This window comes from Mesorhizobium sp. NFR06, assembly GCF_900115245.1.
Taxonomy (GTDB): domain Bacteria; phylum Pseudomonadota; class Alphaproteobacteria; order Rhizobiales; family Rhizobiaceae; genus Mesorhizobium.
This window is the reverse complement of the sequence record NZ_FOVT01000005.1, coordinates 167,093-222,621: the sequence shown is the minus strand read 5'-3', so window position 1 is coordinate 222,621 and position 55,529 is coordinate 167,093. Positions and strand designations below refer to the sequence as shown.

Annotated in this window: 56 protein-coding genes and 1 tRNA gene (1 of these 57 cut by a window edge); 18 read left to right on the top strand and 39 right to left on the bottom strand. The window is 61.6% G+C overall.

From position 1 onward, the window contains the following. The 6 genes from F3H96_RS11910 to F3H96_RS11885 form a co-directional block, all read right to left on the bottom strand. On the bottom strand, positions 1–1,425 hold the beginning of the coding sequence (locus F3H96_RS11910; protein ID WP_149801933.1) for a hypothetical protein. Its footprint begins 1,875 nt before the window's first position; 1,425 of the gene's 3,300 nt are visible here — the first part of the coding sequence; its start codon is at positions 1,423–1,425; the stop codon falls past the left edge of the window. Then, positions 1,422–2,345: a DUF4007 family protein gene (locus tag F3H96_RS11905; protein WP_149801932.1), complete on the bottom strand. Its 924-nt coding sequence runs from the start codon at positions 2,343–2,345 to the stop codon at positions 1,422–1,424. Before F3H96_RS11905 ends, F3H96_RS11910 begins: the two co-directional genes overlap by 4 nt. After that, the gene (locus F3H96_RS11900; protein ID WP_149801931.1) at positions 2,317–3,525 is read right to left on the bottom strand and encodes a cysteine desulfurase family protein; all 1,209 of its coding nucleotides are present in this window, start codon (positions 3,523–3,525) and stop codon (positions 2,317–2,319) included. Before F3H96_RS11900 ends, F3H96_RS11905 begins: the two co-directional genes overlap by 29 nt. Positions 3,526–3,799: 274 nt before the next feature. Continuing rightward, positions 3,800–4,579, bottom strand: coding sequence for a hypothetical protein (locus tag F3H96_RS11895; protein WP_149801930.1), 780 nt, complete (start codon positions 4,577–4,579; stop codon positions 3,800–3,802). Positions 4,580–4,952: 373 nt separating this feature from the next. Continuing rightward, positions 4,953–5,513 carry a hypothetical protein gene (locus tag F3H96_RS11890; RefSeq protein WP_149801929.1) on the bottom strand — a complete coding sequence of 187 codons (561 nt, stop codon included), beginning with the start codon at positions 5,511–5,513 and terminating at the stop codon, positions 4,953–4,955. Between the two features lie 365 nt (positions 5,514–5,878). Beyond that, the gene (locus tag F3H96_RS11885; RefSeq protein ID WP_149801928.1) at positions 5,879–6,832 is read right to left on the bottom strand and encodes a DUF3102 domain-containing protein; all 954 of its coding nucleotides are present in this window, start codon (positions 6,830–6,832) and stop codon (positions 5,879–5,881) included. Positions 6,833–8,080: 1,248 nt separating this feature from the next. Here F3H96_RS11885 and F3H96_RS11880 point away from each other — a divergent pair. After that, the gene (locus F3H96_RS11880) at positions 8,081–9,502 is read left to right on the top strand and encodes an exonuclease domain-containing protein (RefSeq protein WP_188131359.1); all 1,422 of its coding nucleotides are present in this window, start codon (positions 8,081–8,083) and stop codon (positions 9,500–9,502) included. Between the two features lie 12 nt (positions 9,503–9,514). Here the strand turns inward: F3H96_RS11880 and F3H96_RS11875 are convergent, their stop codons facing one another. Further along, entirely contained in the window at positions 9,515–9,841 is a 327-nt protein-coding gene (locus F3H96_RS11875; protein ID WP_149801926.1) for a hypothetical protein, read from the bottom strand. Positions 9,842–10,083: 242 nt separating this feature from the next. Continuing rightward, the gene (locus F3H96_RS11865) at positions 10,084–10,494 is read right to left on the bottom strand and encodes a helix-turn-helix transcriptional regulator (RefSeq protein ID WP_149801924.1); all 411 of its coding nucleotides are present in this window, start codon (positions 10,492–10,494) and stop codon (positions 10,084–10,086) included. Positions 10,495–10,732: 238 nt separating this feature from the next. Between F3H96_RS11865 and F3H96_RS11860 the strand changes: the two genes are divergently transcribed. Beyond that, a complete protein-coding gene (locus tag F3H96_RS11860) occupies positions 10,733–11,161 on the top strand; it encodes a MucR family transcriptional regulator (protein WP_149802046.1) in 429 nt (142 codons plus the stop codon). 114 nt (positions 11,162–11,275) lie between these two features. Here F3H96_RS11860 and F3H96_RS11855 read toward each other — a convergent pair whose 3' ends face one another. The 12 genes from F3H96_RS11855 to F3H96_RS11800 form a co-directional block, all read right to left on the bottom strand. After that, positions 11,276–11,629, bottom strand: coding sequence for a nuclear transport factor 2 family protein (locus F3H96_RS11855; protein WP_149801923.1), 354 nt, complete (start codon positions 11,627–11,629; stop codon positions 11,276–11,278). A gap of 298 nt (positions 11,630–11,927) precedes the next feature. Then, positions 11,928–12,422 (bottom strand): helix-turn-helix transcriptional regulator, encoded by a 495-nt coding sequence (locus F3H96_RS11850; RefSeq protein WP_149801922.1) that lies wholly within the window; start codon positions 12,420–12,422, stop codon positions 11,928–11,930. 174 nt (positions 12,423–12,596) lie between these two features. Continuing rightward, the gene (locus F3H96_RS11845; RefSeq protein WP_149801921.1) at positions 12,597–13,418 is read right to left on the bottom strand and encodes a serine protease; all 822 of its coding nucleotides are present in this window, start codon (positions 13,416–13,418) and stop codon (positions 12,597–12,599) included. Beyond that, positions 13,415–13,771: a hypothetical protein gene (locus F3H96_RS11840; RefSeq protein WP_149801920.1), complete on the bottom strand. Its 357-nt coding sequence runs from the start codon at positions 13,769–13,771 to the stop codon at positions 13,415–13,417. The genes F3H96_RS11845 and F3H96_RS11840 overlap by 4 nt, the downstream gene beginning before the upstream one ends. Before the next feature lie 11 nt (positions 13,772–13,782). Beyond that, entirely contained in the window at positions 13,783–14,472 is a 690-nt protein-coding gene (locus F3H96_RS11835) for a hypothetical protein (RefSeq protein ID WP_149801919.1), read from the bottom strand. A gap of 38 nt (positions 14,473–14,510) precedes the next feature. Then, positions 14,511–15,545 carry a DUF4438 domain-containing protein gene (locus F3H96_RS11830; protein WP_149801918.1) on the bottom strand — a complete coding sequence of 345 codons (1,035 nt, stop codon included), beginning with the start codon at positions 15,543–15,545 and terminating at the stop codon, positions 14,511–14,513. After that, the gene (locus F3H96_RS11825) at positions 15,542–16,378 is read right to left on the bottom strand and encodes a hypothetical protein (protein ID WP_149802045.1); all 837 of its coding nucleotides are present in this window, start codon (positions 16,376–16,378) and stop codon (positions 15,542–15,544) included. Before F3H96_RS11825 ends, F3H96_RS11830 begins: the two co-directional genes overlap by 4 nt. 30 nt (positions 16,379–16,408) lie before the next feature. Then, positions 16,409–17,512, bottom strand: coding sequence for a hypothetical protein (locus tag F3H96_RS11820; protein ID WP_149801917.1), 1,104 nt, complete (start codon positions 17,510–17,512; stop codon positions 16,409–16,411). A gap of 39 nt (positions 17,513–17,551) precedes the next feature. Further along, the gene (locus F3H96_RS11815; protein WP_149801916.1) at positions 17,552–18,256 is read right to left on the bottom strand and encodes a hypothetical protein; all 705 of its coding nucleotides are present in this window, start codon (positions 18,254–18,256) and stop codon (positions 17,552–17,554) included. Positions 18,257–18,281: 25 nt separating this feature from the next. Continuing rightward, positions 18,282–20,048, bottom strand: a complete 1,767-nt coding sequence (locus F3H96_RS11810; protein ID WP_244619970.1) for a hypothetical protein — start codon at positions 20,046–20,048, stop codon at positions 18,282–18,284. Between the two features lie 11 nt (positions 20,049–20,059). Further along, the gene (locus F3H96_RS11805) at positions 20,060–21,352 is read right to left on the bottom strand and encodes a hypothetical protein (protein ID WP_149801915.1); all 1,293 of its coding nucleotides are present in this window, start codon (positions 21,350–21,352) and stop codon (positions 20,060–20,062) included. Between the two features lie 46 nt (positions 21,353–21,398). Beyond that, positions 21,399–22,445 (bottom strand): hypothetical protein, encoded by a 1,047-nt coding sequence (locus F3H96_RS11800; protein ID WP_149801914.1) that lies wholly within the window; start codon positions 22,443–22,445, stop codon positions 21,399–21,401. Positions 22,446–23,203: 758 nt separating this feature from the next. Here F3H96_RS11800 and F3H96_RS11795 point away from each other — a divergent pair. From F3H96_RS11795 to F3H96_RS11755, 9 genes are all read left to right on the top strand, one after another. Next, entirely contained in the window at positions 23,204–23,815 is a 612-nt protein-coding gene (locus F3H96_RS11795; protein ID WP_149801913.1) for a cupin domain-containing protein, read from the top strand. Positions 23,816–23,936: 121 nt separating this feature from the next. Continuing rightward, entirely contained in the window at positions 23,937–24,875 is a 939-nt protein-coding gene (locus F3H96_RS11790; RefSeq protein ID WP_149801912.1) for a substrate-binding domain-containing protein, read from the top strand. 73 nt (positions 24,876–24,948) lie between these two features. Beyond that, positions 24,949–25,746 carry an ATP-binding cassette domain-containing protein gene (locus tag F3H96_RS11785; RefSeq protein WP_149801911.1) on the top strand — a complete coding sequence of 266 codons (798 nt, stop codon included), beginning with the start codon at positions 24,949–24,951 and terminating at the stop codon, positions 25,744–25,746. Further along, entirely contained in the window at positions 25,743–26,747 is a 1,005-nt protein-coding gene (locus F3H96_RS11780) for an ABC transporter permease (RefSeq protein WP_149801910.1), read from the top strand. The genes F3H96_RS11785 and F3H96_RS11780 overlap by 4 nt, the downstream gene beginning before the upstream one ends. Positions 26,748–26,751: 4 nt before the next feature. Continuing rightward, on the top strand, positions 26,752–27,843 hold the full coding sequence (locus F3H96_RS11775; RefSeq protein ID WP_149801909.1) for a phosphotriesterase: 1,092 nt from the start codon (positions 26,752–26,754) through the stop codon (positions 27,841–27,843). A gap of 60 nt (positions 27,844–27,903) precedes the next feature. Beyond that, positions 27,904–28,674, top strand: a complete 771-nt coding sequence (locus F3H96_RS11770; RefSeq protein ID WP_149801908.1) for a glutamine amidotransferase — start codon at positions 27,904–27,906, stop codon at positions 28,672–28,674. Between the two features lie 4 nt (positions 28,675–28,678). After that, the gene (locus F3H96_RS11765; RefSeq protein WP_149801907.1) at positions 28,679–29,587 is read left to right on the top strand and encodes a ribokinase; all 909 of its coding nucleotides are present in this window, start codon (positions 28,679–28,681) and stop codon (positions 29,585–29,587) included. Next, positions 29,584–30,426, top strand: coding sequence for a BtpA/SgcQ family protein (locus F3H96_RS11760; protein ID WP_149801906.1), 843 nt, complete (start codon positions 29,584–29,586; stop codon positions 30,424–30,426). The genes F3H96_RS11765 and F3H96_RS11760 overlap by 4 nt, the downstream gene beginning before the upstream one ends. Before the next feature lie 751 nt (positions 30,427–31,177). Continuing rightward, entirely contained in the window at positions 31,178–31,441 is a 264-nt protein-coding gene (locus tag F3H96_RS11755) for a hypothetical protein (protein WP_149801905.1), read from the top strand. Positions 31,442–31,676: 235 nt separating this feature from the next. Here F3H96_RS11755 and F3H96_RS30460 read toward each other — a convergent pair whose 3' ends face one another. From F3H96_RS30460 to F3H96_RS11735, 5 genes are all read right to left on the bottom strand, one after another. Next, entirely contained in the window at positions 31,677–31,826 is a 150-nt protein-coding gene (locus tag F3H96_RS30460) for a hypothetical protein (protein WP_188131358.1), read from the bottom strand. A gap of 591 nt (positions 31,827–32,417) precedes the next feature. After that, positions 32,418–33,308, bottom strand: a complete 891-nt coding sequence (locus F3H96_RS11750; RefSeq protein WP_149801904.1) for an FHA domain-containing protein — start codon at positions 33,306–33,308, stop codon at positions 32,418–32,420. Between the two features lie 122 nt (positions 33,309–33,430). Continuing rightward, on the bottom strand, positions 33,431–33,700 hold the full coding sequence (locus F3H96_RS11745) for a hypothetical protein (protein ID WP_149801903.1): 270 nt from the start codon (positions 33,698–33,700) through the stop codon (positions 33,431–33,433). A gap of 396 nt (positions 33,701–34,096) precedes the next feature. Further along, positions 34,097–34,924: a class I SAM-dependent methyltransferase gene (locus F3H96_RS11740; RefSeq protein ID WP_188131357.1), complete on the bottom strand. Its 828-nt coding sequence runs from the start codon at positions 34,922–34,924 to the stop codon at positions 34,097–34,099. Between the two features lie 142 nt (positions 34,925–35,066). Beyond that, complete coding sequence (locus F3H96_RS11735; RefSeq protein WP_244619969.1) at positions 35,067–35,885, bottom strand: ATP-dependent DNA ligase; 819 nt, start codon at positions 35,883–35,885, stop codon at positions 35,067–35,069. Positions 35,886–36,077: 192 nt separating this feature from the next. On the opposite strand from F3H96_RS11735, the gene F3H96_RS11730 reads away from it, so the two are divergent. Then, positions 36,078–36,263, top strand: a complete 186-nt coding sequence (locus F3H96_RS11730) for a DUF3606 domain-containing protein (protein ID WP_149801901.1) — start codon at positions 36,078–36,080, stop codon at positions 36,261–36,263. A gap of 517 nt (positions 36,264–36,780) precedes the next feature. Beyond that, positions 36,781–36,857, top strand: a tRNA-Pro gene (locus tag F3H96_RS11715). Positions 36,858–37,160: 303 nt separating this feature from the next. On the opposite strand, the gene F3H96_RS11710 is transcribed toward F3H96_RS11715, so the two are convergent. Both F3H96_RS11710 and F3H96_RS11705 read right to left on the bottom strand, forming a co-directional pair. Next, positions 37,161–38,012, bottom strand: a complete 852-nt coding sequence (locus F3H96_RS11710) for a PDZ domain-containing protein (protein WP_149801899.1) — start codon at positions 38,010–38,012, stop codon at positions 37,161–37,163. 632 nt (positions 38,013–38,644) lie between these two features. Then, entirely contained in the window at positions 38,645–39,658 is a 1,014-nt protein-coding gene (locus tag F3H96_RS11705) for a sugar-binding transcriptional regulator (protein WP_149801898.1), read from the bottom strand. 154 nt (positions 39,659–39,812) lie between these two features. On the opposite strand from F3H96_RS11705, the gene F3H96_RS11700 reads away from it, so the two are divergent. Then, on the top strand, positions 39,813–40,586 hold the full coding sequence (locus F3H96_RS11700; RefSeq protein ID WP_149801897.1) for a hypothetical protein: 774 nt from the start codon (positions 39,813–39,815) through the stop codon (positions 40,584–40,586). A 20-nt stretch (positions 40,587–40,606) separates the two neighbouring features. Here the strand turns inward: F3H96_RS11700 and ptsP are convergent, their stop codons facing one another. The 5 genes from ptsP to F3H96_RS11675 are packed head-to-tail and all read right to left on the bottom strand — an operon-like array spanning position 40,607 to position 45,316. After that, positions 40,607–42,586, bottom strand: coding sequence for a phosphoenolpyruvate--protein phosphotransferase (gene ptsP, locus F3H96_RS11695; protein ID WP_149801896.1), 1,980 nt, complete (start codon positions 42,584–42,586; stop codon positions 40,607–40,609). A gap of 45 nt (positions 42,587–42,631) precedes the next feature. Beyond that, positions 42,632–43,012, bottom strand: a complete 381-nt coding sequence (locus F3H96_RS11690; RefSeq protein WP_149801895.1) for a PTS glucitol/sorbitol transporter subunit IIA — start codon at positions 43,010–43,012, stop codon at positions 42,632–42,634. A 27-nt stretch (positions 43,013–43,039) separates the two neighbouring features. After that, complete coding sequence (locus F3H96_RS11685) at positions 43,040–44,044, bottom strand: PTS glucitol/sorbitol transporter subunit IIB (protein WP_149801894.1); 1,005 nt, start codon at positions 44,042–44,044, stop codon at positions 43,040–43,042. Positions 44,045–44,059: 15 nt separating this feature from the next. Beyond that, the gene (locus tag F3H96_RS11680; protein ID WP_149801893.1) at positions 44,060–44,827 is read right to left on the bottom strand and encodes a PTS glucitol/sorbitol transporter subunit IIC; all 768 of its coding nucleotides are present in this window, start codon (positions 44,825–44,827) and stop codon (positions 44,060–44,062) included. A gap of 51 nt (positions 44,828–44,878) precedes the next feature. After that, entirely contained in the window at positions 44,879–45,316 is a 438-nt protein-coding gene (locus F3H96_RS11675; protein ID WP_149801892.1) for a transcriptional regulator GutM, read from the bottom strand. 188 nt (positions 45,317–45,504) lie between these two features. On the opposite strand from F3H96_RS11675, the gene F3H96_RS11670 reads away from it, so the two are divergent. Beyond that, positions 45,505–46,146 (top strand): hypothetical protein, encoded by a 642-nt coding sequence (locus F3H96_RS11670; protein WP_149801891.1) that lies wholly within the window; start codon positions 45,505–45,507, stop codon positions 46,144–46,146. Positions 46,147–46,232: 86 nt separating this feature from the next. After that, positions 46,233–46,907 carry an HAD family phosphatase gene (locus F3H96_RS11665; RefSeq protein ID WP_149801890.1) on the top strand — a complete coding sequence of 225 codons (675 nt, stop codon included), beginning with the start codon at positions 46,233–46,235 and terminating at the stop codon, positions 46,905–46,907. A 1-nt stretch (position 46,908) separates the two neighbouring features. Here the strand turns inward: F3H96_RS11665 and F3H96_RS11660 are convergent, their stop codons facing one another. The 7 genes from F3H96_RS11660 to F3H96_RS11630 all read right to left on the bottom strand — a co-directional run bounded on the left by F3H96_RS11660 (position 46,909) and on the right by F3H96_RS11630 (position 54,124). Further along, on the bottom strand, positions 46,909–48,078 hold the full coding sequence (locus F3H96_RS11660) for a DUF930 domain-containing protein (protein WP_149801889.1): 1,170 nt from the start codon (positions 48,076–48,078) through the stop codon (positions 46,909–46,911). Positions 48,079–48,191: 113 nt separating this feature from the next. Continuing rightward, a complete protein-coding gene (locus tag F3H96_RS11655) occupies positions 48,192–49,607 on the bottom strand; it encodes a pyruvate dehydrogenase complex dihydrolipoamide acetyltransferase (protein ID WP_149801888.1) in 1,416 nt (471 codons plus the stop codon). Between the two features lie 3 nt (positions 49,608–49,610). Continuing rightward, on the bottom strand, positions 49,611–50,609 hold the full coding sequence (locus tag F3H96_RS11650; RefSeq protein WP_149801887.1) for an alpha-ketoacid dehydrogenase subunit beta: 999 nt from the start codon (positions 50,607–50,609) through the stop codon (positions 49,611–49,613). After that, positions 50,609–51,637: a thiamine pyrophosphate-dependent dehydrogenase E1 component subunit alpha gene (locus F3H96_RS11645; protein ID WP_149801886.1), complete on the bottom strand. Its 1,029-nt coding sequence runs from the start codon at positions 51,635–51,637 to the stop codon at positions 50,609–50,611. Before F3H96_RS11645 ends, F3H96_RS11650 begins: the two co-directional genes overlap by 1 nt. Before the next feature lie 2 nt (positions 51,638–51,639). Further along, a complete protein-coding gene (locus F3H96_RS11640) occupies positions 51,640–52,968 on the bottom strand; it encodes an NAD(P)H-dependent oxidoreductase (RefSeq protein WP_149801885.1) in 1,329 nt (442 codons plus the stop codon). 258 nt (positions 52,969–53,226) lie between these two features. Further along, complete coding sequence (locus F3H96_RS11635; protein ID WP_149801884.1) at positions 53,227–53,685, bottom strand: YbaK/EbsC family protein; 459 nt, start codon at positions 53,683–53,685, stop codon at positions 53,227–53,229. A 172-nt stretch (positions 53,686–53,857) separates the two neighbouring features. Continuing rightward, complete coding sequence (locus tag F3H96_RS11630) at positions 53,858–54,124, bottom strand: helix-turn-helix transcriptional regulator (protein ID WP_149801883.1); 267 nt, start codon at positions 54,122–54,124, stop codon at positions 53,858–53,860. A 300-nt stretch (positions 54,125–54,424) separates the two neighbouring features. Between F3H96_RS11630 and F3H96_RS11625 the strand changes: the two genes are divergently transcribed. Then, complete coding sequence (locus F3H96_RS11625) at positions 54,425–55,033, top strand: hypothetical protein (protein ID WP_149801882.1); 609 nt, start codon at positions 54,425–54,427, stop codon at positions 55,031–55,033. A 185-nt stretch (positions 55,034–55,218) separates the two neighbouring features. Next, positions 55,219–55,407, top strand: a complete 189-nt coding sequence (locus tag F3H96_RS11620) for a hypothetical protein (protein ID WP_149801881.1) — start codon at positions 55,219–55,221, stop codon at positions 55,405–55,407. Positions 55,408–55,529: the final 122 nt, after the last annotated feature.

The window sequence follows — 55,529 nt, the reverse complement described above, 5'->3', positions numbered from 1 at the left end:
CCGCTTAGCGACGACGGGCGGCAACGCGAGGCGGTCAGTCAGGTCGACATTCTCGCCGCTAGTCGCTGCGGCAACGGCGGCATCGAGGTCGAAATCTGAGCCGGCGAAAACCGCATAGCCCCCTAAGTGTTTGCGATGAACCAGCACCGACCATTCGACAAGTTCGTTCAACGCCTCGCCAATCGCGCGTTCGCTTGCCTCTTCTACGGCAGCGGCGAGTATGGCTAACGTCGCGATAAGTCCCGTCCCCGCTCCGAACAGCTCGATTAGGGTGACCGTCTTAGCAAGCGCGATATGGAGCGGCCCGCCGCGTGCTGCGGCCCGATCAACTGCGTCTAGGCTGGTAGAGAACTTGTGTCCTTCACTTGAGGCCAGGATTGATGGACTGAGATTGGCGACGAGATAATCGAAGAGACGCGCCGGCGTGTAGGGCCCGGGCACCCCTGCGGCCAAAAACTCCTGGAAGCCGGCGGGTTCGGTCGAACCGAGAAAGCTGAAAACGCTTCGTTCATTCTGGCCGAAGCGATGCCGGGCCATTGGCCCGAGAAGAAGGGCAACAACGGGATGAAGAGGCCAGCATCCCGCCAGCATCTGTTCGAGCGCAACGGGAGCACTCCCCCGCCGCCGGCGAACTTCCGAAGATACCCGGGCAGCGAGCGCATTGGCAACTGCGGGCCGCGATACTGCTGTGATCGCGCGCGAGATCAGCTCAAGCGTCTCATCACCGGCCGTAGCCAGGGGAATATCCTGAAAGCGACCCTGTATCTTCGCCCATTCATCACGCGTGGCGCGCGGAAGCTTGCTCGCATAACGCTCGAAGGATTGATGCAAGATACCAAGCAGGACGAGGCGGCCGTCTGACCGCGCTGAAAGCTCCGCGAGATCCTGCAAGATATGGAGATCGCCACCATCCTGCGCTGCATGCTCGAGATATTTGCCGAGCTCGTCGACGACAATCAGAACACCATCGCAGACAGGGTCGTTAGCCAGTGACCTGATCGACCAGACGAGATCGGCCTCCTTTTCGATCGACAAGTGACGGCGCAAATCATCGCCGATATCGGCGCGCCGGCCCGAAAGGGCGACCACTCTCCAGCCCGCACGGCTTCGATGAAAACCGGTCTCGAGCAATTTGCGTGTTTGTGCACCGAGCAGCGCATCAGCGGCCTTTCGAGCCGAGCCCACGGGGCCTAGCGCGGCTCCGAGCACTAGCGCGGCAGACGACTTGCCTCCGCCGTAGGGGCCGGTCCAGCTGAACGCGCCCTGCCGGCGTTGTGCAACCGCATCCGCCATCGTCGAATAAGCCTGACTGACGCTGGGTTGCAGGACGTAGCCCTTGATCGCATCAGGCTTCCCCATATCGGCGTCGACCCGCGCAGAACGGGCGAAGCGGCGGTCGACCTGCACGGCAGCGTCGCGCGTCATGCCGCCGCACTCCGGACAGTGCGATAACCTCGCTCTAAGACAGCAGCTTCGTCGAAGCTTCCGGTCCGAACTACCTGCTTCAAACCGGCGGTCTCGGACCAGGACAAGGCCCCAAGGGTGATATCAGCAATCCGTATCAGCCGATCGACCACGCTCTCTTCGTCAAGCTTGAATACGCGCCCGGGTGATCCGTGGCCGTAGCATGCGGCTTCGATGGACAGCGTCGATGCTTCAGAATGCTTTGCGCGCCAAAAGCGATCGAGCGCGATCGCAAAAACCACGTCAGGCAAGGACGCCTTGGGCCCACGTACAAACTCGAAGGCGTCGCCTATCGCAGATGAGCGGATCAGGCCGAGTTCGACCAGGACGGGCTCTATCGCATCCTCGACGATCGTGCCCCGAGTGCGCGAGACATAGGAACGGATGAAGCAATCGACATCGCGCTTGACCGTCACCGGCGCAACGCGCTTCCAGCCGCGTTGCTCGGCAAGTTGCAGTAGACCGCGGGTCATCGCATCCCTGTCGAATGTCAGGCTGCCGTAGATGTTAAACGCCCAATACCATGTCGTCGTCATGTCCGGCGAGCCAGCGAGCGCTAAATGCAGCATCCACAGCGATGCTGCTTCTTCGAGATAAGGATCGAGTCCGTCATCACTGAGGAGAGCTGTTCCGAGAGGGGTCGGATACAAAAGCCCCCCCTCCTCTCGCGCGAAACCTGAAGCGAGCAGCCAATGCCGCATAGCTTGCGCCATATTCTTGCCAACACCGAAACGAACAATTGCGTCGGGAGCAGTGAATATACTTTTGTCGGCGCCTTGAGCGACTGCATCAAAGGCCTTTTTTAGCCATAACGCCCTGATCGGAAAGGTCTCATGGCCCGCAAATTGGGGCCTAAACTCTCCCGATAAGAACGCCTCCATCTATAATCTCCTGCCACTGGACGTTTCGTCCAGCGGCACTCTCGCACGTATGAACCGAGTCGGCAAGGCAGTGAGCGGCTTTGACGGCGTCGCCTACATCATGTTCTATACCGAAACATAACCGGAACGAAGCAGAAACCAATTTTGGCGGTAGACCGATCGCGCGCAATACATGGGATCCCTGCAGCTCGCCGGATTGGCAAGCGGACCCGGTCGACAGATGCAGGCTGTCGCCGAGACGTTGGATGAGCTCTTCGGCATCCACGCCAGGAATGTGAATATTCAGGCTGCCTGGCAGCCGGTCAGCTAAGCTGCCATTTACATGGGCATCGATGCCAAGCCGATCAAGCTCCAATAGGAACCGAACGGCAAGCTCGCGCAGGCGCGGTCCATCAGCATGAGCTTGCGCTGCCAATTCCGCGGCTCTGCCAAATCCGACAATGAGCGGGACCGGCAGAGTGCCTGGACGCAAGCCACTTTCCTGACCGCCGCCAAAAAGGATCGGCTTCGGACGCAGTTTCGCAGCGGCACTCACATAAAGCGCACCCACACCTTTCGGGCCATACATTTTGTGCGCCGAGAAGCTAGCCGTATCGCAGCCGATCTCGAAGACATCGAACGGCATGCGACCGACCACTTGTGCCGCATCAACATGGAGCATCGCGCCTGCCGCCTCGCATAGACGTGCGATCGCCGGCAGAGGCTGGATCGTGCCGATTTCGTTGTTGGCGGCCATCACGGCCACCAACAGTACGCGATCATCGAGCATCGCTTCCAATTGTTCGACATCAACGTGACCACTCGTGAGCACGGGAATCATCTCATGCTCAAACCCCTGGGTTGCGAGATGACGCGCGGCTTCAAGAACGCACTTGTGCTCAATGGCGCTGGTGAGGATGCGGGTCCGTTCAGGACGCGCATTCTGCGCGGCACGCGCCAAGCCTAAGATCGCTAGATTGTTGGCCTCTGTTGCACCCGACGTGAAGGTGATCTCTTGGGCTGAGGCGCCCACAAGGTCCGCGATCGTCGCGCGCGCAGTTTCGACAGCGCTTTCCGAAAGCGCCCCTCCGGCGTGGGCCGAGTGGGCGTTGAACGGAACATCGCGCCAATATGGGGCCATAGCATCGACAACCTGCTGAGCAGCGGGAGTTGTCGCGTGATGGTCGAGTGAAATGGTCATGTTTCACTAAATACACTTCGCAAACTGACTCGTCACCCATCTCGGACGCACGATCGCCTATGGCACGTCCCTCCCGCCCCTTCTTCCAAAGTTTGTTAAAACAAACTGGACACGCCGACGCATGGCGTGAGGCGCTGGGAGATCGATCAAAGGGAGCGAAATTCGCAATGCTGGATTTCTGTTAATGGATAGGATCAACAGGGCCTCCGAAGCGTTGGCCGACTCTACGAGTGCGTAGGGTCGGCCGTTCGGAAGTTAGTCAAGCGGTTGCACCCTAGGAGCTCGCACTCGACGCGAATTTGGCCTCCGCCTCACCGCGCCTCGTGATCTTCTCCATCAAAGCGAATTCAAGATCGGACAGCTTTCCATACCTGGACTGAAGTTGCTCATCCAAAGCGGCGAGCCTGGCTCGCTCGGCCCGCTCCATTTCGCTCCTGCGCTCGGGGGGCCAACTGTCCCTCTCAACGATGAATCGTTCCCACTCCCGGTCGATCATTTCGTCCTCGGCCCAACAGTCCCTTTTACCTTTTCGGATCTCCTCGTCTTCTTTGCGAAACGAATGTCTCGCTGCTTCGCGAGCTCCCCGGTCCTCTTCACATTGGTGCTCGCCAAGCTCATCCTCTCGCTGGAACCCCAAACGACGCATCTCACGGGCACCTCGATCCTTTTCAAGCGCCAGGCGTCGGATGGCCAACTCTTCACGGGAAAGGAGATGAACCGGCCCGGAATCAACGAGGTAGTCATAATCGTCCGGATGATCACCGAAATAGAACTCTTCTCTGATGTTCATCAGCAGCTCGCGGCTGTCCTTATATTCCTCGGCTGCCCAGGTCAGAATTTTTCTAATTGGCAGTTCGATGTAGCTGACACCGAAGATCGAGGGACATTCCATCGGGAATGGCACGCAGACTCTCCTCTCGTATGCAACATCCTCCTGATCGCAGACATCGGTGTCGCCTTCATCGTCAATCTCCTTAAGGAAAGCCATCAAATCTGCCTCGTCTTGGTCGTTATTTCGTTCTTCTCGTCCGATATGTTTATGCTCGTGGCTCACGCTATTCTCCTTCTGGTTTGGTGAAACGGGTTTGCGAACTATTGCTGTTATAGCGGCCGGCAGCGAGCGAGTGCGTCAAAAACGAGAAAAACGTAGAACGCAGTAATGCGTCACCTGGGATACGAACTCGCCGGTCGAGCCGAGATGCCGGCCGGCCCCGGGGCAAAGACTGCAGCTACCTGGGCGCGCAAAGAGGCTAAAGCGTTGACGTCGCCATTTGTGGTGGCAATGCGAACCTCAATGGTCGGCCGTGTCAGCCTAGGCTGTGTCTGGTCGCCAGGACAAGATCGCATTTATCTCGCGACATGCCCGCGGCGGGTCATGCGGCAGGAGCGCTGAACCGAGAAGGCGCTGTTCCAGCGCGGTTAGAGGGCTAACTGTCGGGAGCCCTTGGCCAGGTGTCTGACAATCCGCTGTCCCCGGCGCCGGCCGCCGCGCCAGCTTTGCCTGGCACCGGTCCGCTTGCCGACCCACGCCTGCGTTGTCGGCGCTTCTCTTGGCGGAGTCGTGCCAGCTCGCGTTCATGGTCGGCCTTCTCTTCCGCACTCATAGCCCCTAGATGCCTGTATGGGCGTACAGCTCGGTCCTGCTCCGCTCGGATTTTGGTCGCATATTGGAGTCGCTTCTCCCCACGATCCTTCTGTCGTTGTCCTGAATAACGAGCCTTATTCAGTGTCGTCAGTTCCTTGGCCCTCACGATGCCCTTATTGAGCAGAGCAAGCCTGGCGGGATCGATCTTCTTTTTTGCCGGCGCGGAACTCTCGATAGTTGCCGGAACGTCAAGGACGCTCCAGTCGACATCTGGACCATCGCCTCCCAGGTCGAGTTCAATGGAACGTGGGACCTCGTTGAGCTCGATATTGTGTTCTGCACGCAGCTCCATCTCATCGTCGCTCAATGGCCGTGGTCGTTCATACGGGCGCGACACCTTCATCTGCCTCCTTATTCGGGTTGAGTGTCACGCTTTTCTCCTGTGTAATATACAACTCTTTAATTATAAAAGATTCTACAAGAGTCCAAAAAGCGTGACACGCTTATCAAACACGTCGCGCCTTCGGCGCGACGGGCTGCGCTCGGTTCCGGCGCTCGCTTCGCTCGCTTGTCACCTCCCTCGCCCGGCGGATCTTTTTTTCTTCGCCGGAAAAGGGGAGGTGGAAGAAGAAGGAGCCGGCTCAGGAAACTGGTCCGGCTCGGGAAGCACCCGCATCTTACAGAAACAGGCAAAGCACGCTACCGGCCGCCGGCGGCTCCGTGGTAGCCCCGCCGTGTCCGGCGGGGGCCACCTTTCCAGCCTGCGGTCTAGGCTGCCTTGTGCAGCACCTGCGACCGCTCCGCTTCTTTCGACGCTGCGGACAGTGCCTCGCCGAACGCCTGATGGCCTGCGATCCCGTAAAGCCTAGCGAACTCCACCACTGAGCTCGACAGCATTTTGACCAGGCTGGCAGCCGCCGCCTTTGCTTCTGAGCTCCAGGTCGGCACCGCTCTGACCTCTGGCGTCCCCGCTGGAAGCGCAGCACGAGTTGGTGAGACCGCCGATGAACTGGCACTCGGTGAGGGTGCCGGCGACGAGATGGATGCACCTTTAACAGATGCCGCTTTCGGCGGCGTGCCATTGATCGGCGTGGCAGGCGTTGGCGACTGAGCTGGTGGAGGTGTCGATGACTTTGTGGTAGTCGGTGCTGCCTTCACAGGTGCGTTCGCGACAGCGGCCTTGCTCTTGTTCAAGGCAGCGTGGATCTTCTGCTTCACTGCTCTCGCTGAAGGCGCTCTCGCGAAAGCTTTGGCCATGTCCGCCCTAATTTCGGCGAGGACCTTACTTCTCACATGGTCGACGCTCGGCGCTGCGAGCAACGATAGAGTCGCGTCAGCCAGGTCGACCTCAAGGTCGATTTCACCGAAGACACGCGCGACATTCATGTAGTTGCATGCGGTCTGGTGCGACATCTCGAACTCAGCCACAAGCCACTTGCTAAAATGACCATGTCCGAGCTTGTCCTTGATGGCCGCCAGCTCCTTACCGATTTTAACCATGCTCCCACGCATCGTCTTTCTGTGGTCGCGGATGCGACCAGCAGTTTCCTCGGCCTGCTTAGCGAGAGCGAGCGTCATCTCTTTATAGACGGGCGCTCGGAACGACGTCATTTCCTGGCTTGCGTAGGCCTCCTGCTTGCTTTCCTCCACCTCAATTTTATCGACTTCGGCAAGGTCATTGCTGTCGAGGTCGAGATCCTGGACGTCGTCTTCGTGAGCCATAGTATTCTCCTTTGTGATTGGCTCGCGGCGTTATAGCGGCGACGCGGCGGCGCGTTCGTCGGTTTTGCAAAAAAGATTGGCGACCTCGGGGTGGCCCCAAAATTCAAGTCGTTTGGATATTTGAGCAGTCCTACCTCACGGTCAGCGCCCTCAACCCGCCGACGAGCTCGCCCGCGAACGCGGTAGATCAGCTGAGGCTGGGTGGCCCCCGCGGGAAATCTGCGATTGCAAAATCCAAAGGCGATGTCCCGACTACCAACCCAGGGCAAGTGCAGGAGCGCATTTCATCCAGGGCCCATGACGCGGGTTGTGCTTCTTCATTCGCCTGCGTGGCCTCCAGATGTCTCACGCAGCGAGGGTGACCAGTCCGTGCTTGACCCGAGAAGCACCCCAACACATGCAAAGCCTAAACGAAGAATAGCTATTCAGCCTTGAGTAGCTTGATGTGGCCAGTGCCGATCGGGCTACGCTCTGTATCGGTCAGGGAAAGCGACCAGAGCGTATCCGACACCTTTGGAGCCCTTATCCAAGTCCTCGACGCTAAGCGATCTGGCGGCCTTATATGCCGAGTTTGCGATTCGCCAGAGTTGGTTGACACCTTGGCAATTTTTTATTGGCCAGGGGTGCCGCGTCAACTTACGTCAACTTCTGTCAACCTAATAGGAGTCAGTCATCTTTCGTCGAGAGATGATTTGACAGAATGCGTAAACTGGAACACGCGCGTGGTTGCCGGCGGCAACGCCAGAGATCGGATCTGCCGACGGGAGCCTTTGCGACCCCACCGGGAGAGGTGGTTCCGGATTTCCAAATTTCTGGGCACCAGAAGGCATCCGGATGGACGAACCATGGCAACCCTAGGACTTCGATCCTTTGGAACACTTGCAGGTAAAATGTCGATTGGTTCCTAAGGGGGTGGACCTTCCGGCGAACAAAACCGCCAACCTTTTAGGGTTCATGGGCTTTTGGACGCTGGCTCGTTGGGGACATGCGGTCGGTGACAGGCACATTCCCCTCTGTCCACGACCACACTTAGGCAGCAGCAACATATAGTCATGAGAGCTGGGGTCCTGAATACGTATCCGCCCAATGCCGGACAGTTTACCCTTTCAAGTTGCCGCCCGTTGTCTGCCGGGCGATGATTGTCCAGACTCCCTGCTTATATTTCGGGTGCTCGCGCTTTTCCGAACAGGATGCGCTCTTGTCACCCAAATAGGTATTCGTGCATTAAGCCTGCAGGGGCAGGCGCGGATGGCTTTCGTTTTCTACGACATTGAGTCGACCGGGGCTGATCGATCCTTCGATCAGATTCTCCAATTTGCGGCTGTTCTGACTGATGACGATCTCAACGTGGTCGACACGTTCGAGATCCGCTCGCGGCTCCTCCCACACATCGTGCCCTCGCCCGTTGCAATGCTGGTGACAGGTGTTCGCGTCGAGCAGCTGTTCGATCCTGCCCTGCCCTCTCACTTCGAGATGTGCCGGCGTATCCATGAGGTGATGAACTCCTGGTCACCGGCGACGGTGGTTGGATATAACTCGATCAGCTTCGACGAGGAGATGCTCCGGCGAGCTTTCTATGGCTCGCTCCTGCCGATCTATCTTACCAATACCGGCGGCAATTCGCGGCTCGACATCCTACCCCTGATGATTGCCACCCACGCGTTCGCGCCTGATGGCCTGCACTGGCCTGTGAACGAGAAGGCACGTGTGAGTTTTAAACTCGATCGGCTTGCACCAGTGAACGGCTTTAATCACAGCGACGCCCATGACGCTTTGGCCGACGTTCATGCCACTATTCACTTGGCGAGGCTCGTTCGTGCGCATGCGCCCGTGATCTGGCAATCTGCGATGGCTTATCGGACGAAGGCGCTCGCAACCGAATATGTGGAAGACCAGTCGGCATTCGTTGCCACGCTTCTGCGATTTGGACGATGTGTGCCGAGCCTGGTTACGGCCCTCGGGATCAATCCCGGGAACTCCGGCGAACTCTTCACGCTCGACCTTAGGCAAGATCCAGCGCTGCTTGCTGCAATGACGGCCGAAGAGCTCTCCGCCCATATCAAGACCAAGCCCAGGCCCGTATCGTCCCTGAAGCTGAACGCCTGTCCCCTCTTCCTGCCAATCGAAGTCGCCGGTCCGAAAGCAGCAGGGTATGAAATTGGCCTCGACGAGATCGCTCGACGCGCTGAACAAGTGCGTGCGGATGAAGGCCTGAGAAAGCGCCTGATTGAAACCGTTGTATCCAGTCGAGCTCCGTTCCCGGAGAGCCCACATCTCGAGGAGCAGATCTACGGGGGGTTCTATTCACCGGGAGACCAGTATCTGATCGACGAGTTCCACAGGGCGGAATGGCCTCAAAGGTTGTCTATATCAGGCCAGTTCGATGACCCGCGATTGAGAGGTCTGTCGCGGCGCCTGATCTACTTCGACGCGCCCTACATCATGCCGGACACAATGCGAAATCAATATACTCGCGCCGTTGCCGAGCGCATCCATGCCCGCCGCGAAGCAACAAGATGGGTGACGCTCGAGCAGGCGATCGAGGACGGTGAGGCGCTTCTGGCGAATCTAGAGCCAGCCCATCGACCGAGGCTTGGTGAGCACCTGACGAGGCTGAAGGCCTGGCGAGAGGAAGCTCGCCAGCTTCTGGGGGTTCCTGGCGTCGGCTGACCGAAGCGACGATCAATCGTCGGCGTCCAAGCGCAAGGCTCGGCGCTTCTCGTTGAGTCTCTTGCTGGGCGGCCAGGCGGTGAAGACATCCCTACCGTCGGACAGGACGTAAATCCGCTCGTCGAACCGATAAATTCTGACCGAGTAGATGGCCATCTTTTTTGTGCGCATTTCAATTAGCTTGGCGTAACCGTGCCTGATGTCATGGAGCATTTCCGAGAAGTCACCGGGTCCAAGGACGATCCTGTAGCGAATGAGGAGTTGGCGATGGAAGTGCCAGTGCCTCTTGGGGATCGACGCTCCGTCCCAGCGAGGGTTGAAGTAGGTTTTTTTGGTCATGGCGATGGATCAGCGCGCCAGGTGCGACCTGGGCGAATGAAAAAGGCTAGCGGGAAAGCGATTGAGCTAGCGTCCGCGAGATTGCTGGAAGACCTTGCGGAGCTTTTGCACACGCTCAAACGTCGGCGGAGGGTCACTATCCGCAGTGATCAATCGGATAAACTCAATCCACGAGCACTCGTTCGGGGTGGGCCTAATGCCGTGAGTGAGCCAAGGGGAGGTCGTTTTGTTCTCGACTCTGTTCACTTGCCAAAGATCCCGCGAATGGCTGCGCGAGCCTTGGAGGTGATGCTTGGGTCGGTATGACCTGATGCGTCCCTAATTTCCTCAAGCCAATCGGCCTCGTTGGCCGTGACCAAGGTGCCGAAGATGCGCTTGATGGCGACACCTGTGGCGTCATTACCAAGTTGTTCAATGGCAAGCATGAAGAGCATCGCTGCATCGCAGTCCAAAGCTTTTGCGAGCGCAGGGACGCGGTCGAGCGGCAGTTTGCTTGTGCCCGTCTTAATGTTCACCAGCATCGTGTGTTGAGAAAATCCGGCTTCGCTAGCAATAGCCGATTGCGTCTTCTTTGGCCTCAGTTCAAGAATTCGCCGCTCGACGAATTTCGCAAGCCGCGTGTTCGCATATGGCCTTGTTTCGGAGTGTGTCATGTCGATCGTCCTTGTGAGCTTCAGATCGTTGATGATCTGTCTTGCATTGTTATAGCGATCAGCAGACGGTGTTTTTGGTGGGAGCTAGGCGAAACACGCTAGACCGCAATTTCGCCGATTGGCGATTTTTGAAAGCTGAGCTTCCATTGCCACCTTGGCGTTTCTTTCTAAAGCCGATAAGGGTCGCCTTTGGTTCTAGACGCAGGAGATTTGAGTGCCGGACGAGACGCAGCAGCCGATGCCACTTTTGATTGAGCTTACCGCCGACATCGTGTCGGCATATGTCAGCAACAACCCGGTGCCGGTTGCATCTCTTTCGGATCTGATCGCAAGCGTGAATTCGTCGCTTGCTAAGGTCGGCCAGCCGACCGAGCCTGCGACGCCGCCCCGGGTGCCCGCGGTCAATCCTAAGCGATCGGTGTTCCCCGATTACATCGTCTGTCTCGAAGACGGAAAGAAGTTCAAATCGCTGAAGCGACATCTCGGCGTGCACTACGGACTTACGCCGGAAGCGTATCGTGAGAAATGGGGCTTGGCGCGAGATTATCCGATGGTGGCACCGAGCTACGCCGCGCAGCGGTCAGAGTTGGCAAAGGCTTCAGGCCTAGGGCGGAAGGTCGCGGCAAAACCAGCGAAGAGCACTGGCAAGAAGCGTTTGGGCAGGTGATAGCGGATCCTGCCAGATTTGCACGAGCTCCGACGTCGGCTCAATTTTGACCGATACGGAAGCGACGCGTTCAGTGCGAGGACTGTAGCGGTGCCGTTCCCGCGGGGGGCTGCCTTAATCGGTGCTGTTGAGGCTGCACATCCGTATCAGCCATGACCCGTCCGCCTGGCGTTCAAAGACGCTGACGGATGTGCCGTTGCCTACTTCAAGCCCTTCCGTGTAGGCGGCTAGGCTCCAACAGAGATCGCCCGATCTGCCGGCGTGAATCACCGTCATTTTCTTTTCCTTTGCCCCGGCATGCCCTTGCGTCCAGGTTGAGTGGAGAGCTTCAATAGCATCGCGGCCGACAGCCGGTGGAGCATAGGGCGAATGCACTTCCGCGTCGGCCGTGAACATCGCCCCGCAAGCTGTGGCGTCGCCGGCGGAATAGGCATTCCAAAAGCTCTGCAATTCATCTCGGATCGACATCGATCAGCCTTCCGTTCCCTGCGAGTAAATTACCAGTATCGTATATACCGGCCAGCCCGTTTAGGCCGGCTGCTCCAGCCGGATCACCGCCCATCCGCCTCATCGTCGCCAAGGTCACAAAACATTCGTCTGCCCGGGCGCGTTAGGAGTGTTTTATGATGGTCCTAGTTCTTGTCGCGGCCAGTGCGCTTTCGATCGCTGGCGGCAAACGCGCAAGAGCTCCAACACCTCCTGCTCTTGCCCGGGGGGTCGTCCCTATGAAGTCGTTTGATGCCGGTTGGACAGCCAAACCAGCGCCCTATGAGCCAAAGTCCTGGCGAAAATCCGAGCGGCCGGCCAGGACGCAAGAGGCTATTGCCGACCTCCGTCCGATATTCAGCTTCGCGAAGATACGCCTGATGTGCTCGCGCACGGTGTAACCGCTGATGCCAAGTTGCCTTGCTATCTCCTTGTCCAGCTTACCGTCCGAAATTAACAGCGCAATCTGGAGTTCGCGTCGCGTCAAAATCTCAGCCGGGGAGCTCGGAAGGCCGGCGGAAGCCCCATGCGCCTCGTCGGCGTTGTAGATCAGATAATGTGTGCCGGCGCATATCATATGGCCCACCGGAACACGCAGATGAGCTTTGGCATCTGAGCCTCCATGCCCCTCGCTGTCCAGATCTCGGATTGCAACTAGCGAATGGCCATTCACGATGAAGCTGGAAGTATCTCTGTCCGCACCACCACATTGAGACGAAGCATTCTCGTGTGCGACGTCGGGAAGTGTCCGCAAGTTCTCGGCAGGCATAGTCATAGCCGAACGCCTTGGTTACCAAGAATTAACTACGATGCACCCTTAGGCGACTTAACAAAACAACCGCGCCGCCGCCCTCCCGGTGCGTCCACTATTTGATGCTGCACTGATGCCAATCGTTGAACTATATCACTTCTCCGAATATTAGCATTCCAAAAAATCAAATCGAGCGCGTCACGTTCCGGCAAGGAATTCAGCACGGATGGAGCGCAGAAGGTCCGGCGTGAACCTGACGCCCCGGTTGAACAATCCTGCGGGAGCAAGGGGGACACCCGGCCGGCACCCCCAAGCGCCTCCCGAATGGGGCCGCGGGCCGGCCGTATGAATTGCGATGACGACCGGCGCGCCGCCCTGCTGGCGCTGAATCCAAACGGGCGCTCCACTATGGCCGGGGCACGTGTCGACGCTATAGAAGAGCTGCCGTTCAGTGATCCGGTCGAGGCGCTCGGAGTGTTCCCACTGAGTGCCCAGCGGCTTGTCGGCCGGGTAGCCTGAAATGTGTAGCAAGCGTGACGCCCGAATCCTTTCGAGATCTTGACGGGATGGCGACCACAGCCGGAAGAACCCGGGCGAAGGCGAAAACGGCCGCTCCAATTCGATCAGTCCGACATCGTGCTGCGCCCAGGGGCGGCGGCGGTAAGGTGGGTTGACGCGCCATTGCTTAGCCCACTGCGACCCAAAGGGCTGGGCGTCACGGGACGCTCGGCCAGGCGTGACACGGATGCGCGCTGCAAGATTCGGAAGACCGAGTCGTTGCCGGAGGGGACTGGTAATGCAATGCGCTGCGGTGAGTAGACGCGTTGGCGAAATCAGGAATGCAGTGCAGCCTGTCAGCCGGCCGTCGCCGAAATCGCGTTCGATATGGCAGACCGCGCTGTGTGGAAACCGGTTTGTGTGCGCAACCCTGGCGCGGCCGTCTGTCGGCCCGACCACCGCATAGTCCGCTTCGTCGGCCAGCCGGTCAAGCGCGAAAGGCAGTTCGTCGAACAGCGTCATTTTTCCTGTCCTGACTCGATCTCCGGAGGCTCGGCCGCGGAGAGACCGGCCTCGCCGCCCGGGCCGTCTTCGGCGCTCTCCTGAGGGCCAACAGCTGCGTCCCCTGCCCGGTCGAGGCCAAGCACGTCGCGCAGGTGCTCTATCAGGCGATAGGCCTCGCCGCCCCGACCGCCGAGGTAGGCCGTCGCCCGACGCATGAACTCGTCATCGGAGCGAAACGGCACCTCCTCCTCTGGCGTCGGAGCCTCAGCGCCGCGCGGTGTAGCTCGGTGCAGCGCCTCGACCTCCTCGATAACGATGGCGTCGAGATTGGCCCATACAGACCGCGAATGGGATGCGATTTGCCCCTGCATAGGGACCTCCTCTAGTTGCGTATCAAGCCGGCTTCATCGAATGTGGTGCTGTTGGGATCGTAGAGCAGCGGCCGCTCCCGGTCCTGCAGCCAACCTTCGTAGTTTCTCGCCCGCCGCGGATGCATGCCCTGCCGCGTTAGGCGGGCGGCCTGGACCAAGACTTGACCGGGCTGGAGGTTGCGGATCGCGGCATTGACCCTGGGATCGGCTCGACTCGGCTGTCGGTAATGCTCGATGATCCGCTGGGCGATCGAACTATTAGCTTTGGTCATGCCAATGCTCAGCGGCCGGTTGCGATCGATGCCAGCGCGGGTGATTCGGTAGACCTGCGGTCCCGTCGCCAGGAAAGGCCGCAGCAGCGAGTCGACGGGTTCACCCCGGCTGGCGGCGGCGCGTGCTGCATCGATGGCAGCGAGCGAAACCGGCGCCGTCCAGCCGCGCCAGCCCGGCAGCTGCAATCCCGCAGCGCGCGTCGATGTCTGGCGGCGTGCCGGCCGTGCGCGTCGCACGGCCGTCTCGTCGAAGGATGCCTCGCCACAGCCGCAGCCACAGCCGCAGCCTGGGAAATGACGGCGCCTGATCTCGACCGCGCGGAAGGATTGCTGCTGCCGGCAGCGCGCGCAGCCGCAGGCCGCGCCGTGACCGGCAATCTGTGCGGCCTCTTCGACCAGCGCGTCGAGTCGCTCGCTGAGATATGACATGCCGGCTCCTTTCCGTTTTCGTTTCCTCTTGGTCCGGATCAGCCAAGCCCGGTTCTCGCAGTGGCGGCCGATGCCGTCGCCCGTTGGCGTAGCCGTGCGACCGTTCGTTCCCGCTGCTCAACCGTCGGCAGCGGGAACGACGGCCGCGCCGGCCTTGGCGGGCGAATATCCAGGTAGCGCGCGATGTTTGCGTCCGGCGACAGTTCGAGCCGCAAGCGGGAGGCCGGCGCCGAAAGCAACGAGACGACGCCCGGGCCGTGACCAGCGACGGTGCTGTCGCTGTGGACGATGACGCCCACCGACACATGCCCCTCGAGCCGCGACCGGCCATAGCGGTTGTCTGCGTCCATGATCCCGACAATGTCGCCGAAGCGCAACGAGCCAAGCCTGTAGCGCCGCACCATGGCCGGATCAGACATCTGGATATCGTAGTCGCCGCGTAGGACGTTGTTGCGGCCGAGACCGGAGCCCATGACACGGGCCGGAATGCGGTGCGTCACCTCGACATGGATGCGGCCCTCGCGCTCGACTGGCCGCCAGCGCGCCAGCAGCCGCGGCGAGCAGTTCCAAATCGCCACGTCGGGATAGTCGGTTAGGCGCAGCCCAAGTCCATAAGCCCACACCTGGATGCGATCGCCGATCGCCATTTGCCGCATCGCCGGCAGCGGAAAGTCGATCAGCACCGTATCGACACCGCCATGCTTGCCGGTAACCACCCCTCGCGCGCCGGCGGCGCGGCCGGTGGTGACGACCGCGTGATTGCCGACGCAGGAATAGCTCTGCAGCGCCTGATTGGCGGCATCGGGGCTGCCGCCGGCGGAGCGGGATTCGTTGCGGACCGATACCGCCGGCTCCACATGATCGCCTGCCAGCCCCACGCAAGGGTCGCCGACGCGGTGATTGAGCACGATGCCACCTGTGCCCGGCAGCGAGCGTGGCCTGCCGTCATAACCGATGCGCCAAGGCGTTCCCCTCTCTGTGGGCGAGGCGACTTGCCCGGCGACGCTGATCATCACCAGGTCACGCGCATTCGTGCGCAGCCCGTGCACCGGGTGGAGGCGGGACGAACTCATGCCGCAGCCTCCGCAGGCGCCAGTTCGTGCCACAGGGCACAAGCGTTCCGCCAGGGATCGTCGGGTGTTTCCTCGTCATGGCTGGTCGGGTCTTCCAGCGCCCAGTCTGTTTCGGTCCAGCCGTCGGGCAACGCCAGAATGACCGGAGCCACGATCTGGACTATGGCCGCACTGCGGCCACTCGCAGCAAGCGGGGCGAGTGCCGGCCAGAATGCGGGGTTGGCCCAGCCGGGCAAAGCGCCGGCATGGCGACTAGCCGGAAACTCCAATAGATCGAGATAATCGCAGAGTGGCGGCTTGCCGGGCCCCGTGCCGGCTGCGGTGAGGATGTAGGCACTGTCCGGTTGCAGGGCGGCCGTCAACGCTATCGCGTCGCGGGCGCATTCATCAAGGGGCGCGGCGGTGCCGAGCTGGTCGCTAATCCTGGATTCGAGTGCCGCGCAGCAACCTTCGAAGCGCGGTAGCAGCGCCGTTTGCTCCCGTTCGGGCAGCGCACTTTCATATTGCGCGTCGCCGATCCAGTGCACCCGGGACGACAGCCTGCCGTTCTGCCAGGCGCGGCGCCAAGGCTCGAGCTCCAGCGTCAACTCCTTGAGGTGCGCCTCCCTCGTTTCTGGGTGGAACCAGGAGCCGGCCATCTGGTCTGGTCGGCGGCGATAGTATTCGTCATTGTCGAGCAAGGTGTAGAAGCCGCGCGGTAGCCACACCCGCGCGGACTGGGAAAGCACCACCGTCACCAGCAGCCCCATCGGCGACAGCGCCAGCGGCGCGTCTATGACGATGTTCGGCGGTTTCGGCGCAAAGCGCCCGGGAAGAGAAAGAGGGTTGTCCATCGCTGACACTCTTCATACCCGGCGAACTGTTCAGGCGGCGATGCGTGAAGCGGTGTTTCGGTTGAGCCCAAGTGACCAGTGCACACGATCGCCATCGAGACCGGGGAAACGCTGCCCCTCGCGCGTCAGCCGGTAGGCAGCCAGCCACGCATCGGCTTGGGAACCCATCTTCTTGGCATCGGCATCGAACTCGGCCGGTGTGATTGTGGTGCGGAACTCGTTCTCGGCGATGTATTGGAGGATCCGGCGCCCTGCATCCGCCATTTTGGCACGCTGCGACATTTCGGCGGCTCCGCCGAGATGGCGGTTCGCGACTGCCTCGATGACGTCCCATTTGGTGTTGGCGTCGAAGGACTTCTTGATGTCTGGCGCGTCGAACAGCTCGAAGATCTGCTGCACATACTGTCCGGTCTCTCGGGTAAGCGCCAGGATGTTGCCGTAGCTCGAGCGGTCGAGATGATAACGTAGGTCAGTGCCCACGCGCTGCACCGTGGCAAGCGCCGCGAACGGCCGGTCGTTGATCGAAGCACTGCCGCGAATGACCTGGCCGATCGTCAGATCCTGGAAATACTGCGACATCGCATTCATGAAGGCGACCAGCATGAAGTGGAAGCTTCGGTTAACGATGGCGCCGGCCGGCACCGGCGCGCGGCCATAGTTGAAGACACGGCGATAGGCAATCAGCCGGTCGCGGCGCTTGTAGCGGATCGGCCGCCACTTTTCGAGAATGTATAGCCCGCGTGCACCGGGGCCGCGCTGGATGCGGATCTGGCCGTTCTGGAACAACCGTCGCAATACGTCGACTACCTGGAATAGCTTCATGCGGTCCATCTGGTAGATGTAATAGAGTTCGGCCGACGCCTGTAGCTGCGGCGGTATGATCGATTCGTCGAAGTCGTTTCGCAGCAACGGCATCTGCAGCGAGTCGAACGGCTTGATCGGCCCGTCGCCGAACCCGACCAAGTCCGCGAAGCTGGTCGTCGTGGCGCTCGACGAACGCGCGAGCAGTTCCCCGTAGCGATCCTCAAATTCACTTTCGAAAGCGGCGCGGTCCGCCGGCGACAATCCAGACAGCTCGTCCCTGAAGAAGCGCTGGAACAGCCGCTGAATGACCTGGTTGGATTCACTAGCCATAATCAGACCTCATCTTGCTCGAATTGGCGGCTCACTCGCTCAGGTGTTTGAAGGCGGTTCCGCGCCTGACGGTTGTTGGCTCTGCGGGGACGAGGCGACCTGGCTGTCGTTGATCGCTTTCAGGACGGCTGGCGCCAGCTCGTAGAAGCGTGCCAAGTCGCCGTCGGTGACAACCGCCGGAAGCCCGGGCGGCACTGGATCGACGGCACGAAGTTGGTCTACGAAATCCTGGCGGCGGACTTCCAGCTGCTTACGACTATTGAACTTCACTATGTCCTGCAGTGTTTTGAAATTAGCCTGGTTGAGCCATTGCCCCGCATAAGTGCGACCAACGATGTCACCGCTGGTGTCGATCGCAGCTGCATAGAGCGCGGTGACATTGTCCTTGTTGCGCAAGCCGAGCGACTGAACGGTCGCATGCAGCTCCTTGAGGACGTCGCCGATGGCAGTGAGCTTCTTGTCGAGCATGTCGGCACTCGGCTGACTGGCCAGTCCGAAGGCCACGGCTTCTACCGCCGTGGCAAGCCGATCGAAGCCCGGCTTCCCAGGCCCGTCGTCGCGAAGACGATCGATCGCGTGGGCGACCTTGCCGACAGCCACCTGGTTCCCCGCGCTGCCCGTGTCAACGACGTCTGTTAGCCGGTCGATGGCCTGCGGCGTCTCGGCCGCGGCCTCGAAACGGGCCTTGATCCCTGCGTGGAATTTGTTGGCGGGGTAATATGGGAAATCAATTTTCGCAGCCATTGTTCTGCTCCTCTTACGCCCAGGCTCAGGCCGACCAATAATCGGGACGGTTCTGTCCCATGCTCGCCATCGAGCTTGCGACCGGCGATGGCATCTGGACTGGATTCGGCATGGTGGCGCGAACATTAAACGTGTTGTGCAGGACCTCACGGATCATCCAGCGGATGAGCGATCGATTCTTTTTGAAATTGAAGACGTCGAAGTCGCATTGCTGCGTGAGCGAACGCACGAGGCGCTCGGTCTGGTCTTCGGCCTGGTAGGCGATGCGCAGCTCGCGAACCATTAAAGACTTGAGACCGACGCTCCAAGCCGCAGGCTTCCGGCCGCCGAACGGTTCGAGCAATCCCTCAGCGATACCATCGAGCATGTCTCTCAGCTTTTTGCTGAATTCGCACAGGAGCTCCGGAGGAGCCTTACCCGGGTCGGTCAAAACCAGAACTTCATTGATGGCCAGGCCTACGGCTGTAGCCCGCCTCTCCTGTTCACCGCGACCGTCCGGGTCGGTTCCAACCGAATAGAGATCGATCGCCCTATCAACCAGGAACAGAATATAATCGAGAAGTATCTGACACTTGACGTTGTCGTCCTCGCAACCGCAACCGGCGAAGCAGTCGACCTGTTCGAGCAGAAAGCTACGTGCCATGGTGAGGCCTATCAGTCGCTGAGCGCCGAGGTCGGGGCCGCCAGCGCCATAGAGGCCGTAGACAATGATCGGCGGGCGCGCGACATAAAGGAGCCGTGAGCTGCCTTGCGATACGAAGGCATCGACGAAAAGCTGCAGACTGGACACAAATGCCACCAGCGGAGGCGATTCGGGGGAGCCCAACGTGATTGGCTCGTCGATCGGAACCTGAATACTTTGGCCGAACTGGATGAGGCGCTGGAAGCGGTGAACGAGGAGCGAGGATGCGGTGGACAATTCGCGCAAACCCTCGACGCTTGCACCGGTCGAGAGGTCGACCAGATCATCCATCGCCTTTGAGAGTGCGCTTTCTTCCAAGAGGGCGCGCAGGTCCGCTTGCCCACCGGCCTCCAGTTGCCGCACCAGACTGCGGTAGGCCTCGATACCACGAGGCCAATCCTCCTGGCCGAGGGAGCTCTCGACGGAACCGGTCAGGCTGCGGAGTGCCATAATGACGGCGTTCCGCCGCGCCTGCAGCTCACCGGCTGCCGACCGCACGATTGCAGTGCTCCGGGTTATGCCGCTCGACGCTAGTCCTTCCCCGATAGCGACGAGAATAAGAGCGGCCAGCACGTCGCAGCTCTGCGCGAAACGTCTGAACAGGATAGCGCTCCCGTCGGTGAGGGTGCCGACATAGCGTGCGAGACGCGAATATTCACCGAGTTGACGGCGCGCCGACATGGCACGGTCGTGGTTGACCGAATCGAGTGCCAGTCGGGCGGCGGCCAGCCCGTCATTGGCAATCTGCCTGATGGAGCGTCCCCAGCCGATCATCTCGATACGAATGTCCTTTAGCGGCGATGAAGTCGAAAGTGTCTGCAGATCGCGTTCGAGATCGTCCTGCGCTTGGGCCAACTCGACCGAGGAGGGACCGTTGTTCTTCGCCACCGGCACATAGTCGGGCACGCTCGAATAAGGCAGGCCGGCTTGTTCGCGGCGATCCCTGTCCGCCTCCTCGGGATAGAAGTTCAAAAGAGCGTTGGCGATCTGGTCGGGATCGCGCGGATCGCTGACGCGCAGCGTCTTTCGGAGCAGATTGTCTACGGCGACTGTTGCCGGTGAGCGGAATTTTGAGACCGGGCTGGCGGCGGTTGGGATTGCGTCGACCATGATTCAGTTCCTCATGCAACGAGTGCGGCTGGGGACGGTTGCGCAGTGGGCCGTCGATTTGCCTGACGCTGGGCCAGGTTTCTAAAGACAAGCGCGGCAATGGCGTCCGGCTCCGCGCCGGCCTCCAGTGCAAAACGGCTGGCCGACACGAAAAAGCGCGGCGGCAGGTCCGGAATTCGCCCTGCCGCGATCAGCATGCCGCCCTGGCGGATGCGCGCCTCGTCGGCGCGAGTAAACGGGATCGCGTCGGCCAGCGCGTGCTGGCCCAAGCCGCGCCGCGGCTGGTAAGCGATCTCGTCGACCACAGCCGGGACGACGCGCGGCACCGATGCCAACAGCACCGGCGGCAGCCGGTGGCCGCGAGCCGGGTTGTAGAGGCTGCGCCACACGCGTTCGGCGCGCCTCGCCTCGTCGGCAAACCCCATGCGGCGCAACATCTCAGTCAGGATCAGGACCCGGATCCAACCGGTCGGATGCGCCCCGCCCGGGCGGTATGTCAGTGCGCGGGCGCCGGGATGGGCTAGAAACTCCATCATTCCCCAGACCGACGCCGTTCCGCCGAGCAGCAATGCGGCGAGGTCGGCGAATATCTCCTTATGCCAGCGTCGCAGGACGGTCACCACGAGCGGATCGAAGCGCATGCTGACCAACCGGTTGCTGACTGCTTGCGCGTTCTCCTGCCAAAGGCCCATATCCGCCTGCAGATTGTGGGCGACTTCGTGCAGGAAGACCGACTGCCATGGATTGTCGCGGTCCCATGGCACTCGGATCACCGGGAACGGATTGCTGTCGCCGAGCAGCCGCGCAAGGGCAACGCCGCGCCTCTGGGTGGCCGGCGAATAGCCGTGTTCCAGATAGGTCAACGGTTTCAGAAGTGGGCCTGCGAACACGCCTGGCAGGGCCGTGCGGACGATCGAATAGCAATCGAGCGCGATCTCATCATGAGCAGCAAGTGCGGGCGCGAATGCCGAGCCGCGCTGCGACATGACTTCAAAGAACATGCCGAAGGTCCTGCGCAATCGGTCGACGCTCCGATCAAGCAGCGCCATCTGAGTCAGCGCCGCCTCAGCAGTGGCTGGTGGCCAGCCTCGCTCGATCTCGACGATCCGCCGGTTGATGGCGTTGCTGATAGAGGCCAGACGTTTGTTGGCTGCATGGAAATGGGCCCTCGACGGCGCATAGGGCAGGTCTTCGGGACGAAGTCCGATGCGTCGCGGCGTCAGACGGTTGAGGCGCCGTGCGCGGGCCTTCAGAGCCCGCAACTTGGTGTCCAGGAACCGCCTGGTCGAAGAACCCGTGCGCATCGCAGCGATCCTTCTTCTTGCGCCAGCTAGGGAGATCCGCTTGCAGTCAGTTCGGCCGGATGCTGATGCTGACCGGACCACGGATAACGATCCGGCGTCCCCGCCGCTGGCCATATCCACCCGGTCCACCCAGCCAACCGCCGAGGGTCCGACCGACGCCAGGAGCACGCCCTGCGATACGGGTCAGATTGCGCGCTGGGGCCACGCCGGCGCGAACCGCTGCGGCCGTCCGGCGCACGATCCGGCGCCCAGTCTGCAAGGGACGCGTCAACTGGCGACGCAAACCTTGGCCACGCGCCGCAACACGCCGTGCGGTGCGCACCAGCACCAGCGGTCTGACAGAGGCTGGAGTGCGGCGGGTGATCGCCGTTCGGCGAACGCTGCTTGCAATACGCGGCAAGGCGCGGATCGCGGTAGGACCGCCACGATTGACGAGCTGGTTCGCGGCACGTCGCACTGTGCGAACGGCCTGAATGCGCTGAGCCGCCGGCATGCGCGCGGCCGCTGGGCCGAGAACGCGTCTCACGGCCAGTCCGGCCACCAAGGGAATGGCGGCACGATTGCGGACCGCCAGCTCGGCGAACGCGTCGAGCGCCTCATCTTCGGAAGCCTCATCCGCCATCAGCTGACCAATAACATTAGCGACACCGCCGATGGCAGTGCCGTAGCCGGGGATCAGGCTGGCAACAGGTGCGACAGCGCGCGCAATGCGGCCTATGGTTGGAGCGGCACGCCGGACTGTGCGAACTACGCCGCGAACTCCACGGGCAATACGGCGGAAGAACTCATCGCTGTCCTCTGCTGCAAGCGCATAGCTCATGGCCTCGTCCCAGGCGTCGTCATCAGACTCATCGCCTTCGTCAAAGTCGTCGCCTTCGTCGAACTCGTCGCCGGCGTCGAACTCATCGCCGGCGTCCATCTCGTCGAAGCCTGAAGCCTCAAATTCATCGCCTTCGTCGAACTCATCGACCTCGTTGGCGGCTTCGAAGCCATCGCCTTCGTCCATTTCGTCGAATTCGTCGTAGCTGTCGGCGGGGCCTTCCGCTTCATCAAAAGCGAGGTCGTCGAACATCGATTCGTCATACCCTTCCATCTCGGGATCTCCTCTTGAACGATCGGCCCCTCAGCGAAAGGACCAAAGCGATAAACGCCCTTGGGATAGTCCTCTCAGCGATGGTTGTTCACAAGTCAGCAGGAGCGGGTAGTTCAAACTTGGTCGTCGATATTAACGACTGTTCAACGGCAAAAATCTGTGAGCCGATTTAGTGTCATCAATTTTAGCTAAATCTTTGAATACGGTCATATCCGTTAGACTGGCGATTTTGCTTCTGTCGATCCGCTGGCTGCCTCGACGACAATTCGCTCGTTGTCGGCAGAAGCTCCATCACCGCCTCACCAGCTCGGATGACACTACCTTCTGAATTGTAGAGCGACCGAACAATGATCCGTTCGGCCGGCGCCCGAATGATGGTGCGATCAAGCACCGAACGAGAAGACGACCGTCATGGGTGTGAGCCGACGGACCGGTGATGCTAAATTTCGGTGACACCGCCAGGCGCGGTTATCGGCAATGCAACTTACCGATGACGCCGGGAGGGTCGTGTTTCGACCCTCTCTGCCCTTCCTTCCATCGAGGCCAATGGCGAGCCACGGCCCAGAGCGGTCCTTTGACGCTGTGCTAGTATTTAGGTATCTAGCGAGTGGTGACGCTGAGGTTGTGTTATCCGCGTTGTCAAACTGTCGGGCCATGGCTGTAGCGTCGAAATTATAGATCATCGCTTGCAAATTGGCCGTCTCTGTCTTTTGCTCGCGCGACAGTCGTCCCTTGACTGTTGAACGGTTGGCGAACGGATGAACAAAATCGATCGGCGGCGACCGGAGTCGGTTACGGGTGGAACCGCAAATGCCGTGCGGCTTGGAACCCGGTTGCGCCTCGCCCGGCAGACGCGTGGCATGACGCTAAAGTCGCTGGCCACTGCTGCGAACTGCTCTGAAAGCCTACTGTCCAAGATCGAGAACGGAAAGGCTTCACCATCGCTGCCTATGCTTCACCGTCTGGTCGAGGTTCTGGACACCAACATCGGCTGGATGTTCGAGGAGGTCGACGACGACGAGGCGATCGTGTTCCGGGCAGGCGCACGACCATTGATTACGCTCGACGCGTTGAGGCGTGGTGATGGCATCTCGCTTGAGCGAGTTATTCCATATTCGGCCGGTCACCTACTGCAGTGCAACATCCATCACATCGAGCCAGACGGCGAGAGTGAAGGTCCCATCCAGCATGTCGGCGAGGAAGTCGGGTATGTGCTGGCTGGCCGCATCGAGTTGATCGTCGATGGGAAGAGCTATGATCTCGCCACCGGCGATGCGTTCGTGTTCAGGTCGGAGCTGCCGCATCATTACCGCAACATGGGCAAGGAGCGCGCGAGCATTTTCTGGGTCAACACGCCGGCGACGTTCTGATCGGCGAGCTGCCATTCAAACTCATTGACAAATATTCAAGCCTCTTGAATTGTTGCGTCGTGCCTGTGCACCAATGGGACCAGCCAAATGAGGTTTGGCCCGCAAGCAAGGGGAATCGCAAATGCGTCTGTTCAAACTTCTCGTCGGTTGCGCCGCCTTCATTGCCATCGGCTCGACAGCCCTGGGATCGGCTCTCGCTGACACGTTCGCTCTCGTCAACATCAACCAGCAGGCCCTGTTCTTCAACCAGATCAACGAAGGCGCCCAGAAGGCGGCCGATGCTGCCGGCGCCAAGCTGATCATCTTTAATGCCAACAACGTCCCGAGCGCGCAAAATGACGCGATCGAGACCTACATCACACAGAAAGTCGACGGCATCATTCTGGTCGCCATCGACGTGAATGGCGTCAAGCCTGCGATCACCGCCGCCAAGGCGGCCGGCATTCCGGTCGTCGCCATCGATGCGCAGATCCCTAACGGCGACAATGTTTCCTTCATCGGTGTCGACAACACCAAGGCCGGCGAGGATATCGGCAAATTCTACGCCGATTATGTGAAGACCGAGATGGGCGGCAAAGCCAAGATCGGCATCATCGGCGCCCTCAATTCTTTTATCCAGAACCAGCGGCTCGACGGTTTCAAGAAGGCCGTCACCGACAGCGGCGAGGCGATCACATTCCTCGATACGGTCGACGGTCAGAACGTTCAGGAAACTGCGTTAAGCGCTTCGGAGAATTTGATGACCGCCAACCCGGACATGACGACGCTCTATGCGACCGGCGAGCCGGCGTTGCTCGGTGCTGTTTCCGCCGTGACCAGCCAAGGCCGCACCGGCAACGTCAAGGTATTCGGTTGGGACCTGACCAAGCAAGCGGTTCAAGGCATCGACGATGGTTGGGTGGTGGCGGTCGTCCAGCAGGATCCGGCCGGCGAAGGCAAGGCGTCGGTCGAAGCACTGACCAAGCTCAAGAAGGGCGAAAAGGTCGATCCGATCATCAACATTCCGGTGACGATCGTAACCAAGAAGAACGTCGACCAATACCGCGCGATGTTCAAGTAAACTGCACCGACGACCGACCGCGGCGCCGCTCAACGCAACGCCGCGGTCTCTTTGCTAATTCCGTGGATTCAAGATGAGCAGTGGCGAGATCTATCGAGTGCGAATGAGCGGCATCTCAAAACGCTACAACGCCATCCAGACGCTCGACGACGTGTCCCTGACGCTGAGGCCAGGCGAGGTCCTGGGCCTCGTCGGCGACAATGGCGCGGGAAAATCTACATTGAGCAAGGTGCTGTCGGGAGCGGTGATCCCCGACGCCGGCACGATCGAGATCGACGGAATGCCGGTGAGCTTCAGTTCGCCGGCGGACTCGCGTGCAGCACGCGTCGAGATGGTTTATCAGGACCTTTCGCTCTGCGACACCATCGATGTCGCCGGCAATCTCTTTCTCGGCCGCGAGCCGCGCCGGCATATTGCCGGGATCTCCTTTCTCGATAAGAAGCGCATGCACGAGCAAACGCGCCAGATGCTCGACCGCCTCGGCATTGTTATCGCCGACACGCGGCTGAAGGTCGAAAATCTATCCGGCGGGCAGCGACAGTCGATCGCGATCGGGCGCGCCGCCTCTTTCGAGCCGTCGGTGCTGATTATGGATGAGCCGACGGCAGCGCTTGCCGTCGCCGAGGTCGAGGCCGTGCTGGACCTGATCCGCACCGTGAGCGCCCGCGGTGTCAGCGTCATTCTGATCACCCACCGTCTCCAGGATCTGTTCCTTGTCTGCGACCGCATCCAGGTCATGTATGAAGGACGCAACGTCGCCGAGCGGCTGATCGGCGAAACCAATATCGAGGACGTGGTCAACCTGATCGTTGGCCGCAAGTTCAATGCTCGTTCGGCTGCCAGTCGATATCGCGATGGAGTGGCGACATGAGCGAAGCGACTCACTCTGCTCAGTCGCGAAAGGTGCGCGAAGGCACGTGGCGAGAAGCGATGCTCGCCAACGGCAGTGTCGTGTCGATTGCACTGTTCTTTCTTGTCGTTTGCATCGTCTTCTCGGTGGCGACGCACGCCTTTCTGACGTCGCCCAATCTATTGAACATCCTGCGACAATCGGCGCCGCTTCTGATCGTTGCCGCGGCGATGACTTTCGTCATCACCACGGGCGGCATCGATCTTTCAGTTGGCTCGGTGCTGGCCCTGGTGGCAACGTTGTCGGCGACACTTCTGCAGTTTGGCTTTCCGTGGCCGACGGTCATCCTCGGCATGCTTGCATTGGGAGCCCTGCTTGGCGCGGTTCAGGGTTATTTCGTGGCTTATGAGGGCATCCCGGCCTTCATCGTCACTCTTGCTGGGCTTTCGGTGATCCGGGGCGTGGCGCTGCTCATCACCGGCGGCTATTCCATCCCCGTCGACCCGGGAAGCTCTTTCACGGTCATTGGCCGCGCCTGGTTCCTCGGTGTGCCGGTGCCAGCGCTGATCGCGCTGGCGATCCTCGCGATCGCCTATCTGGCCTTCAACGAGACACCGTTCGGCCGCTATGTGACCGGCATCGGCGCCAACGCCGAAGCGGTGAGACGCGCCGGCGTTAACACGCGGCAGATGACTCTTTTCGTTTATGTCATTTCCGCCACCGCGGCGGCGGTTGCGGGTATCATCATTGCTGCCCGTCTGGGATCCGGGTCCTCGAATGCCGGGCAAGGCTTCGAGCTAGAGGTGATCGCAGCCGTCGTGCTTGGCGGCACCAGTCTCTTCGGTGGCCGCGGAACTATCATCGGCACGGTGCTCGGCGCGCTTACCGTGGCCGTCATCGGCAACGGCCTCATCCTGGCGCATCTGTCGCCTTTCCTGACGCCGATCGTAACCGGAACGATCATCCTGATCGCCATCTGGCTGAATTTCCGCCTGTTCCGCGGCGCCGTGCGGAGCCGTTGAGCCCATGAGTAACCTCTTCGAGGACGCGCCGCCGAAGCAACGGCTGGAGATCGGGGTTGAGACCGGCCATGTGATGACCGTGCTCGGCCCCATTCCTGTCGACGAGATGGGGATTACCCTGATGCACGAGCACATTTTGCTCGACGGCGCGCGCACCTGGAAATGTCCCTGTCATCCGGGCGACATGGCGCTCGCCGAGCAGCCGGTGAACATCGAGATTATCGGCGAACTGCGCATGAACCCTTATGTGAACCGCGACAACGTTTCGCTCGACGACAGCGACCTGGCGTTATCGGAGCTCCAACGCTATCGCGCGCTGGGGGGCCACACCGTCGTCGACGCGACCAATATCGGTATAGGCCGCGAGCCGGAAAAACTTGCCCGCATCAGTCGCATGTCCGGCCTGAAGATCGTCATGGGCACCGGCTTCTATCTCGAGCATACCCATCCCGAATGGCTGAAGGCGATGGACGTCGACGCGGTGACCGAGTTCATCGTCAACGATGTCGGCGGCGGCAACACGCAGCCGCCGATCATGGCCGGCCTGATCGGCGAGGTCGGCGTCAGTAAGGACTTCACCGCCGAGGAACGAAAGTCGCTGAGAGCTTCCGCCCGAGCGTCGCGCATCACGGACGTGCCGCTGTCGATCCATCTGCCGGGCTGGGAACGCCTGGCGCACGACGTGCTCGATGTCGTGGAGGCCGAGGGCGCCGATCTTCGCCACACCGTGCTCTGCCACATGAATCCCAGCCACGACGATCTGGACTACCAGACAAGCCTCGCCCGGCGCGGCGCGTTCCTCGAATACGACATGATCGGCATGGACTACTATTATGCCGATCAGGACGCGCAATCGCCCTCCGATGAAGAGAATGCGCGAGCGATCGCGGCGCTTGTCGAAGCGGGCTTCGGCGACCGCCTGCTGCTCTCCCAAGATGTATTCCTCAAGATCATGCTGACCCGCTTCGGCGGCTTCGGCTATGGCTATATCCTGAAGCACTTCATACCGCGTCTGAAACGGCATGGCGTCGACCAGTCAGCGATCGACCGCATGCTGATCGCCAATCCCAAGGCCGTGTTCGCGCGGCAGAATTGAATGGCCCTGACTTACGGCGGCCCCAGCCTTACGGCAGCCAAGACCTACTGCGGAGTTAAAATGTCCAAGAAGAAGATCCTGCTTGCCGGTGAATCCTGGGTCTCGACGGCGACCCATATCAAAGGCTTCGACCAGTTTCCGACGGTCACTTACCATACCGGCGCGGACGAATTGCTGACTGCGCTGAAGGCGACCGACTTCGACGTCACCTTCATGCCGGCGCATGAAGCGCAGCGCACCTTTCCGCAAACGATAGAGGCCTTGGCGGCATATGACGCGGTGGTGCTCTCCGACATCGGTGCCAACACGCTGCTTCTGCATCCCGACACCTGGGTTCACTCGAAGCGAACGCCGAACCGCTTGCGTCTGCTGCGCGACTATGTGAGCGCCGGCGGCGGGCTTTTGATGTTTGGCGGCTACTACAGCTTCCAGGGCATCAACGGCGGCGCGCGCTACCGCAAGACGCCGGTCGAGGACGTGCTGCCGGTGAACTGCCTCGCCGTCGACGACCGCGTCGAGGTTCCGGAGGGCTTTGCGCCGGTGCTGAAAGGTCCGTCGAGCCATCCTATCCTGAACGGTCTCGGTGCGGACTGGCCTATGCTGCTCGGCTTCAACGAGGTGACGCTAAAAGATGGGGCGGAAGTTCTGGCAACTGTGTCGTCGGAGTATGGAACACTGCCGCTGCTCGTCACCGGCCACTATGGCAAGGGCCGCACCGTGGCCTGGACCTCCGATGTCGGGCCGCATTGGCTGCCGCCGGAGTTCATCGCGTGGGAAGGCTACAAGACCTTGTTTGAACAGATGCTTGGATGGGCAACCGGCAGGAACTGAGCAAATGCACGTCCACGTCGTGGGCAACGCCTGTGTCGACACGACGTTTCGCCTTAGCCGCTTCCCTGGTGTCGGCGAGACGTTGAACGCCACCGCCTATGCCGATGGCCTCGGCGGCAAGGGTGCAAATCAGGCGGTCGCGGCAGCGCGCACAGGCGCGGCGGTGACGCTATGGACGGCGGTCGGCAAGGATCCGGCAGGCGCATGGATCAGGAGCCAGCTCTACATGGAGATGTCAGACGTGCAGGTGAACGAATTCGACCTGGCGAGCGACCGCTCGACCATTGTCATTGATGCTAGCGGCGAGAACTTCATCGTCAGCGGCGTTGCCTGCAGTGAAGCGTTTGATCCGATTTCGCAAACCGCGCTTGCGCGCCGCATTACGCCGGGCGATATCCTTGTCTGCCAAGGAAACCTGCGAGGCTCCGCGACAAATGCCTGCCTCCGCGCAGCACAGCAAAGTGGCGCGCGAACCATTCTGAACGCCAGCCCTTTCGATGAGGCGGCTCTGCCTGACTTCCGCCTGGCAGATATTTTGGTGGTGAATAAATCCGAGGCGAAAGCTCTGACCGGCCGGGAGGATATGGCGGCGGCGGCCGGTGAGCTCGCGGCCAAAGGCGCCGGGACAGTCGTGATCACGCTTGGCGGCGAAGGTTGTCTCACTCTTGGCCCGGGCCAGGCAGGATCGGTTCGTTTACCTGCCCCGCGCGTCGAGGCGCTCGACACCAGCGGTGCCGGTGATGTGTTCTGCGGCTGTCTGGTCGGTGGGATTTCCATGGGAATGTCGGTTACCTCATCGCTGAAGTTCGCGCTCGAGGCCGCAGCAATCTCCGTGACACGGCCGGGCACGTTGTTATCCTGCCCTTCCGCGTCTGAAATGACGGCACTCGTCGATCAAACGGAGCTCTCATGACCCAGCCCTCACGCCCGATCGGTCAATCAGGCGGCGACGCGCTCGTCCAGCTTTTCGGCCGCACCAAGGTGGTGATCGGGGTCGTTCACCTTGCGCCGCTACCGGGCGCGCCACGCTACGACGGCGAAGTTATTGAAGCGATCTATCAGCGAGGGCTCGACGATGCGAGAGCCTATCTCGATGGCGGATGCGACGGCGTAATCGTTGAGAATCATGGCGACATTCCCTTCGCCAAACCTGACGATATCGGACCGGAGACAGCAGCCTATATGGCGGTCGTCTCCGACCGCATTCGCCGCGAACTCGGCAAGCCGATCGGCATCAATGTGCTCGCAAACGCCGCGATTCCGGCGCTTGCGATCGCCAGCGCCGCCGGCGCGGGCTTCATCCGCGTCAATCAGTGGGCCAATGCCTACGTCGCCAACGAGGGCTTTGTCGAGGGCGAGTCGGGCCGCGCTGCACGCTACCGCGCCAGGCTCCGCACCAACGGTATCCGCATCTTCGCCGATGCCCATGTCAAGCACGGCGCGCACGCCATCGTTGGTGACCGCCCGGTGGAGGAACTGGTGAAGGATCTGGTCTTCTTCGACGCCGACGCCATCATCGCGACGGGTCAGCGCACCGGGCACGCTGCGGATCTAAGTTACATCCGCATGATCAAGGAGGCCGCCGGCCTACCGACGCTGGTCGGTAGCGGCGTGACGCCCGACAATGCCAACGATATCCTCGGTATCGTCGATGGAGTCATCATCGCCAGCGCGCTGAAGCATGACGGTGTGTGGTGGAACCAAGTCGACCCAGCCCGAGTAAAGACTTTCATGGCCGGCCTGAGGCGATGACCGAGCCGCAATCAATGCCGAACGCCTACTGGTTGTGGCGCGAGGGTAAGGCAAAGCCCCCGCAGAGGACAAAGGATTGAACTCTGGCTCACTCTAATAAAATCAATAACTTAATCGACGTTTTGTAACATTGTGACGCCCGACAGAATGACCTCCGTGGTGCCACTCGACGTGGCGTAAACCAACCAATCGCGCCGGCAACGACACCCTCGTTAAGATACGCCTAGGGTTTGGAATGATCATTTTGTGGCCGTTTCGCCCATCCATGCCTCGGTCGTCACCGTCCAGGCAGGGCAGCCGAGCAGATGGATACGCAGCGCCAGTAGACGTCCTCGTCTCGCACAATGCCCCAAGGATTTGAGAAGGTCGATCTCGGCGGGTCGGGGTGCAGACCTCCGGCCCGGTCTGCATCGACGAATTGAATGCCGTGGCCGTGAGCCCATCTTCGCCAAGGCCGAAAGAGACGGCATGAGTGCGCGAGCTTGCGGCGCGGGGGCGAAGTGTATCATTTTAATACAATCCTCAATTTGTAGACTCCTGCGACGCATCGGCAGCTAGTGTCTCCGTCCAGGCTAAGGGAGGGAAATGCCGACGGACCTAAGAGATCCGCGAATCGCCAAGTTGGCCGCAAACCCGTGTGAAACCTTGCCAGCACCAAGAGCCAGACCGCGCGGGAATTAGCGACGCTGGTGCTTCGTCAGCCGGTGCCGTGTCTTGCCCCCCGACACCCACCGGTTAGGCCCGGCTTGCGATGGCCTACCCCCATCAGTGTGCCGGGCCTTCTGTTGCCAATCTCTATGAGGGCGATTACCCCGGTCGTGAGATCGATTGTCAGGACGCCATGGAGCCGGGGTTCCAGGCGATCGTCGACTGCATGATTGAGGCAGGCGGTGAGGTTGCGCGTTCCTTGCGCAGGCTTGTAGCGGCCGACAACATGACCCAAAGGGGAAATGCCCAGGTCGAAGCCGAATTGGCTATCGCCCGCGCTATGCTGCGCGCTGGAAAGGCGCTCTAGCGGGAAAGCGTCTATGAACAGGCGCGCCCCCGTTGCTTCTTGCCCTTACATGGGTCGGAGATGATTCAACAAAATAGGTTGACCGGCATGGTTTCTCTAGCCTGACCGGGGTGGCTCGCCTAGGTGGAGGAGACCATTGGACGACCCGTGGAGCTAGCTCTGGCTTTCCAGATTCGTGTCCAGGCGAGCTGCGCATTGAACGGCATTTTCGCTCCATATGGACGCGTGCTGGCGGCTACTTCTTTCGTCCGAAATTAGCCAGCTTCTCTCTGAAGGCAGACTCCTCTGCGCGCTGCTCCTCCATGGTCTTGTGGAAGCTTCGCTTGGACAGATAGGCGAGACCGACGACTATGGCGCCGGTCACGGCTACAAACAGAGCCATCATCGCAGCAGATTCTCCAAAGGGTCCGCACTATAGATATGTAGGAAGAAAGCGGAAGGCAAACCAACTTCGTGATGCCCCGAGTCCGCATTTTTAGTGACTGGATCGCTCGCCATACATCCTCCTGTGGCGCTCTCTCACGCCGGACCTAGGTGGCGACCGTGGTCGACGCCGTGTGGATGTCAATGCCGGCCCAGACGCCTGCAGTCCCCCCACCAGGAGAGGTGGTTTCCAGAATTTCGGATCTCTGGGCGCCAGAACCCATCCGGATGAAAGGACCGCAGCCACCTTCCATCCATTGGCAGCGCCCCATTCTGAATGTCGGTTGGTTCCTACGGGGCAAGTTTCCGGGCGACCTATGTCCGCGAACCTTCTTAGGATCGCGGACATATTAAGGGTAGCAATCGTCGATACAATGCTCGCGTAGATGGAAGAATTTCGGGTGAGGTCGCTGATCAACAACAAGCAGAACCACCATAGCGCAGGTGAAGGTCCCCGCGAGCCTCCCAGGCCCGCGCTTCCTTTCGCCTCATCATTTTGGAGCGGAGCATGCTGGCCACTTGCGGTCGATCGCGGCTAACGAGCCCTGCCGGGTCAGCCGGAGAGAATTTCGTAGTGAAGGATCTGGGCGTCGCCGAGGGACGATCTCCGTCCAAGCGAGATGACGCCGGAGCCGAAGAGGAGAATATCTTCGCGGCGCACGAAGACTTCATGGTCTGGTCCCATCGACACAAATGTGCCCGACGAGCTTCGTTCGATAAGCCGGGCCTTGCCATTCGACATAGTGAAGGTCGCGTGGTGCCTTGAGACCCAGGGCCGCTGGACGACGATATTGCATTCCGGAGACCGGCCGATCGTCACGAATTCGTTGTTTCGGCAGGATCGCAATTGATCTCCATAGCGGATGACCAGATTGATCTGCCGCGGCGGGGCGGAGCGCCTGTCGATAATCGTTCCCCGGCTGGCGATCTGCGTGCTGAAGGCCCCGTCGTCGCTCCCCAGGGCATAAACATCGAAGAGTTCTAGCTTTCCCTTGAAAGCCATTTTGTCGAGGAGCCGCAAGGCACTGCGGCTGCCCGCGGAAAGAGCTTCGAAGAAGCTCTGGCTTATCAGCACCTCCCCGGGGTTGGCCGTGGTGGACAACCTGGCGGTGACATTGACAACGTCGCCGAATACCGCGCCCCGCGCGCGAATAACCGCTCCGAAATGCAATCCGATCCGGGCGCGCAACGGCCCTTTCGTCAATTGGCTGCTGATTTGGCAGACGGCCTTCAGCGCTGCCTCGGCGCTTTCGAACAGGCTGAGCACGTCATCGCCCTTTGAGTAAATGAAGTCACCGCCGTGCCGGGCGACGATCTCGCGTATCGCGTCGATGCAATCCGAGATCTGCTGGAGAGCGGCATCGTCGCCGATGCGCTCATAGAGCGGCGTGCTGCCCACGACATCAGCTAAGAGGACTGCGGCTAGAAGTCTTTCCTGATCCATGGACTCGTATCCGCCCGAGAACGCAACTTATAACATACCAAAGTTGCCCTTGACTTATCTCCTTGCGCGCCTTGGGGCAGCCGGTGCTTTGGCGTGATCAATTCGACGGAAAGGCACTGACTTCACTCGTCCCGCCAGATCACCCGCTTCTCCCATCTTATTTGCACCAACCGCCGGAATCGGATCGTGTGGGCCTGCTCTCCGGTTGGGTGGAACAGCTGCGCGCTCATCCACTCCCGGCTCTTGCACTGCTGGCAGCGGACCTTGTCCCGCACCTCGTCTATCGTGACGTTGCCGATCACCTCCCGCAACTCGAGGGGCTTGTAGTAGCGCGTGACGTTGCAACGCGCGCAGCGGATGCCCGCCACCTGCCCGGCATCGTGGGCACGCATCAGGGTCCAGGCGGCGCCTCGCGGCCACTTTTCCGGTTGCTCGGGCATCCCTCGAATTGAGAACATATTCCTGTCGGGTCAAGAGGTCGCTTGACTATTTTGTTCTCATTTCGTTCACTGTAACCCATGAGCGACGAAATCAGACTGCCGAACCCCGAATATGCCACGCCGGCCGGTGTCCAGCACCATTTTTGCGAACACGACGGTTGCGGCAAAGATGCAGGTTGGGCTTCGCCAAGCCGAAGCAGGCGCCACCTTGGTTCTGCTTCGAGCATCTGGCCGAAGGGAGCTTTTACCTGTAATGGAGATGACGATGTCCCCGCATGAGCGTCGCCCGGAGCATAAAGCGGCGGCTGGTCGAGGATATCGATTGAGAGGTCACGCATCACCAAGGCGCTAAATTCGTCGTGACCAGGCGCCTACCTCATATCGGCCGACCACGACGCTTGCGTTTGCTGAAGCCTCGGCGCGAATTCGATCTTGAAGCGTCTCGGGGCCGAGTTCTGAAGTTGCGATAACGCCCATCTGCTCCATGACCGGAGCCATGGTCGCTGCGAGATCAGAGATCAGATCAATGCCGCTCAGACTGTCTGATCCGCCGCCGGCGAGAGCACTTACCGCCATGCTAGGGGCCGGCAGCCCGGCTTTGACGAAGGTCGAATGGAGTTGCAGGCCCATGTTGGGGTTGGTCCCAACCCGACGAAATGTCTCCGCGATACATCGAAAGCAGTTGTCGTAGGTTGGGACGGAGGGAAATGAGGCGGCTCCGGTCCAATCAACTTCGTGGAATACTATCACGCCCCCGGGACCGAGATGCCGCGCAACCCCCCTCAACATTTCGACGGGATCGGGCGAGAACATTAGGACGTATCGGCCCACGATAGCGTCGAATGATACATCGAAAGCGAAGGTTGCGGGATCGCACTGGTGGAAGATTACATTCTCCAAACCACGTTGCGCGGCTCTCGCCCGAGCAGCTTCGAGAGCCACCGCTGACCTATCAGAGCCGATGACAAGACCTGAGGGTCCGACAATATCAGCCGCGAGAAAGGCGACATCGCCGGCACCGCTCCCTACGTCAAGAACATGCATTCCCGCTCGGAGGCCAGCTCGCCGCAGGTAATCCCGTGTCATCGGGTCAACCAATGCGGCCTGCCTCGCCAGCCTTCGCAGTTCTCTTTCCGAATGTCCTAGTTCGTATTCGTAATGACGTTCGCTTGTCATGCTGCGTCCCCTCCGAATGAAAAAGCACAACAAATCAGAGCACGAATGCAGGCTCATTGGCGCAATCTGAAGCCGAGCGGCTCATATCTATTTTAGAGATGCCTAATATAATTATCTGCAACAGTGCCGTCTAGGCGTATCTTCATTGGATTTGCCAGAAGTCCTTCAGAGAGGCGTGGCGCAACCTCGCCTCGCCCTTCAGGAACTTGACCCGGCCGACCAATCCGGGCTTCAGCCATTCGGCCTTTTCCTTCGCCAAGCCTTTCGGTGGGGGCGCGCCGGTCTTGCCCTGAACGCGGTCCCATAGTGCCTGCCGCTTGTCGGCTTTGAAGGTGACGAAGGCGCCGCCCATATAGCGGCCGTTGTCGGCCATGAGCACCATTGCCGGCTTGCCCGTCTCCCGCTTCACGCCGACGATGTCCATTTCCTTCTCGATGTAGCATTTGACCTTGCGCCAACTCATCGTAGACCCGCTGCGATAGACGCTGTCCAACCGCTTCGAAACGATGCCCTCCAAGCCTACTTCGCAGGCCAGATGGTAGACGGCATCGCCGGTGCCGGGCAGAGCTTCGCTGAACTGGATGCGTCCACCGGCGGGGATCAGCGCCTGCAGGATCTCCCGACGGTCTTTAAGCGGCATATCACGTAGGTCGTGGCTGTTGAGATGCAGGAGATCGAACGCGACCAGGTAAAGGTCTTGCGGGCGCCTGGTGATCGCCGAGCGCAATGCGTGGAAGTCGGAAAGTCCCGCCTCGTTGGTGACGATCGTCTCACTTTCGATGATGAAGCTTTCCGCCCCGAGCTTGTTCGCCTCCGCGGCAAGCGGCCGATATTTCGACGTCCAGTCGATGCCGGTCTTCGTATAGAGACGGACGCCGTCAGCATCCTTGATGACCTGGGTCCGGTAGCCGTCGAATTTGACCTCGTGGCTCCAGGCGTCGCCCATGGGGGGCTGCTCCATCAACTCCGGCTCCATCGGACGAATGAAGGACAACCGAACACCGCCGGCGGATTTGCGCACGCACAAGCACTCCAACCCAACAATTTGAATCAATATCGCACAGCCTTAAGCGTTCCGTTAGCAATCGCTGAAAAAGCAATGACGGAACCTTCGCGCCCCTGTCGCTGTTTTTTCTGCCCAGGAGGAACAGCCATGGCCGACGACAAAACCAAGAGAGATTTCCGGGACCGCGACCGCGTGTCAGCCGACGAAGATTATGAAGTCCAATATTTCGCGAAGCAGCACCGCATAACGCCCGACCAGGTCCGGCAACTGATCGGCGAGCACGGCAACGATCGCAAGATATTGGAGCGCGAGGCTAGGAAGCTGCGGGGGTGACGAAGCTCTCCGATCTCGGCCTGCCAATCGTTGGCAAACGATATGGCGGAGAGCCTAAAAGCGAAGTAGACCATTTTTATCGCTGCCCCACCTGCAGTCAGGCGGTAGACAGGCGCGACTTGCGCCAGGTGATCTGGCATCAGCAACCGGCACACGAACAGCTAGAAGTTGACCCCTCCTAGACTCATCGCCGGTTTTGGGAGCATTCTCCTGCCGGGGAGAAGGGCTTGGACAGGTCTCGGCACGACAATCGTTCGGATCAGTGGCGAAAGCGCACCGGCGCGAAGCGTTCGCGCGCTCTGCGATGGGCGAGCGCGCCGCGACGGCTGATCTTCGTGACCGTCGCCGCGGTAGGCGCCTTAGCCGCTCAGAACATAACTGGAACATCCGGTGTGATTTTCGGTGTGACTTTTGGTCACCAAAGGCACACCGAGACACTGTTTGTTCCCATTTCGCCAATTTCGACGAATTCACCTCTTGCTTCTGAACCCTTGAGAATATAGGGCTTTGCGCGGTCCGGAGTGTAGCGCAGCCCGGTAGCGCACTTGACTGGGGGTCAAGGGGTCGTCGGTTCGAATCCGGCCACTCCGACCAATTAAAACAAGGACTTAATCGGGGGTCCATCTCTCAGATAACATTCGACCAGCCGATCAGGGTAACGGCTGGGGAGCGGACAGCCACCCGCTTTGCTGCCCGGGGGTGGGACGTGGTCACTTTCTGAATTAGTCTAGTGGATAAAATCAGACATTTGGTACCCGGATTAACCTTGGAAATCGCGCTCGTTCGAACGTCACAGAAGGGACGCTCCAGTCGTGGCACATGATCCAAGGACGCCGAACGCGCGCCAGCGGACAGCTCCACTGCCTTGTTAGCCGAGACGACGTCAGACGCCCCCTCTTATGTCTTCGGATACTCGCTTACGTGCTGGCACTTAAGCTCGCGAGGAGTTTCCGAACCGCGCTGGATCAGGAGACCCACCTCGTCCCCGAGCGAGTGCTTGCGGATCGCAACCTGAACGTCCCAGAAGCCGCGCACCTGTTGGCCATCAACCGCGAGGACTAGTTCTCCCCCTAGCACTCCGGCCCGCGCCAGCTGGCTATCCGGCTTGGGAGTTTGGAGGACGAAAGCGGGCGGCTCCGACTCGGTCGGGACTTCAGAAGGCCAGGGGAGACCAGGCCGAGATGCAGCCGCATCGCGCCAGGCGGTGGTCAGGGTTTGGGTGCCATAGTCCACGCAGCCGCAGGCACCGAGACCGCACATGGGGCAGAGACATGCGCAGTGAAGCCCGTCCTGGGCGAGCTGCCGAGCCACGACCCCTGGCAACAGCCGCGCCGTGGATAGTGCGGCGTCGGCATGCGCCTTCAGATGCCTCGGCGCGATCTCCCTGAGACGCGGCTCATAGAGCCGAAGCGCCACCTCGAACAGCATCGCGTAGCCGAGTGCGCAGTTGTGGAACGCCAGGGATAGGTCCCGCAGCGCCTCGGAGAGTGCGTTGGACTCCGGCGATGCGGACAGAGGACTGGTCATCTCGCCGCTCGGCTCGGTCCCACCGGACTCCTCGAGGTAGGTAGCAAGCTGAGCGCGGTGCGTCTGCACCATCGGTCGGAGGCGCTCAATGGCGGCAAGGGCATCGGGGTGCCCGGCGGACAATTGCTGCGCTCGCTCAAGCCTTCCTGCCACTTCACCCTCATTCGCGACGGCTTCCGCCACGGTACGGCGGATTAACTCGAACCTTAGATCGGCTGTCATTCCCTGATCCTCTCTGTGCCACCCGAAACGCTGCTGAGCTAAGGCTAGTTGTGGTCTCGGTGCGACAATGACTCCCTCGCGGAATGTCGGCTTCGGGTCCAAAACTCGGTCGGGCTGACCAGACGTCCGACGGCTTAGTGCTGGATGCCTTCCGTCAGCCTTTCACCGCTAGGCGGCTGAGCTCACCCAATACACGCGCGACCTCCTCTACCGTGATCGCCGCGCGCCGCTTGCCGACGCGACCATCATGCGGCGCTTGTCCCTCTATTACAATCATGCCCCCACGGTCGTCCTGTCCGAACGCGAGATTGGCGAGACGGATCGGCAGCCCGTCCTTGCGTCGACCACGAATCCTTCCCTGAGCGTAATGGCCAGGAAGCGGGCGAGCATGAGTTAGGTCATGTTACAGGGGTGACACGGACGTAGGCGCTTCCAAACGGAAGTCGGCGCTGGCTAATCGGGCCGGAGCGCGGTATCGAGAAAGCGGTCCGGTAGCCTCGAAAATTCAATCTACACACTCACTGGACATAAGGACTCCGGATAAGGTTCGAATCCGGCCACTCCGACCATTTAAGTTCTTGAAATCCCCACGAAGGCGGCACGAATCATCCGTGCCGGTTCATTCCGGCCGCTTAAGCCGCATGCCCGGCCAACATGCGGCGCGCGCTTTCCTCGTCGGTGATCAGGATGGTCGGCGCAATCAGGTTCATGGCGCCGAGCAGCGCCGCGGTCTTTTCCGCGCCACCGGAGGTGAGGATGCGGATCGGCGCCTTGCGCAGGCGGTCGACATCAACCGACATCACATGGCTGTTGACGGGATGGTCGACCAGATCGCCGTTGCGGTCGAAGAAATGGAACAGAAGATCGCCGACGGCGCCACGCGCAAGCAGGGCCTCCCGGTCCGCTTCCTTGAGAAAACCGCCGCGCGAGAAGGTGGTGGCCGAAGCGATGCCGCCGACGCTCAAAAGAACGGCGTCGAGCGAGTCGGCCATTTCGAAGATCTCCTGCAGGCCGCAGCGCTCGACCAATGCTATCTTGGTCTCGACGCTGTCGACGACGGCCGGCGTCGGCATCAGATAGCCGTCACCCTGGAAGATCTGGGCGAAGCGCCAGGCGAACTCGGCCGGGTTGACCCGGCGTGCGACGCCGACACCGCCAAGCAGCGAAATCACCTTGAAATCGGTCAGCGATTTGGCGCTGATGAACGGCAGGGAATTGAACAGCGTCACACCCCAGCCGACGCCGACCTGCATGCCGGACTTCATCGCGTCGGACAGGAACATGCCGGTCTTGGCGGCAATTGCCGGGATCGGATCGGCGTTGGGGTCGGTGAGCGGCGCCACCAGCGCCTGCTGCAGGCCGAAGGTTTTTTCCAGCGCGCGCTCCAACCGCACGATCTCCAGGAGCTCGCTCTCGATGGTGATCTTCACCTCGTTGCGCGCCCTTGCCTCGGCAAGCATGCGCACGATGGTGACGCGGCCGACGCCGAGCACGTCGGCGATCTCATTCTGCGTCATCTGCTCGACGAAATACATCCAGGCGGCGCGGATCCTGAGGCGATCGGTCCGGCTCTCATTGACGATCTGCTCGGATGCCTCCGCCACCGCCCCGCCGCTTTCGGATTCGCCCTGCCGTCGCCTGCCCAATTTCCCCTCCAAACCCGGCGACGATAGCGGCGCCGCCGATTCTGCATGCTGGTTAAATATCGTCTATTGATCTACCAATCGACACGAACAATCTAGAGAGGGTGGCTGACGCTCCCGAGCCGTGACGGGCTTCCGCATTTCGAGGCAATTGCCGATGCTGCGACAAATCTCCGAGGACGTGCGAGCCAACCTGAAGGACCGGCTTCGGGAACTGCGCGACGTCATCCGCCAAAGCCGCCATGACAGCGCCGGCGAGCCGCCGCCCGAAATAGCCAACCTGCCGCCGTTCCCGGGCAAGTCTCTGCTTGGCCATGCCGCAAGCGCAGTCGACGAGGCGCTGACGATCGCGGAATCCTTCATTCCGCATTCCCGGCCGCTCAAGGTCGACGGCACGATGGTCAAAAGCCTGCGGACTTATTTCCCGGAAGGCGATGAAGACCGGCAGATCGGCGGCGAACGGCAGTTCAGGCGCGACATGTATTATCTGACCCGTGCGATTCTCGCCGGCTACGGCATCGACAATCCCCGCGTTCACGAGGCGAGTTTTTCCGCCGTCCACACCGCCATGCGCAAGCGTCACGCCGATCTTCTGGCTGGCGCCACGGCGGACGCGGCAGCCACCGACCAGGTCGCGGCAGCCTGCGCTGCCTTGCTTGTCGAATGCCTCAACCACCGTCCGGTTCAGCCTGGCGAGATCGGTTCGCCGATACCCAGCGACCTGTCCGTCGACATCAAGTGTCTTGCGCCGGTCGTGCTTGCCTGCGGACTGGCGACGAAGGCCGATGGCCCGCCGGAGCCGGACATTCTCGAGATCGCGGTGCTGGCGGCCGAGGTGCGGGAGGATCGCATCCGGCAGGCCTGCGCCCAGCCGAATGCGGTGCAGGAACTGACACCGGTTCTCGCCACCCTGCTTGCGCATCTGACGTAACCGCCGCCCGCGAGGATCCGCTATCGTTCGGCCGCCATGGCCGCGATGGTCTTCTTGGCGCGCTGGATCGAGGCCGGGCTCATGCTGAGCTCGGTCAGCCCCATCTTGATGAAGGCCGGGATCAGATCCGGACGTCCGGCCGCTTCGCCGCACATGCCGACCATGATGCCGGCGGCGACGCCCGCCTGGGCCGTCAGCTCGATCGCCGACATCACCGCCGGATTGGTGACGTCGTTGAGTTTGGCGACCGTCGGATTGAGGCGGTCGGCGGCCATGATGTACTGGGTCAGGTCGTTGGTGCCGATCGAGAAGAACGCCACTTCCCTGGCCAGCGCCGGCGCGATCAGCACGGCGGCGGGCGTCTCTATCATCACGCCGAGATCGAAGGCCGCATGCGGTAAGCCTTCGGCCTTCAGTTCGGCAGCGCACTCTTCGATCAGCGCACGGGTCCGCGCTACTTCGGAAATCTCCGAAACCATCGGCAGCATGACCTTGATGTTGCCGTGTACGGCGGCACGCAGCAGGGCGCGCAGCTGCCGCTTGAAGATGTCTGGCCGGTCCAGGCACATGCGGATGCCGCGCCAGCCGAGGAAGGGATTTTCCTCGTCGGGGAATTCGATGCCGGCGATCGGCTTGTCGCCGCCGATGTCGAGCGTGCGCACGATGACGGAGTGCGGCGCGAACGCCTTGGCCAGAGCGCCGTAGGTCTCAGCCTGCATGTCTTCCGACGGCAAATGCATGTGGCGCATGAAGAGCAGCTCGGTGCGGAACAGTCCGACGCCCATGGCGCCGGCCTCCTGCGCCGCCTCGATCTCCTCGAGCGAGCCGATATTGGCCGCGACCTCGATCACCGTGCCGTCGGCGCGGGTGGGCGTTACGCTCTTGAATACCGTAAGGCCGGCGCGCTCTTGCGCCGCCGCCTCGACCCGGCGGGTGAAATCCGCTCGCGCGGCCTCGTCCGGATCGACGATCACATGCCCGGCATTGCCGTCGACCGCAACCTCCCTGGCGGTGCGCAATTCGTTGACCTTTTCGCCGAGGCCCAGCACCGCCGGAATGCCGTGCGAACGCGCGATGATGGCGATATGCGAGGTGGCGCCGCCATGGCCGCAGACCACGCCGCCGATGCGCTTCAGCGGCGCGCGCGCCAGGTCCCAGGCGCCGATGTCGTCGGCAATCAGGATCGCGCCCTGAGGAATGGTCTCCAGGCTGACCTCGTCCTGGCCGAGCAGCACCAGGCAGATCTGGCGGCCGACGGCGTGGACGTCGTCGGCCCTCGCGTTGAGATAGTGGTCGTCGACCGCGCTGAAATCGGCGGCGATGGCAGAGGCTGCGCCGATAACGGCCGACACTGCGTCGTCGCCCTCCCGAATGAGTTTTTCGACCTCGCCGGTCAGGCTGTCGTCGGCGGCGATGTCGCGCAAGGCCGCGACGATGCCGCGGTCGCCCGCCGAGAGATTGTCTTCGGCAAGCGTGCGATCCATGCGCTGCTGGACGGTCGATACGGCGCCACGGAACCGATCGAGCTCACCGTCGATCTCCCCAGGTTGCAGGCGCCGGCCAGGTCCTTCGACCTCGGCCGGAAAATGCGCAAAGGCCGGCCCGATGGCCACGCCTTCGCTGGCAGCGACGCCCTGGAGTTTCGGCGTTCCGTTGATCGTGGCGGCCGCCGGCGGCACGGCCTCCGGAGGCGCTGTCACGGCCGCGGCATCCGGCTCGCCCGCCTCGCTCTCGTCGTCGAGACCGGCGCGCGGGTTCTCCAGATAGCCGATCAGCGCCTCGATCGCCTCGATGGCGTCGGCGCCGTTGGCGCGCACGGTGACTTCCTGATTTTCCTTGACCGCCAGCAGCATCAGCTTGACCGAGCTCTTGGCGCTGACCGCTTTGCCGTCCTTGACCAGTTCGACATCGGATTCGAAACCCTTGGCGAGTTTTACGAACCGCGTGGCGGGACGGGCGTGCAAACCTTCATGCACTCTGACGATGGTCGAGCGTTCCATGGCGATACTCTAGCTTATGGCGCCGTTTTCGGACGGCAAATCCTGTCAGGCGGCGATGGTGATGACAGCGCCCGGCGTCAGGGCGGTCACGAGCGCTCCGGTGTCGATCTCGGATGCGCATAGCTCGCCCGGCCTCTCGGCCTCGGCGGCGCCGTTGAAAGAGATGACAACATGGCCCATTTCGCGGACCTTGCTCCAGGCCGTCTCGCCTACCGCCGTAATGGTCGCAGAAACCGGTCCGAGCGTGATCGACGCGCCCTTGCGTGGCCCGTCGTCGCTTGGGCCCACTTCCGTCTTGTGCAGCACGGAGACTTCGGCCAGCTCGGGAGGCGAGCCATCCGCGAACAGGATGACCACGCCGCCCTCGGCGAGGTCCGCCACTTCGGGTCCTATTGCTGTGACCCGTGTCTTGAGAAGAACCGACATATGGCGAACCTCGTTTTGTTGGACGTCTTAGAACACGATCAGGGACACGACCCATGCGATCAGCACGGAAACCGGGCCCATGATCTGGCGGCTGATGAGCACCGCCGGCACGCCGATTTCGATCGTCTTCGGCTTGGCTTCACCGAGCGCCAGGCCGACGGGGACGAAGTCGCAGCCCACCTGGGTGTTGTAGGCAAAGAGTGCCGGCAGCGCCATTGCCGGCGAGATGGTGCCGTTGGCGATCTGCGGACCGATGATGGCGACGCCGATGACCTGCGCGATGACCGCGCCCGGTCCCAGGATGGGCGACAGGAACGGCAGGCCGCAGATGGCCGAGATGACCAGCAGGCCGACGATGTTGTTGGCCAGCGGACCCATCGGCTGCGCCAGCACGTCGCCGATGCCGGTGTAGAGGATCAGGCCGATCAGCATGGTCACGAAGGCCATGAAAGGCAGCACGTTGCGCACCACCTGATCGATGGTGCGGCGGCCGGCATTGAAGAAGATGCCGACCACGCGGCCCATGACGCGGCCGATCGAGCTGATCAGGCCGATAAGGCCGCCTTCGCTCGGCAGCGGCTCCGCCGCTCTGGTTGTATTGGTGTTGCTTGAAACCATCGATGCTGCTCCCCCCGCAGTGGTGACCGCCTCGGATCCGTCCGCCATTGTGACGTTGGCAGGCTTCACGCCCGAAACGTAGATGTCTTCGGTGATGAACTGGGCGAGCGGACCCGCCTGGCCGACCGGTGTCAGGTTGACGGTCGGGATACGCTTGCGCGGATAGACGCCGCAGCGCGCGGTGCCGCCGCAGTCGACGACGACGACCGCCATCTCGCTTTCGATCGGCGGCGCCTTGAAACCGTCGACGGCGTCTGCCCCGGTCATGTCGGCGATGAGCTGCGCCACCGGGTGAATGCCGCCGCCGGTGACCGACACGACCTTGTTGCGCTGATCGGTCGGTTCGATGACCAGCGGCCCACCCCAACCGGTGGAGCCCCTCGAGATCTTTACGGCTTTGTATGTCTTGTCCATGGTGTCCTCCCGCCCCTAGAGCTCGACGCCCTGGCGGCGCGCCATGATGGCCGTGATGCGCTCGGTCAGGATGCCCTTAAGCAGGATGACGACCAGGCCGACGATGGCGTACCAGATGGCGACCTTGACGTGATAGCCGCCGGCGATGACGCCCCGCTTCTCGAGGTCGAGCAGCGCGACGAGCATGCCGCCCCAGACGAAGTATTCGCCGGGGTTGATATGCGGGAAGAGGCCGAGCGGCGGATGCACGTAAGACACCGCCGCGTCATAGAAGGCGGGCTTGTGCTTTTCTTCCAGGAAAGAGCCGAAGGTGTAAGCCATCGGGTTGGTAAGGAAGAACACCGCCAGCACCGGCAGCACCGTATAGCGGGTCAGGGCGATACGGCCGGCACCGCGCGCCAGGCCATGGACACGCTCTTCGCCGACCAGTTCGGTGATGGCGTAGAAGGCTGTCATCAGCACCACCAGCGTCGGGATGATGCCGGTGACGAAGCCGGCGAACACTTCGCCGCCCTTCTGGAAGATACCGATGAAGTATTTGCCGATGGCGGTCAGCCAGCCGAGCTGCTCTTCCTGCTGCACGTTTTTCAGCTGCTCCTTCAGCTGATCGGCGGTGACCGGCGCATTGTCGGTCGTCGCCTGTGCCAGGACCACGAGATGATCGGTGGCGTGCTCCACACCAAGCTTGCCGTGCCAGGCAGCGTCCGACACCATGGTGCCCGCCACATGCAGGTTATGCACCGCCAGGTCGGCATGCTGCGCCAATAACGAAAATACAGACATTTCTCCTCCTTATGACCCTGCCGGTCGTTCCCAGCCGGCTGCCGGCGTCGTTTAAGCCCTTGCTACATTCAAGCCGGACAGGCCCGGCTTCTTCCCCGGCTCCAACCGCGCGCGATCGATCTGCTCGATCGCCCGCTTCACGGCCTCGGCCATACCGGGTTCCCCCTCCCCCATGATTGCAGGGTTGGACCGGAGTCGATCGAGGGGAATGCCCTCGAATTCTTCATGTCGTTTGAATTTGGTGAGGACCGAACGGCCGCTCATGATCATCATGCGGCGAACGATCAGATCGGGCGTCACCACGACCAGGGCGATGGTGCCCTTGGCGAGCCGGCCGCGAAAATTGCCGGCGCCGACGAAGCCGTCCTTGTACTGGCTGGTGACGCCTTTGAAGACGTCCGAATAATGCCGCATCTGCAGCCAGACGCCCAGCGATTGCAGCGCCCAGACAACAAACAGCAGAAGCAGCGCCCACTGCCAGATCGCCATTTCGGTTTCCTCCCGAGTCTCTTTCTCCGGCACATATTGAACGGAGGCGAGATGACCCGAAAGTGAGAACATTTGTTTCCTAGAATGTCAACATGTATTATATTAGCGGTCATAACGCTCCACAGGCGGCTGCCCGTTTCGGCATCGGCAACGCCTGTGGTAGCCTGTCGTCAAACGGGATATGAGACATGGATCTGCCCTTCAGGCACGAACTTGCGCGTATGCCGGACCTTCGCCACCGGCTGCGGCAGTTGCGCTGGTTCCGCGCCACCTTCCGCAGCAGCGCCAAGGTGGTGTCGGAGACGTTCGGCGTGCGTTTCGAGATCGACGAGGCCAAACTGACGCGCGCCTTCCTCGACTGGATCGAAGTGATGGAAGCGCAGAAGCGATTCGCGGCGATAGATCGCGCCGACTTCATCGTCTTCGCCGCCGGGCTGGTGCTGCGCGAGCTGATCCGGCAAGGGCCGGCGCGCGAGATCTCGGGGCTCACCGAAATGATCGAGACCGAGGCCAATGCCGGCACGGCCGAAATTGTGCGTTTCTGGCCGGAGGGCTTCCTCTACACCAACTACTGCGTGTCGGCGATACTGGCCGTGCACGAGCAGGAGTTCGGCACCGCGCCCAGCATCGACAAATGCGCCGACGACCTGCGCACCTGGTGGTCCTATCGCGAGAATGCAACGGAAATGCCAGCCTATGCCGTGGCCTTTCTCGACCGGTTCCTGGGCGCAGAGCCCAACTGGATCACGCCCGACCGCGCCCAGTCGCGCCAGGCCATGCAGCGCGCGCTTGGGTCCTCGCCGGTGAGCGAGGCGCTGCGCCAGCTATGATGCGTTGGGGGTCGCCTCACTATTGAACATCTGACTTTTTATCGATAGCGATGTGCGGGTTCGGATAGAGGCCCGGGGAGAGGCGCATGGCGCGATCAAGACTGATGATTTTCGACTGCGACGGCGTTCTCGTCGACAGCGAGCCGCTGGCCGCCAAGGCCTATGAGCGCGTCTACGAGAAGCACGGCATGCCCGGCGTGCATGGCGGCATCATCGCCCAATGCATCGGCATGAAGCAGGCCGACATCATCGTCAAAATCAGGGAACTGACCGGCCATCAGTTCCCGCTCGCCGCCGACGGCGACATCTGGGCGGAGACCAAGGTGCTGTTTTCCGAGGAGCTCAAGCCGACGCCGGGGATCGCGCCGTTCTTGGGCGCGCTTACCGGCGACCGCTGCGTCGCCTCGTCATCCTCGGTCGAGCGCATCAACCACAGCCTGTCGGTGACAGGACTTTCGCGCTTCTTCGGCGAGGCGATCTTTTCCTCCTCGATGGTGAAGAACGGCAAGCCGGCGCCCGACATCTTCCTGTTCGCCGCCGAAAAGATGGGCGCAAAGCCCGCCGACTGCATCGTGGTCGAGGATTCGCCTTTCGGGATCCAGGGCACGGTCGCGGCCGGCATGATCGCGATCGGGTATACCGGGGGCGGCCACACCTATCCCGAGCACGCGGCGCGGCTGAAGGCTGCCGGCGCCAACTTCATCTGCGCCGACTGGCATGAAGTCGGCCGGCAGTTGGCTGGGCTTGGTGTCCCGGCCTGATCTACCGCAAACTGGGGAATCGACGCCGGGTCCATTCGCCGGGCGGGACCAATCCCCCCACACGGAAGTTGAAGGACAGGACCCTCGTTGCATCGGTGTCGACCTCGCAGCGGAAACTCAGATCGTACCATTGGGTTGTCGTGCTGAAGGCGGCCTGAGGAGGGTTGAGCACATTGCCTGTCTTCAGCGGAATAGTGGGCAGCCATTTGGGAGAATAGTCGGCACTTTGCAGTTCCTGGTTCAGGACGTTGGCGCAAAGGTTGGCAATGCGCTGATCGCGCGGCACCTTCTCCATGGAACTTGCGGCCAGCGCGTTGCCCGTTGCACCCGGCGAGTAGAGCTTTCTGACGCCTGGAAGACCGGAATAGATCGGCGATCCCGTAACTTCGGTGTCGGCGGGGTTTGACCTTCCTGGGGTCCCGCTTGGCGCTCTCAAAGCTCTTGCGGATTTGAATTTTATCGCCCTGGAAGGTTTAGGCTTTGATTTTTCGGCCGAGGATGCGGGCTTGTCGCCGGCCTCGGCTGTCAACGGCTTTGGCGCTTCGGCCGCTTGCTTTTCGGCGGCCTGCGGAGCTGGCTCCTGCTTGTCCTGCTGCTGTTTATCATTGTCCTCGGTCGCCTGCTTCTTCTCGGTTTGCGCGGGTTTTTCGTCCGGCGCGGCGGTTTCCGACTTCTCCTGGGCCTTGCCGGAATCTGTCTGCTGCTCGGGAGTTGCAGGCGGAGCGGGCTGGTTGGGCGCGGGTTTCGGTGCGACAGGCGACTTCGCGGCCTCATCCTGGGCCGGCGGCGGCGCTTTGGCTGGAGCGCTGCCGCCGTCGAGAGATTTCTCCGGCCCGGTATCCTTCTCGCCATACTGGAAGACGCGCTTCAGAACCGGGATATCCGGCGGTTGCGGCGGCTGCGGAGGCGGTGGCTTTGGCACGGGCTGCTCAGGCGGCTTTTCAGCCTTCTTTTCAGGCGTCGGCTCCGGCGGCTTTGGAGCAGGCTTCGGCTTGGGCAGATCGGGCGGCGGCACGATCGCGACATTGACCGGCTTTTCCTGCTGGTCCGGCTGCTGGTCGGCTCTCGGCAAGCCAAAGAACAAGAACGTTGCGATCAGGGCATGCAGGAATAGCGATGCGGCCAGGGCCCATCGCCAATTCCGAAACCATTCCCGCATCTTGCCGGTCATTCGGCTCGATGTGGAACGAAATGGCGGCGGCTTCAAGCGCTGGAATTGGTCGACGCGAGCTAGCTGCCTGACAACTCGGTGATCAAAGCAAACACAGGCCGACAGGCACCGGCCTACACCAGCATGCCCATCGGGTTTTCGATCATGCGCTTGAAGGCGCCGAGCAGTTCGGCGCCGAGCGCGCCGTCGACGGCACGGTGATCAGTCGAGAGCGTCACCGACATGACGGTGGCAATCTTGATCTCGCCGGCCTTCACCACCGCCCGCTGCTCGCCCGCGCCGACGGCCAAAATCGTGGCATGCGGCGGGTTGATGACGGCGGCAAAGTCCTTGACGCCGAACATGCCCAGATTGGACACCGCCGTCGTACCGCCCTGATATTCCTCCGGCTTCAGCTTGCGGCTCCTGGCGCGGCTGGCCAGGTCCTTCATCTCGTTGGAGATGACCGACAGCGTCTTTTCATCGGCATGGCGGATGATCGGCGTGATCAGGCCGCCGGGGATCGACACGGCGACGCCGACATCGGCGTGCTTGTGCTTGACCATGGCGCTGTCGGTCCACGAGGCATTGGCATCCGGCACCGCCATCAGCGCCATCGCCATGGCCTTGATCACCATGTCGTTGACCGAGAGCTTGTAGGCGGGGACTTCGCCCTTGTCGGTCTTCTTCATCGGCGCCGCCGCATTCAACTGCGTGCGCAGCGCAAGCAGCGCATCGAGCTCGCAGTCGAGCGTCAAATAGAAATGCGGGATGGTGGACTTCGCCTCGACCAGGCGGCGCGCGATGGTCTTGCGCATATTGTCATGCGGCACCAGCTCGTAGGAGCCTTCGGCGAACAGGCGCAGCACGTCCCCCTCCCCCTTGGGGGGAGGGTGGCCTGCCGCAGGCAGGTCGGGAGGGGTCGGTTCGACCGGGCTCGGCGCCAAATGGGCGATGCCTTCCGAAGCGACCCCCTCCGTCCGCTTCGCGGACACCTCCCCCTCGAGGGGGGAGGAAAGCGCGGCTTCGATGTCGGCCTTCGTTATGCGACCGTAAGGGCCGGAGCCTGATACGGCGGATAGGCTCAGACCTGCCTCACGCGCCAATCGGCGCGCTAGTGGCGTGGCGCGGGTTTTCCCCTCCCCCTCGAGGGGAGGGTGGCCGGCCAAAGGCCGGTCGGGTGGGGTCGGTTCGACCGGACGCGGCGCAAGGGCACTGCTGGACGGGGCGGTGCCTCTTGCGGCGACCCCGTCTGTCGGCTTCGCCGACATTTCCCCCTCAAGGGGGGAGATTAGTGCGCTATAAACCTCGTCGTCGGCGTAAATCCAAGCAACAGGCGCGCCGACCGGAATGTCGACACCTTCCTTGCCGGTCACGTCGCGCAGCGTGCCGCTGGCCGGCGCATCGATCTCCATCGCCGCCTTGTCGGTCTCGATCTCGAAGAGCACGTCGCCCTTGTTGACGTGCGCGCCCTCCTCGGCGAACCAGCGCGAGATCTGTCCGGTCGCCATGTCCATGTCGACCTTGGGAAGAATGACTTCGGTCGGCATCGTTCAGCGGACCCCTTTGACGAGGTCGCGCGCGGCGGCGATGATGTCGGGGACCTGCGGCACCGTCGCCTTTTCCAGGTCCGGATTGTAGGGGATCGGCGTCTCGGCGCCACCCAGGCGCACGATCGGCGCATCGAGATAGTCGAACGCCTCGCTTTCGGCGACCAGCGCGCTCACTTCGGCGCCGATGCCAAGCGTCTTCACCGCTTCGTAGACACAGAGCAGGCGCGAGGTTTTCTTCACGCTGTCGATGACGGTCTGCCTGTCGAGCGGCCGGATCGTGCGCAGGTCAACCACCTCGATGTCGATGCCCTCGCCTTCGAGTGCTGCTGCGGCGTCGAGCGCCTTCTGCACCATGATCGATGTCGCGACGATGGTGAGGTCGCGGCCTTCGCGGCGGATTTCGGCCTTGCCGATCGGCACGGTGTAGTGGCCTTCCGGCACATGGCCTTTCATCTTGTAGAGCAGCTTGTGCTCGAAGATCATGACCGGGTCCGGATCGGCGACCGCGGCAAGCAGCATGCCCTTGGCGTCATGCGGCGTCGCCGGCTGGATGACCTTGAGCCCAGGCACATGGCCGAGCCAGGCCTCGAGGCTCTGGCTGTGCTGCGCGGCCGCGCCCGTGCCGGAGCCGGCCGGGAAACGCATCACCACCGGCACCGAAACCTCGCCGCCAAGCATGAAGCGCATCTTGGCCGCCTGGTTGACGATCTGCTCCATGCCGAGCGTGGCGAAATCCGAAAACTGGAATTCGAAGATCGGCCGCATGCCGGTGACGGCGGCGCCCACCGCGACGCCCGCGCCGCCCAGTTCGGAGATCGGCGTGTCGATCACCCGGTCGGCGCCGTAGCGCTCCACCAGATCGCCCGTGACCTGGAAGGCGCCGCCATAGACGCCGATATCCTCGCCCATCAGGAAGACGCGATCGTCCATGTCCATGGCGATCGCCATGGCCTCCTGGATCGCCTGGGCGTAGCTCAGTTCACGCAGCGCGGCGTCCATCACGCTTGCTCCGTGTAGACATAGTCTTGAAGAGCGGCGATCTCCGGCGCGGGGCTCGCCTTGGCGAACTCGATGCCGTCGGCGATCTCGCGCGCAACCGCGTCGCGGATCGCCTGGATGCCCTGGTCGTCAATGAAGCCGAAATCGCGCAACTCGGTCTCGAAGAGCGTGATCGGATCGCGGTTCTCCATCCAGTCCTCAATCTCCTCCTTGGTGCGGTAGCGGTTGCGGTCGCTCTTGGAGTGGCCGCGATGGCGGTAGGTCTTCGATTCGATCAGCGTCGGCCCCTCGCCCGCGCGTGCCCGCTCGACCGCCTTGAAGGACGCCTCGGCCACCTCGGAGAGGATATTGCCGTTGACGATGACGCCGGGCATCGAATAGGCGGCCGCGCGCTCGGCGATGTTCTTCACCGCCGTCGAACGCGCCGTCGAGGTCGACATGCCGTAGCCATTGTTCTCGCACACGAAGATCACCGGCAGCTTCCAGATAGCCGCCATGTTCAGCGCCTCGTGGAAGGCGCCTTCATTGTTGGCGCCGTCGCCGAAGAAGGAGACCACGACCTTGCCGGTCTTCATCATCTTCGACGAGAGCGCCGCACCGACCGCGATCGGAATGCCGCCGGCGACGATGCCGTTGGCGCCGAGATTGCCCTTGGCGACATCGGCTATATGCATGGAGCCGCCGCGGCCCTTGCAGTAACCGGTGGTCTTGCCGAAGAACTCCGCGAACATGCGGCTGACCTCGGCGCCCTTGGCGATGCAGTGGCCATGGCCGCGATGCGTCGAGGTGATCTGGTCATCCGCTGCCAGCGGCATGCAGACGCCCATCGCGCTTGCTTCCTGGCCGATCGACAGGTGCATGGTGCCGTGGATGAGGCCGCGCATGTAGCACTCTTCCGCGCCCTCTTCGAAGCGCCGGATGAGGTACATCTTGTGAAGCACCTCTCTAAGCTGCTCCGGGCTGTACTGGCGGTAGACGAAAGGCAGGTTCGCGCGGCTATCGACGACGGCTTTGCTGGCTCCGGCCATGATCACGCCTCCACGGCGCCGTAGACGAGCTTGTCCTGGCGGGCGCGCAGCTCGGCGATCTTCGAGCCCGGCGCGGGCGCCGCATTGGCATAGGTGATGAGCTCGCCCTTCTTGATCGGCTGGGTGACCGAACCGCCCTGTAGCAGGCCGCAGGGTATGGCACGCGCCGCATGGGCTTCCTGCGCCGTCATGATCCAGGCACGGTAGCAGTACTCGCCAATGGCATCGAGCTTGTCGCCGGGCTTCAGATCCTTCTTGGCGACGGCGCAGACCTCGGCCACTGGCTTCGCCAGCGGCACCATGTCGGCCTTGCCGTAGAGCACGACGCGCGCGCAGGTGAGCGGCACCTCGAGCGAGGTCAGGTGATAAGGGCGGTGAAAGGTGAAGTACGGGCCTTTGCCCATCTTCAGGTCTTCCATGCGTTCGGAAATGCGCGGATGCGACATGTCGGCGACGACAAAGACGCCGGGCGCCACACCCTTGCCGATCGAATAGTCGACCACACCGACCTTGGACAGCACGCCGCCATCCTTCTCGGGCACCAGCACTTTCGACAATTCGCCAAGCGTCGCTGACGGACCGTGCATGCCGGGCTTGTCGGGCACCAACCCGGTCGCGTTGGCGATCGCCGCCATCTCGACCATGGTTTTCGAACCATCGACGAATTCGACGAGCATGCGCACGTTCATGTGGCGGCGCTTGGCCTCCTCCTCATAGTCCGGAGGCGTGGCGTCGATGTTGAGCGGGTTGTTCTTGCCCTTGCCGGCGGCAACGATCGGGTGGCCCATTGCGGAGACGAACTCGATCAGCTCCATGCAGGAAGACGGCTCGTCACCGGCGCCGAGCGAATAGGTGACGCCCAGGCGATCGGCCTCACTCTTGAGATAGGCGCCGATGGTGACGTCGGCCTCGACGTTCATCATCACCAGATGCTTGCCATGCTCCATGGCGCGCAGGCCGATCTCGGCGCCGACGGCGGGAACCCCGGTCGCGTCGATGACGACGTCGATGAGGTCGTTGCCAATGACAAGGCTGGAATCATTGGTGACGGCGATCTTGCCGGCCTCCATCGCCGACGTCATCGCCGTCGCATTCGAAACCTCGCGCGCATGGCCGGTTTCCTGGAACGCAATATCGACGGCCTTGCTGGCCGCCGGCAGGTTGAGTTCGGAAATGGCACCGATTTCGATGCCAGACATGTGCGCTACGCGGGTAACGATGTCGGTTCCCATTTCGCCGGAGCCTATGAGGCCGATGCGGATGGGCTTGCCGGACTTGGCGCGTTCCTCGAGGTCGCGGGCAAGGCCCGTCAACGAAATATTGGAAGCCATGCCGCTTATTCCTCCCATATCGCATGCTGTTCGATTGCTTGACGGGTATTGAACATATGTATTTCTGTCAAGACTAATGTCCACATCTTTGGCCATTGCTCGACACTTTTCGAGTTGGCCCAAGGCGCGTCGGCGGAAAGCGCACACAGCGGACACCCGTGCCAAACCGAATGGACGCGGGCGCTCGCAGCCAATTGCCTGTCAAAAGGCGCTTGGCGGCCCTTTCGCAGCCTATAGGAGATATCTAGGCGGCAATTGTTACTGGCAAACGTCGACCCATACAGCGCCGACGAGGTCGGCCATGCGCTGCGGCGTGATGCGCACCGCCGCATTGGTGGCGCCGGCAGCGGGGACGACCTTGCCGAAGGCCTTGAGCGACAGATCGCAATAGATGGGCAGCGGCGACGGCAGGCCGAACGGGCAGACGCCGCCCGGCGGATGGCTGGTGACCGCCAGCACCTCTTCGGCGCCAAGCATGCGCGGCTTGCCGCCCATCCTGTCCTTGAATTTGCGGTTGTCGAGCCTGGCGATGCCGCTGGTCACGACCAGCATGGTCTCTTCGCCGACGCGCAGGCAGATCGTCTTGGCGATTTGCGCCGGTGTGACGCCATGGGCGTCGGCCGCCAACGCGACAGTGGCCGAGTTTGCCTCGGTGACGATGACCTCCACGTCCGGCGCGTGCGCGGCAAAAAAGGCGCGAACCGATTCCAGACTCATCGCAGGTACCTCTTCATGTGCATCGAGCGGCGCGGCACCAGCGAATCGCATGGCGCCAAGGTCATTGGCAAGGCGGTCATGGCAAGCGCCATGCGGGCCAGTCGTTGCGCGCACTGAAAAGCCCGCCCGGCAAACGCCGGCGGGCTTTCAAAATCGACACTTGCGTGCGTCTCTACTGCTGAACGAGCCGATTCTCCGCGGCCGGCATGCCGATCAATTCCTCCTCCGGCACCTGCAACGCCGAGGCAATTCGCCGGAGCTTGGCGGGATCCGCGTCCTTGCCATCCTCGATGTCGACGATCTCGCCGACGGCCAGGCCGCAGGTCAAAGAGAGTTCCTCGATCGTATATCCCCTCGTTTCGCGAGCGGCCTTCAACGGGTTGAGGTCGGACGCTGCAATGATGTCGTTGGAAATAGCCTTTCGTGCGGTGTTGGGCATGGCAACTCCTTGAGATGAAACAGGGTCGGATGAAATGTGGCGTTGCCTGAGACGGTCGGGAGAATGCTCGTTAACAAATGATTTGCCAAGAGCACCATTTCGGCCGTCACGCCATCGTGAAGCGGCGTTTCCGGCCGGATATCGCAGGCTTCATGCATGTAAGGTCGCGCAACGCTCAATCAAGCTCTTTTGAAGGTCCGCGATCGGATTCGCGGGCATTTTCGACGTCACGTTTCGTTAGCTTGCCGTCACCGGCAGCCGACAGACGGCGCTGGGCATTTCTCGGAAGGATCGGATGCCATGAATTTGAAATTACTCGCAATTGTGCTTGGCACGGTTTCAGGCATCGTCGGCGCGACGCAAGCGGGGGCGGCAAATGCGGCACGTCTTCGAGGCACTGTCGTCAGCGTTGCCGGTTCAACGCTCACGGTGAAGGAGCGCGACGGCAAAACCGATGTGATCACCCTCGCCGACGGATCGAAGATTTCGGGTGTGGCCAAGGCCTCGGCAGAGGATATCAAGCAGGGCGATTTTCTCGGCATCGCCTCGATCTCCAAGGCCGATGGCGGCAGCGGCGCGCTGGAAGTCGTGATCTTCCCGGCCGCGCTGAAGGGGACGGGCGAAGGCGACCGCGACTGGGATTTGCAGCCCAACAGCCGCATGACCAACGGCACCGTCGCCGATGTCACCGAGATCGAGGGCCGCACGGTCACGCTCACCTATGACAACGGCCAGAAAAAGCAGATCGCGATTCCGCAGTCGACGCCGATCGTGACATTCGCCACCGCGACGCCGGCGGATCTGGCACCGGGTGTAGCGGTGTTCGTCAACGCCGAGCGCAGCGGCGACGGCAAGCTGGTTGCGAACCGGATCGTGGTCAGCAACCACGGCATCGCGCCGCCCATGTGAGGCCAGGCGGCGGCCGCATTCAGGCCGGGCACGCGGCGCGGGCCCCCAGAAACAATCCGGAAACAAAAATCTACATTTGGGAAAGATTGTCGAAAAAAATCAGGAGGATAGTCCCTGTCGCGAGGCTCGGGTCACCGATTTGGTCCGGTGACTCTCGGAACGCCCGCGTAAAAAGGAACGAAGTCATGAAGAAGTCTCTTCTCTCCGCGCTCGGGCTCGCTCTGGCCCTGGCATTCACCATGCCGATCCTCGGCGCCGCCAGCGCCGATGCGGCTCCGATGAAGCATCACCGTCATCACCATCATCATCGTTATCATCACCGGCACCACCACCATCATCATCATCACCACCACAAGATGGGCTACAAGGCCTGATCCTTCCCTCTTGCCGATGGGAAGGCGGGCCTTCGCTTCGTCGAGCGGGCCGGCCTTCCCATTGGAGCTTTCCGCCGAGGCAGCCGACGATGCCGGATCGCAGTCCCGAATGCATCTGATGG

What these genes read in the sequence shown, in the direction of transcription:
- F3H96_RS11850 (WP_149801922.1), bottom strand. Translation starts at nt 12,422, where the DNA reads ATGACTATGCCTGCCGAGAACTTGCGGACACTTCCCGACGTCGCACAC.
- F3H96_RS11905 (WP_149801932.1), bottom strand. Translation starts at nt 2,345, where the DNA reads ATGGAGGCGTTCTTATCGGGAGAGTTTAGGCCCCAATTTGCGGGCCAT.
- F3H96_RS11740 (WP_188131357.1), bottom strand. Translation starts at nt 34,924, where the DNA reads ATGACAAGCGAACGTCATTACGAATACGAACTAGGACATTCGGAAAGA.
- F3H96_RS11640 (WP_149801885.1), bottom strand. Translation starts at nt 52,968, where the DNA reads ATGGCTTCCAATATTTCGTTGACGGGCCTTGCCCGCGACCTCGAGGAA.
- F3H96_RS11875 (WP_149801926.1), bottom strand. Translation starts at nt 9,841, where the DNA reads ATGACCAAAAAAACCTACTTCAACCCTCGCTGGGACGGAGCGTCGATC.
- F3H96_RS11800 (WP_149801914.1), bottom strand. Translation starts at nt 22,445, where the DNA reads ATGGAAGGGTATGACGAATCGATGTTCGACGACCTCGCTTTTGATGAA.
- F3H96_RS11815 (WP_149801916.1), bottom strand. Translation starts at nt 18,256, where the DNA reads ATGGCTGCGAAAATTGATTTCCCATATTACCCCGCCAACAAATTCCAC.
- F3H96_RS11770 (WP_149801908.1), top strand. Translation starts at nt 27,904, where the DNA reads ATGTCCAAGAAGAAGATCCTGCTTGCCGGTGAATCCTGGGTCTCGACG.
- F3H96_RS11650 (WP_149801887.1), bottom strand. Translation starts at nt 50,609, where the DNA reads ATGGACGCCGCGCTGCGTGAACTGAGCTACGCCCAGGCGATCCAGGAG.
- F3H96_RS11620 (WP_149801881.1), top strand. Translation starts at nt 55,219, where the DNA reads ATGAAGAAGTCTCTTCTCTCCGCGCTCGGGCTCGCTCTGGCCCTGGCA.
- F3H96_RS11635 (WP_149801884.1), bottom strand. Translation starts at nt 53,685, where the DNA reads ATGAGTCTGGAATCGGTTCGCGCCTTTTTTGCCGCGCACGCGCCGGAC.
- F3H96_RS11760 (WP_149801906.1), top strand. Translation starts at nt 29,584, where the DNA reads ATGACCCAGCCCTCACGCCCGATCGGTCAATCAGGCGGCGACGCGCTC.
- F3H96_RS11710 (WP_149801899.1), bottom strand. Translation starts at nt 38,012, where the DNA reads ATGACAGCCGATCTAAGGTTCGAGTTAATCCGCCGTACCGTGGCGGAA.
- F3H96_RS11735 (WP_244619969.1), bottom strand. Translation starts at nt 35,885, where the DNA reads ATGGAGCAGCCCCCCATGGGCGACGCCTGGAGCCACGAGGTCAAATTC.
- F3H96_RS11665 (WP_149801890.1), top strand. Translation starts at nt 46,233, where the DNA reads ATGGCGCGATCAAGACTGATGATTTTCGACTGCGACGGCGTTCTCGTC.
- F3H96_RS11625 (WP_149801882.1), top strand. Translation starts at nt 54,425, where the DNA reads ATGAATTTGAAATTACTCGCAATTGTGCTTGGCACGGTTTCAGGCATC.
- F3H96_RS11660 (WP_149801889.1), bottom strand. Translation starts at nt 48,078, where the DNA reads ATGACCGGCAAGATGCGGGAATGGTTTCGGAATTGGCGATGGGCCCTG.
- F3H96_RS11780 (WP_149801910.1), top strand. Translation starts at nt 25,743, where the DNA reads ATGAGCGAAGCGACTCACTCTGCTCAGTCGCGAAAGGTGCGCGAAGGC.
- F3H96_RS11645 (WP_149801886.1), bottom strand. Translation starts at nt 51,637, where the DNA reads ATGGCCGGAGCCAGCAAAGCCGTCGTCGATAGCCGCGCGAACCTGCCT.
- F3H96_RS11890 (WP_149801929.1), bottom strand. Translation starts at nt 5,513, where the DNA reads ATGAAGGTGTCGCGCCCGTATGAACGACCACGGCCATTGAGCGACGAT.
- F3H96_RS11775 (WP_149801909.1), top strand. Translation starts at nt 26,752, where the DNA reads ATGAGTAACCTCTTCGAGGACGCGCCGCCGAAGCAACGGCTGGAGATC.
- F3H96_RS11855 (WP_149801923.1), bottom strand. Translation starts at nt 11,629, where the DNA reads ATGTCGATCCGAGATGAATTGCAGAGCTTTTGGAATGCCTATTCCGCC.
- F3H96_RS11865 (WP_149801924.1), bottom strand. Translation starts at nt 10,494, where the DNA reads ATGACACACTCCGAAACAAGGCCATATGCGAACACGCGGCTTGCGAAA.
- F3H96_RS11630 (WP_149801883.1), bottom strand. Translation starts at nt 54,124, where the DNA reads ATGCCCAACACCGCACGAAAGGCTATTTCCAACGACATCATTGCAGCG.
- F3H96_RS11790 (WP_149801912.1), top strand. Translation starts at nt 23,937, where the DNA reads ATGCGTCTGTTCAAACTTCTCGTCGGTTGCGCCGCCTTCATTGCCATC.
- F3H96_RS11700 (WP_149801897.1), top strand. Translation starts at nt 39,813, where the DNA reads ATGCTGCGACAAATCTCCGAGGACGTGCGAGCCAACCTGAAGGACCGG.
- F3H96_RS11860 (WP_149802046.1), top strand. Translation starts at nt 10,733, where the DNA reads ATGCCACTTTTGATTGAGCTTACCGCCGACATCGTGTCGGCATATGTC.
- F3H96_RS11685 (WP_149801894.1), bottom strand. Translation starts at nt 44,044, where the DNA reads ATGGACAAGACATACAAAGCCGTAAAGATCTCGAGGGGCTCCACCGGT.
- F3H96_RS11785 (WP_149801911.1), top strand. Translation starts at nt 24,949, where the DNA reads ATGAGCAGTGGCGAGATCTATCGAGTGCGAATGAGCGGCATCTCAAAA.
- F3H96_RS11690 (WP_149801895.1), bottom strand. Translation starts at nt 43,012, where the DNA reads ATGTCGGTTCTTCTCAAGACACGGGTCACAGCAATAGGACCCGAAGTG.
- F3H96_RS11840 (WP_149801920.1), bottom strand. Translation starts at nt 13,771, where the DNA reads ATGCAGGGGCAAATCGCATCCCATTCGCGGTCTGTATGGGCCAATCTC.
- F3H96_RS11670 (WP_149801891.1), top strand. Translation starts at nt 45,505, where the DNA reads ATGGATCTGCCCTTCAGGCACGAACTTGCGCGTATGCCGGACCTTCGC.
- F3H96_RS30460 (WP_188131358.1), bottom strand. Translation starts at nt 31,826, where the DNA reads ATGATGGCTCTGTTTGTAGCCGTGACCGGCGCCATAGTCGTCGGTCTC.
- F3H96_RS11680 (WP_149801893.1), bottom strand. Translation starts at nt 44,827, where the DNA reads ATGTCTGTATTTTCGTTATTGGCGCAGCATGCCGACCTGGCGGTGCAT.
- F3H96_RS11900 (WP_149801931.1), bottom strand. Translation starts at nt 3,525, where the DNA reads ATGACCATTTCACTCGACCATCACGCGACAACTCCCGCTGCTCAGCAG.
- F3H96_RS11805 (WP_149801915.1), bottom strand. Translation starts at nt 21,352, where the DNA reads ATGCGCACGGGTTCTTCGACCAGGCGGTTCCTGGACACCAAGTTGCGG.
- F3H96_RS11830 (WP_149801918.1), bottom strand. Translation starts at nt 15,545, where the DNA reads ATGAGTTCGTCCCGCCTCCACCCGGTGCACGGGCTGCGCACGAATGCG.
- F3H96_RS11845 (WP_149801921.1), bottom strand. Translation starts at nt 13,418, where the DNA reads ATGACGCTGTTCGACGAACTGCCTTTCGCGCTTGACCGGCTGGCCGAC.
- F3H96_RS11810 (WP_244619970.1), bottom strand. Translation starts at nt 20,048, where the DNA reads ATGGTCGACGCAATCCCAACCGCCGCCAGCCCGGTCTCAAAATTCCGC.
- F3H96_RS11750 (WP_149801904.1), bottom strand. Translation starts at nt 33,308, where the DNA reads ATGGATCAGGAAAGACTTCTAGCCGCAGTCCTCTTAGCTGATGTCGTG.
- F3H96_RS11835 (WP_149801919.1), bottom strand. Translation starts at nt 14,472, where the DNA reads ATGTCATATCTCAGCGAGCGACTCGACGCGCTGGTCGAAGAGGCCGCA.
- F3H96_RS11655 (WP_149801888.1), bottom strand. Translation starts at nt 49,607, where the DNA reads ATGCCGACCGAAGTCATTCTTCCCAAGGTCGACATGGACATGGCGACC.
- F3H96_RS11765 (WP_149801907.1), top strand. Translation starts at nt 28,679, where the DNA reads ATGCACGTCCACGTCGTGGGCAACGCCTGTGTCGACACGACGTTTCGC.
- F3H96_RS11795 (WP_149801913.1), top strand. Translation starts at nt 23,204, where the DNA reads ATGAACAAAATCGATCGGCGGCGACCGGAGTCGGTTACGGGTGGAACC.
- F3H96_RS11880 (WP_188131359.1), top strand. Translation starts at nt 8,081, where the DNA reads ATGGCTTTCGTTTTCTACGACATTGAGTCGACCGGGGCTGATCGATCC.
- F3H96_RS11885 (WP_149801928.1), bottom strand. Translation starts at nt 6,832, where the DNA reads ATGGCTCACGAAGACGACGTCCAGGATCTCGACCTCGACAGCAATGAC.
- F3H96_RS11675 (WP_149801892.1), bottom strand. Translation starts at nt 45,316, where the DNA reads ATGGCGATCTGGCAGTGGGCGCTGCTTCTGCTGTTTGTTGTCTGGGCG.
- F3H96_RS11730 (WP_149801901.1), top strand. Translation starts at nt 36,078, where the DNA reads ATGGCCGACGACAAAACCAAGAGAGATTTCCGGGACCGCGACCGCGTG.
- F3H96_RS11745 (WP_149801903.1), bottom strand. Translation starts at nt 33,700, where the DNA reads ATGCGTGCCCACGATGCCGGGCAGGTGGCGGGCATCCGCTGCGCGCGT.
- F3H96_RS11755 (WP_149801905.1), top strand. Translation starts at nt 31,178, where the DNA reads ATGGCCTACCCCCATCAGTGTGCCGGGCCTTCTGTTGCCAATCTCTAT.
- F3H96_RS11825 (WP_149802045.1), bottom strand. Translation starts at nt 16,378, where the DNA reads ATGGACAACCCTCTTTCTCTTCCCGGGCGCTTTGCGCCGAAACCGCCG.
- ptsP (WP_149801896.1), bottom strand. Translation starts at nt 42,586, where the DNA reads ATGGAACGCTCGACCATCGTCAGAGTGCATGAAGGTTTGCACGCCCGT.
- F3H96_RS11820 (WP_149801917.1), bottom strand. Translation starts at nt 17,512, where the DNA reads ATGGCTAGTGAATCCAACCAGGTCATTCAGCGGCTGTTCCAGCGCTTC.